We start from the raw sequence: 57,671 nt of genomic DNA on the forward strand, positions 1-57,671 counted from the left end.
CGTTCAAGGACATCGAAGGCACCGACCGGCACGTCAGGGCGGCGTCCGGCACGTGGGAGAGCAAACGGATCGTCCTCGCCCGGGAGAAGGTCGGCTTCTCCCTGCACGAGACGGTCCTCTACGCGGGCACGGAGACGTCCATGTGGTACGCGAACCACATCGAGGCCGTCGTGTGCGTCGAGGGCAAGGCCGAACTGACCGACCACGAGACCGGCACGACGTACACCGTCACGCCCGGGACCGTGTACCTCCTGGACGGCCACGAGCGGCACACGCTGCGGGTCGAGGAGGACTTCCGCTGCATCTGCGTCTTCAACCCGCCCGTGACCGGACGGGAGGACCACGACGAGAACGGCGTCTATCCCCTGCTCACCGAGGAGGTGTGAATCACCGTGACCACCACTGTCACCCCCGTCACCGATCCGTACCCCAGCCGCGGCACCACCGAGGTGTCCGTCCCCCGTCAGGACCCGGTCGTGTGGGGCGCGCCCGGCACGCCCGGACCGATCGCCCTCGACGACCTGCAGGCGTACGAGCGCGACGGCTTCCTCGCCGTCGACGAGCTGCTCGCCGAGGACGAGGTCGCCGTCTACCGCCGGGAGCTGGAGCGGCTCGTCGCCGATCCGGCGATCCGCGCCGACGAGCGGTCGATCGTGGAGCCGGCGTCGAAGGAGATCCGCTCGGTCTTCGAGGTCCACCGGATCAGCGAGGTGTTCGCGGGGCTCGTCCGCGACGAGCGCGTGCTCGGGCGGGCCCGGCAGATCCTCGGCTCGGACGTCTACGTCCACCAGTCACGGATCAACGTCAAGCCCGGCTTCGGGGCCAGCGGCTTCTACTGGCACTCCGACTTCGAGACCTGGCACGCCGAGGACGGCATGCCGGCCATGCGGGCGGTGTCCGTCTCGATCGCGCTGACCGAGAACCACGACACCAACGGCGGTCTCATGATCATGCCGGGGTCGCACAGGACGTTCCTCGGCTGTGCGGGGGCCACGCCGGAGGACAACTACAGGAAGTCCCTCCGGATGCAGGACGCGGGCACTCCGTCCGACGAGGCCCTCACCGCGATGGCGGACCGCCACGGCATCAGGCTGTTCACGGGCAGGGCCGGTTCGGCGACGTGGTTCGACTGCAACTGCATGCACGGGTCGGGGGACAACATCACCCCCTTCCCGCGCAGCAATGTGTTCCTCGTGTTCAACAGCGTGGAGAACGCGGCGGTGGAACCCTTCGCGGCGCCGGTGCGGCGGCCCGCCTTCATCGGGGCGAGGGACTTCACTCCCGTGCGGTGAGCCCCACCGCACGGCACGGCCCGGACCGCGCGGGCCGCCTGCGGGGCCGGCCCCTCAGCCCGACAGGACGTCCAGGAGGCGATCGACGTCCGCGGTCGTGTTGTAGAGGTGGAAGGCGGCCCTCAGGTTGCCCGCGCGGTCCGAGACCTCCACGCCGGCCCGGCTCAGCTCCGGCTGGCGCGCGCCGAGTGCGGGGACGGAGACGATCGCCGAGCCCGGTGCGGGGACCGGCTCGTGGCCGAGGCGGGCGAGGCCCGCGCGGAAGCGGTCGGCGAGAGCGAGGTCGTGGGCCTGCACCCGCTCCACGCCCAGTTCCTCCAGCAGCGCCAGTGAGTGGCGTGCGCCCACGTACGAGAAGAGCGCGGGGCTCTCGTCGAACCGCCGGGCGGAGTGGGCCAGTTCGGCCACCGGCCCGTAGCAGCTGTCCCAGGGCTCCTCGCCCGCGACCCAGCCCGCGAAGACGGGGGTGAGTCCGCCGAGGTCCTCGGGCACCACCAGGAAGGCCACGCCCCGCGGGCAGACCAGCCACTTGAAGGCGACGGAGGCGACGAAGTCGTACGCGTCGGCGTCGATCGGCAGCCAGCCGGCCGCCTGGGACGCGTCCACGTACGTCCGGGCGCCGTGGGCGCGGGCGGCCGCGCGGATGGCGGGCAGGTCGGCGATCCGGCCGTCGGCGGACTGCGCCGCGCTGACCGCGACGAGGGCCGTGCCGGGCCGTACGGACTCCGCGATCCGCTCCAGCGGGACGGTGCGCACCACGAGGTCGGCGCGCAGGTGGAAGGGGGTCACGACGGAGCTGAAGTCGGCCTCGGCGGTGAGCACTTCCGCGCCCCGGGGCAGGGAGGCGGCGATCAGCCCGGTGTAGACGGCGACCGAGGCCCCGGCCGCCACCCTGCGGACGGGGACCCCGGTGAGCCGGGCGAAAGAGGCGCGCGCCGCCTCCACGTCGGCGAACATCTCGGTCGGCTGCCCGGCGGCGGCCGACTCCAGGGCGGTCCGCACGGCTTCCACCGTGCGGGCCGGCATCAGCCCGGTGCTCGCGGTGTTCAGGTAGGTGCTCTTCGGAGCGAACTCGGCACGGACGAGGGTCTCGAAGGTCTCCATGGGACCACTGTGGGGCCCGAGGAAGTCATAGTCCATTGCCGATCGCTACGTGGTTTCCCTAAGCCACGCTTATAGATAGGTCCTGACCTGCGCTGTTGTCAGCGCTGGGGCACCGCGCACCCGTCGGGTCCACAGGCGTCCGCTCCGCCGTCCTCGACCGTCCGCAGCGGCATGCGCTCGCCCCACGCCCGTGTCAGCGCCTGGGTGAAGACCTCGGCGGGCTGGGCGCCGGAGACGCCGTAGGTGCGGTCGAGGACGAAGAACGGCACGCCGTTGGCACCCAGCTCGGCGGCCTCGCGCTCGTCCGCCCGGACGGCGTCGGCGTAGGCGGCGGGGTCGGCGAGGACGGCACGGGCCTCCTCGGCGTCGAGCCCGGCCTCGACGGCCAGGTCCACCAGCCGCTCGTCGCCCTCGGAGAAGAGGGAGCGCTCCTCGGCGAAGTTCGCCCGGTACAGGACCCGGATCAACTCGTCCTGCCTGCCCTTCTCCCCGGCGAGGTGCAGCAGGCGGTGCAGGTCGAAGGTGTTGCCGTGGTCACGGCCCGTGGTGCGGTACTCCAGGCCCTCGGCGGCGGCCTGCGCGCCGAGGTTGTCCTCCCCGGCCTGCGCCTGGGCCTCGCTCATCCCGTACTTCGCGGCGAGCATCGTGAGGACCGGCTGCACGTCGCCCTTGGCCCGCCGCGGGTCCAGTTCGAAGGAGCGGTGCACCACCTCGACCTGGTCGCGGTGCGGGAAGGCCCGGAGCGCCTTCTCGAAGCGGGCCTTGCCGACGTAGCACCAGGGGCAGGCGATGTCGCTCCAGATCTCGACGCGCATTCTCGGCTTCTCTCCCTCGTACGGGTACGGAGACCTCCTCCGCCGGACGGGTGAACGTTCACACGGTTGGGGCTGTTCCCCGGGCGGGCGGCGCGGACGGATCGCCGGCCTCCGGTGGCGCGGTCCTCGAACCAGCCGGTGCCTCACGAGCCGGTGCCTCACGACCCGTCGCGCAGCCCGTCCGGCCAGGCGTCCCGGTACTCCAGGTGGTCGAAGGTGACCACGCACCCCTCCCCCACCGGCGACTGCGTCATGAAGCCCACGAGCGCGGCCGAGGACGAGCCCTCGTCGGCCAGCGTGAACAGGCGGACGAACGTCCACCGTTTCCCGTCCCGCGATGCGTGGAACGCGAACGCCCGGCCCGTGCGGCTGACCCGCAGCCAGACCGAACTGCCGTCCACCGTGAAGGAGTTCGCCTCGTCGGAGTGCCCGCGCGTCACCACCGTGCAGACGGTGGGCACATCCGGCGAGTACTCCAGGCACAGCTTCGCCCACGCCCGTTCGCCGACGTGGACGTGCAGCACCCCGGCGTCGAAGGCCGTGGTGAAGCCGACCGTGACCCGGGCCATCAGCTGGAAGTCGCCCTCCGGCGCCCCGAGCAGCCGGGGCGCGTCGCAGGCGGCGTCCAGCGACTCGCCGGTGGGCGGCACGAACAGGTCCTGCCGCGCGCTCGCCCATCCGGTGAGCACCCCGTCCTCGTACGACCAGTGCCCGTCGGGGCCGTAGGTGCGCAGGGGGAAGGGCAGTTCGGGAAGTTCCACGTCCATCCCGTGAGTCTCTCAGGAGAAGTCCGCGGCCCGGCCGCCAGGTACGGGCCGCGGACGCCGCGCGGAACGCTACCGCTCCAGGCGGCCGTTGAACCGCCGCGGCAGTCCGAGCGGGTTGTCGTCGCGCAGTTCCGGCGGCAGCAGGGCCTCGGGGACGTTCTGGTAGGCGACGGGGCGCAGCCAGCGCTCGACGGCGGTGCCTCCGACGGAGGTGGACGTCGAGGTGGTCGCCGGGTACGGGCCGCCGTGGTGCTGGGCGGGGGCGACCGCGACACCCGTCGGCCAGCCGTCGACGAGGACGCGCCCGGCGAGCGGGGTCAGCCGGGCGAGGATCTCCGCCCCGCGGCCCTCACCGGCCGCCTCCCGGGTCGACAGGTGCACGGTCGCGGTGAGGTTGCCGGGGAGCCGGGAGAGCACCGCGTACGCCTGGGCCGCGTCCTCGTACCGGACGATCACGGTGACCGGGCCGAAGCACTCCTCCAGGAGGAGGTCGTGGGCGCCCTCGGCGGTCAGCCGCTCCGCCGGGACGGTCAGGAAGCCGGGGCTCACCGCGTGCTCGCCACCCGCTCCCGGGGTCACCGGCGAGTCCACGTCCGGCAGTCCGGTGCGCTCGCCGATCCCGGCGACGAAGGTGTCACGCATCCGGTGGTCCAGCAGGACCCCGGCGTCCACGGCGCTCACGGCCTCGGTCAGGGACTTCACGAACCGGTCGCCCGCGGCGCCCGCGGGTGCCAGGACCAGGCCCGGCTTGGTGCAGAACTGGCCCATGCCCAGGGTCATCGAGCCGGCGAGCCCGGCCCCGATCGCCTCGGCGCGCTCGGCGGCCGCGGCCTCGGTGATCACGACGGGGTTGAGGGAGCCCAGCTCGCCGTGGAACGGGATCGGTACGGGCCGGGCGGCCGCCGCGTCGAAGAGGGCGCGGCCGCCGCGGATGGAACCGGTGAACCCGGCGGCCGCCACCAGCGGATGCCCGACCAGGTCGACGCCCGCCGTGAAACCGTGGACGAGGCCGAGGACGCCCTCGGGGACGCCCTGCCCGGCGGCGGCCCGGCGCAGCACCTTGGCGACCAGCTCGGACAGCGCGGGGTGGTCCGGGTGGGCCTTGACGACGACGGGGCAGCCGGCCGCCAGCGCGCTCGCGGTGTCGCCGCCGGCGACCGAGAAGGCGAAGGGGAAGTTGGACGCCGAGTAGACGGCGACGACACCGAGCGGAACCTTGAGGCGGCGCAGGTCGGGGATCGGCGGGATCGCGGTGGCATCGGGGTGATTGATGATCACGTCGAGGAACGCGCCCTCGTCGACGATGTCCGCGAAGGCCCGCAGCTGGTAGCACGTCCGCGCGAGTTCCCCGGTGAGACGGACCGGGCCGAGCGCGGTCTCGGCGTCGGCGGCCTCGATGAGCCGGTCCGCGGCCGCCTCCAGACCGTCGGCGGCCGCGCGCAGGAACGCCGAGCGGACGCCGCGGTCGGCGAGGGCGGCGCGCGCGGCGTCGGCCGCGCGGACGACGGCGTCCACCTCCTGGGCCGTGGCCTCCACCGCGACCTGTTCCCGCTGCTTCCCGGTACGGGGGTCGACACTCCAGACTGGTGCTGCTGCCACCGCGGGTCCCTCCAGATGTATGCCGCAGTTCGTACCTCATCCACCAGGGGCGTTCGATATACTGAACACCGTCTCTGATGATGAATGCGCTGCTCGGAGACTATTTCCCGTCGAACGAAGGGGTCAAGGGCGATGTCGGCAGGCGAGACAGGCGGCGGGGCGCAGGTCAAGTCCGCGGTGCGGACCGTTGAACTGCTCGAGTACTTCGCGGGCCGCCCCGGTATGCATTCCCTGGCCGCCGTGCAGGAGGCGGTGGGGTACCCCAAGTCCAGCCTGTACATGCTGCTGCGCACGCTCGTGGACCTGGGCTGGGTGGAGACGGACGCGACCGGCACGCGGTACGGCATCGGGGTGCGGGCGCTGCTGGTGGGCACGTCGTACATCGACGGCGACGAGGTGGTGGCGGTGGCCCGCCCGACGCTGGACCGGCTGTCGGACGACACGACGGAGACGATCCACCTCGCGCGGCTCGACGGCACCAACGTGGTCTATCTCGCGACCCGTCAGTCGCAGCACTACCTGCGCCCGTTCACCCGTGTCGGCCGTCGGCTGCCGGCCCACTCCACGTCGCTGGGCAAGGCGCTGCTGAGCACGTACACCGACGAGCAGGTCCGCGCGATGCTGCCGGAGACGCTGCCGGCGCTGACGGAGCACACCATCACGGACCGGGAGCGGCTCGTCGAGGAGCTGCACCAGGTCCGTGAACAGGGCTTCGCCGTCGACCGCGAGGAGAACACGCTGGGCCTGCGCTGCTTCGGTGTCGCCGTCCCGTACCGCACCCCGGCACGGGACGCCATCAGCTGCTCGGTGCCGGTGGCCCGGCTGACCCCCGCGCACGAGCAGATGATCAAGGACGCGCTGTTCGACGCGCGGGACCGCCTCACACTGGCGACGCGCAGGCTCTGAGGAGGTGGCCCTCGTCCTGAGTGCCTGACGCGCCGGCCCGTGCCTCACCTCACCCCGAGGACCTGCTCCACCGGGTCGATCGCGAAGTACAGGAGGAACAGCGCCGACACGCCCCACAGCAGCCAGTGGACCTCCTTGGCCTTGCCGAGGACCGTCTTGACGACGACGTACGACAGGAACCCGGCGCCGATGCCGTCGGTGATCGAGTACGTGAAGGGCATCGCCGCGATGGTGAGGAAGGCGGGGATGGCGATCTCGTACCTGTCCCAGTCGATGTGCTTGACGTGGGTCATCATCAGGAAGCCCACGGCGATCAGGGCGGGCGCCGCCGCCTGGAGCGGGACGATGGTCAGCAGGGGGGCGAGGAAGAGCGCGAGGCCGAAGAGCCCGCCGGTGACCAGGTTGGCGAACCCGGTGCGCGCGCCCTCGCCGACGCCGGCCGCGGACTCGATGTAGGCGGTGTTGGAGGAGCCCGAGGCCACACCGCCGGCCACCGCGGCGGCGCCGTCGATGAACAGGACGCGGCCGATGCCCGGCACCTTGCCGTTCTCGTCGAGCAGTCCGGCCTTCGCGCTGATGCCGACGATGGTGCCCATGGCGTCGAAGAAGTCCGACAGGATGAGGGTGAAGACCAGCAGGACCACGGTGAGGGCGCCGGTCTCCCCGAAGGCGCCGAACAGGCTGAAGTGGCCGACGAGTCCGAAGTCGGGGGTCGCCAGCACCGTGTCGGGCACCTTCGGGGTGGTCAGGCCCCAGCTCTTGATGTCGGCGGCGGCGTCGATGACGATCGCGACGACCGTCATGGTCACGATGCTGATCAGGATCGCGCCCTTCACCTTGCGGGCGAGCAACGCGATGGTCAGCAGCACCCCGACGCAGAAGACCAGCACCGGCCAGCCCGTCAGCCGGCCCACCGCGCCCAACTGCACCGGCACCGTGGTGTTCGCCGCGTCCGGGATACGGCTGACGAACCCGGCGTCGACGAAGCCGATGAAGGCGATGAAGAGGCCGATGCCGACGCCGATGGCCTGCTTGAGCTGCTGCGGGATCGCGTTCATGATGGCTTCCCGCAGTCCGGTGAGGACGAGGACGCAGATGAGGACGCCCTCGATGACCACGAGGCCCATCGCGTCGGCCCAGCTCATCAGGGGCGCGATCTGGAAGGCGACGACGGCGTTGAGGCCGAGGCCCGCGGCGATGGCGAGCGGGAGATTGCCGCCGACGCCCATGATGACGGTCATCACACAGGCCACCAGCGCGGTGGCGGTGACCAGTTGGCCGGCGTCGAGCTGGTGTCCGAACTTGTCCTTGGCGCTGCCCAGGATGATCGGGTTCAGGACGAGGATGTAGGCCATCGTGAAGAAGGTCGCGAACCCGCCGCGTATCTCGCGGCCGAAGGTGGACCCTCGTTCGGAGATCCGGAAGAACCGGTCGACGCCGCTCCCCGCCGGGGGTGCGGCACTCGATGTCTCGGCCGCCTGCTGTGTGTCGGGCATCGTGGAACTCCTCGTCGCCTGGGAACCGTGCGGAATGCTGGCTGGATTGTTCCCCCGGGAAGCCCGCTTCAGGTTTTCCCCGTGTTACGGAATCACCGTGCCACCGCGGCCGCCGGCCGCGGGAATGCCGCGGCCGACGGCACGGCCGGTCAGCTGACGAAGTACGTCGGGTTGGGGAGCTTGTACGTCCTGTCGGCGTATCCCCCGTCGAGATCCGAGTACTGGTCGCCGAAGTTGGCGATGATGTCGTACCCGAGGTCGTCCTCGATGTGCTTGCGGGTACCGGACTTGTACTGGACGGTGGTGCAGGTCCAGGTGCCCGGCGTGGCGCAGTCGCCCAGGTAGGCGGGCGGGTCGGCCTTGTCCTTGAGGAACATGTGGCCGGCGTCCAGGTTCACGTCCGCGCCGATCTTCTTCAGGTTCTCCACGGCGGCGGAGCGCTGCGCCTCGCTCAGGCCCGAGTTGTAGAAGACCTCGACGCCCTTCTGCTCGGCGTACCGCACGAGGCCGGGGCTGCCGAAGACGGCCGGGCGGTCCGCCTTGTTGACGTAGTCGGCCCAGGTCGCCGAGCTGTACGTGTAGTTGTAGCGCTTCTCGTAGTCCAGGCTGAGCAGCAGGGTGTCGTCGATGTCGAAGACGACGGCCGGCTTCTCGCCCCGGTGGTGCGCCTTGTGTGCCGCTCTGTCGATGTAGCGCTTGGCGGCGGCGTCGATACCCGCCAGGTCCTGGGCGTACGGGCTGTCCGGCGACGCCTGGTACACGCCGTTGCCGTCGAGCGCGGTGCCGTAGTAGGTGTCGATGTCCTTGACCAGGAGCCCGATGTTGTAGGGCTCGTGGGTGGAGTTCGCCGTCGACTGACCGGCGGTGGCCGCGCCGGCGCCGTACAGGGCCCCGCCGGCGACGGCACAGGCGGCGGCGATGGCCGCGATGCGAAGTGGCTTATGCATGACAGGTTTCTACGCGCGTCATACCGGGGAGCGCGAGGCCCGTTGCCCGATCGATACCTTCCGCCGTGTGCGTCAACCCGCGTACGGGTCCGGCACCTTCCCCGGCCGGGCCAGGAACTCGAAGTCGCAGCCGGTGTCCGCCTGGGTGATCTGTCCGTTGTAGAGCAGGCCGTAGCCGCGTTCGTACCGCGCGGGCGGCGGTGTCCACTCCACCCGGCGGCGCTCCAGCTCGTCGTCGGCCACCTCGAGCCGCAGGGTGCGCGCCTCGACGTCGAGGGTGACGCGGTCTCCGTTCCGCACGAGCGCCAGCGGCCCGCCGACGTGCGACTCCGGTGCCACGTGCAGGACGCAGGCGCCGTAACCGGTGCCGCTCATACGGGCGTCGGAGATCCGCACCATGTCCCGTACGCCCTGCTCGAGGAGGTGGTCGGGAATGGGCAGCATCCCGTACTCCAGCATGCCAGGACCGCCCTTGGGCCCGGCGCCCCGCAGCACCAGCACGCTGTCCGCGGTGATGCCGAGACCCGGGTCGTCGATGGTCCGCTGCATCGTGCGGTAGTCGTCGAAGACGACGGCGGGGCCGGTGTGTCTGAGCAGCCGCGGCTCGGCGGCGATGTGCTTGATGACGGCGCCGTCCGGGCAGAGGTTTCCGCGCAGGACGGCGACCCCGCCCTCGGTCGCGACCGGGTTGTCACGGGTGCGGATGACGTCGTCGTCGTGCACCCGCGCGGACGCGATCTGCTCGCGCAGGGTGTCGTACGAGACCGTCGGCCGGTCCAGGTGCAGCAGGTCCGGGATCCGGGAGAGGAAACCGGGCAGACCGCCCGCGAAGTGGAAGTCCTCCATGAGGTACCGCTCGCCGCCCGGCCGGACATCGGCGAGCACGGGGGTCGTCCGCGCGATGCGGTCGAAGTCGTCGAGCGTGAGCCTGACCCCGGCCCGGCCCGCCATGGCGATCAGATGGATGACGGCGTTGGTCGAGCCGCCGAGCCCGAGCACCGTCGTCACGGCGTCCTCGAACGCCTCACGGGTGAGGATGTCGCTCGGTCTGCGGTCCCGGTGGACGAGTTCGACGATCCGCAGGCCGGACGCGGCAGCCATGCGGTCGTGTCCGGAGTCGACGGCGGGGATGCTGGACGCGCCGGGGACGGTGATGCCGAGGGCCTCGGCGGCCGCGGTGAGCGTGGACGCCGTGCCCATGGTCATGCAGTGCCCGGGCGACCGGGCGAGCCCGCTCTCCAGCTCCGCCGTCTCGCAGTCGCCGACGAGCCCGGCGCGCTTGTCGTCCCAGTACTTCCACATGTCGGTCCCGGAGCCGAGGACCTCGCTGCGCCAGTGGCCCGGCAGCATCGGCCCGGCGGGCACGAAGACGGCGGGCAGGTCGACGGAGGCGGCCCCCATGAGGAGCGCCGGCGTGGACTTGTCGCAGCCGCCCAGCAGCACGGCCCCGTCGACCGGGTACGAGCGCAGCAGCTCCTCCGTCTCCATGGAGAGCAGGTTGCGGTAGAGCATGGGCGTCGGCTTCTGGAACGTCTCGCTGAGCGTGGAGACCGGGAACTCCAGCGGGAAGCCGCCGGCCTGCCACACGCCCCGCTTCACGGCCTGGGCCCGGTCGCGGAGGTGGACGTGGCAGGGGTTGATGTCGGACCAGGTGTTGAGGATCGCGATGACGGGCTTGCCCAGGTGCTCCTCGGGGAGGTAGCCGAGCTGCCGGGTGCGGGCCCGGTGGCTGAAGGAGCGCAGCCCGCCGGTTCCGTACCACTGGTGGCTCCTGAGGTCCTCGGGGCGCCTGCGCGGGGCGTTCACACGGTCCATCCGGCGGCGATGGCGGCGACCTCGGCGCGCTCTTCCTCGGGCAGCGGCCTGCTCGGCGGGCGCACGTCGCGGCGGCACAGGCCGAGCGAGGCGAGGGCCTCCTTGACGACGGTGACGTTGTCGGCGGAGCCGCTCGCGGCCCTCAGTTCCTCGAAGCGGCGGATCCGCTCCCACACCTTCATGGCGGTGGGATAGTCCCCGGAGCGAAGCGCGTCGATCATGTTCAGCGAGACGGCCGGGGCGACGTTCACGAGCCCGGAGGTGAAGCCGGTGGCGCCCGCCGAGAAGTAGGAGGGGGCGTACGGTTCGGCGAGGCCCGCCACCCACACGAAGCGCTCCAGGCCGGCGTCCCGCGCGAAGGCGGCGAACCGGGCGGCGTCCGGGACGGCGTACTTCACTCCGATGACGTTGGCGCAGTGGTCGGCGAGTTCGGCGAGCCGGGCGCCCGGCAGCCGGGCGTTGCGGATGTAGGGGACCACGCCCAGCTCGGGCACGGCGTCGGCGACGGCCCGGTGGTAGTCGACCCAGCCGGCGGCGGAGACGTAGGGGTGGACGGGCTGATGGACCATCACCATCGGGGCGCCCAGGTCGCGGGCCTGCCGGGCCGAGGCGACGGCGGTGGGCACGTCGTGTCCCACACCGACAAGGGTCGCGGCCCGCTCCCCCGCCTCCTCGAGGGTCAGTTCGGTGACCAGGCGCCGCTCGTCCGGGGTGAGGGCATAGAACTCACCCGTGTTGCCGTTGGGCGTCACCGTCGTGATCCCGGCGTCCAGCAGCCGTCGCAGCACGGCCCGGTGGGTGGCCCGGTCGACGGCGCCGTCCTCGGCGAACGGCGTCACCGGGATCGCCACCACGCCGGCCAGGGCCGTCCGCAGGTCCTCGAACGCCGTGGTCATGCCCGCCCGTCCTCTCCCGGGGGCTCGGGCGCGGGGAAGGCGCGCTCCACGAACGACGCGATGTGGGCGTGCAGGGCGCCCGCCGCGCCGTCGGCCTGACCCTCCAGGGCGAGCCGCAGGATCTCCCGGTGCTCGGCGGCCTCCCGTTCCCAGGAGGGTTCGGCGGCCCAGGCGACGGCGGAGACGAGGGCGGCCTGGTCGCGCACCTCGTCGAGCATCCGGCCGAGCAGCGGGTTGCCGCACGGCAGGTACAGGGCGCGGTGGAACTCCCGGTTGGCGAGGGAGCGTTCGGCCGCGTCAGCGGCCGCGTCCGCCCGGCGCAGGGCCTCGCCCGCGGCGTCCAGACGGGCCCCGCGCCGCACGGAGCGCCGTAGCGCCTCCGGTTCCAGGAGCAGCCGGACGTCGTAGACGTCGCGTGCCATGTCCGCGTCCACCATGCGCACGGTGACGCCCTTGTACTGGCTCATCACCACGAGTCCGGTCCCGGCCAGCGTCTTGAGCGCCTCGCGCACCGGGGTCTTGGACACCCCGAACTGCGCGGCGAGTTCGGTCTCCACCAGGGCCTGACCGGGCGTCAGCCGTCCCGTGAGGATGCGGTGTCTGATCCCCTCCAGCACGAACTGCGTACGGGAGGGGATCGGTGTGGGCACAGAGGTCATGCGCGCCTCTCGGATCTCGTGTATCGCGTCTCATATATGACGTACGAAGGGCGACGCGACGACGGTAGGAGCGCGTCGGCCTTTCGTCAACGCCGCGCGCGAAGCCGCCGGTTGAGGGTGCCGGGGCCGGGCGGCGGTCCCGCTGTCCCCCGTGCGAGCTACGTGCAGGTGTCCACCGTGCGGTGACGCCTTCGGTCCGCCGGATCCCTAGGTTCGAGACAGCCGCGGCGCTCCGGTCGCGGGGCTGACGAAGGAGTCCTCATGAGAGTGGTCTGGCAGCTTGTGGCCGTGGTGGCGGTCGCCCTGATCGGCAGTCAGTGCGTGGCCGCGGCGGACGGGCACCCGTGGCTGACCCTCGTCCTCGGCCTGGTGACGGCCGGGTCGGCGGTGTTCGTCTACGGATGGGTGGTGCGGCGGACCGAGCACCGCCCGGTGACGGAGGCGGCCCGGCAGGGCGCCGGTGCCGCGCTGGGGCGCGGGACGTGGATCGGCCTCGCGCTGTTCGGGGCCGTCATCGCGAACATCGCCCTCCTCGGCGACTACCACGTCCACGGCCTGGGATCGGCATCGGGCGCGGTGGGGCTGCTCGGCTTCATGGCAGCCGCCGCCGTGACCGAGGAACTCCTCTTCCGCGGCGTCCTGTTCCGCATCATCGAGGAACGCACCGGAACCTGGATCGCCCTGGCCCTGACGGGCGTGCTGTTCGGCCTGTCGCACCTGTTCAACCCGCACGCCACCCTGTGGGGTGCCCTCGCCATCGCGATCGAGGCCGGCGGCATGCTCGCCGCCGCGTACGCCGCCACCCGCACCCTGTGGGTACCGATCGGGGTGCACTTCGGCTGGAACTTCGCCGCCGCCGGCGTCTTCAGCACCGAGGTCTCGGGCAACGACACCGCCCAGGGACTGCTGAAGGCCACGACCTCCGGCCCGGTTCCGGTCACCGGCGGTGAGTTCGGCCCGGAGGGAAGCCTCTACTCGCTCCTCTTCTGCGTGCTGGCGATGCTCGCGTTCCTGCGGCTGGCCCACCGGCGCGGACGTCTGGTGCCCCGCCGCGGGCGCGCGGGACGGGCCGCCGCCACCGCTACACTCGCCCGGTGATCAGTCTTCGGCGGGTCTCGGTGCGGTGGCGCCGGTTCGACGTCACGATCCGGGACCTCCCGCTCGGTCTGCTCCTGCTCGGGCTGTCCTTCCTGCCGGCGTTCCATCGGCACGGGACACAGCTCGGCGGCGTACCGGCCCGCTCCTTCGACGTGGTGGCCGCGGTGGCCGTCGTCCTCGAATGCCTCCCGCTCGCCGTGCGCCGGCGGTGGCCGCTCCTCTGCCTCACCCTGGTGTCGCTCGGCTTCGCCGTGGACCAGCTGCGCGGTTACCACTCGGTCGCGGGCGTCGCGCTGCCCGTCGCTCTGCTGAGTACGGGATCCCGGCTGGAACGGCACCGGCGCGCCACCGCGCTGGTCTTCTCCGCGGCCTACGTGCCCCTGGCGGTCGCGCTCTCCCGGCTCGGTTCGGGCGAGCCGCCGGCGGAGTTCGTGACGTTCTACCTGGTCCTGGTCCTGGCATGGGGTGCCGGGGCGTGGCTGCGGGGCACCCGGACCGCGGAGGCCGAACGCCGCCGCCGCGTCGCCGAGGACACCCGTGCCGCCGAACGCGCCCGCATCGCCCGCGAGCTCCACGACGTCGTGACCCACCATGTGACGGCGATGGTGGTGCAGGCCGAGGCGGCACGCTATCTGACCGCCGCGCCCGATCGCCTCGACCAGACGCTGACCGCCGTCAGCGACACCGGCCGGCGGGCCATCACCGACCTGCGGCACCTGCTCGACCTGCTCGACCCCGGCCACGGCAGCGGGGAGGCCCGCACGCCGCCCGTCGGCAGACTTCTCACGCTCGTGGAGCAGACGCGCCGGGCCGGGCAGCCGGTGGAGTTCACCGAGGAGGGGACACCGTCGGAGTCGAGCGGCAGCGCCGACCTCGTGGCCTACCGGGTCGTGCAGGAGGCCCTGCCGAACGCCCTCAAGCACGCCCGCGGCAGCCGCACCTCGGTCCGGGTGCACCACAGTGCGAGGGAGATCACCGTGGAGGTCAGCACGGACGGTTCGGGCTCGCGGGAAGGATCTCCCGGCGGGAGCGAGCGGGGCCTGGCCGGTCTCCGCGAGCGGGTCGGCATCCTGGGCGGCGAATTCAGCGCGGGCAGCCGAACGGGCGGCGGCTTCGTCGTGCGGGCGCGCATACCTGCGGAGAGCGCGTCGTGACGGCGCCGATCCGGGTCCTGGTGTGCGACGACCAGATGCTGATCCGCACCGGACTGGTGACGATCATCGGCGCTCAACCCGACCTCGAGGTGGCGGGCGAGTGCGGAGACGGGCAGGCGGCGGTCGATCTGGCCGGCCGGCTGCGTCCGGACGTGGTGGTGATGGACGTCCGCATGCCGGTGCTCGACGGCATCCAGGCCACCCGCCTGCTCGCCGGTGCCGGGGTCAGCCGTCCGGTGAAGGTGCTCGTGGTGACGACGTTCAACCTCGACGAGTACGTCTACGAGGCGCTGCGCGCGGGTGCGAGCGGATTCCTGCTCAAGGACGCGCCGCCCGCCCAGCTCCTGCACGGGATCCGGACGGTGGCCACGGGTGCGGCACTGCTGGACCCCCAGGTGACGCTCCGGCTCGTGGGCAGGTACGCGACCCGGATCCGGCCTGCCGAGGGCACCCCTGACGACACTCCGCTGACCCCCCGTGAACTGGAGGTCCTGCGCCTCATCGCGGACGGCCTGTCCAACGGCGAGATCGCCGCGGCCCTCGTGATCAGCCAGGAGACGGTCAAGACCTTCGTGTCACGCATCCTGGCCAAACTCGGGCTCCGCGACCGTGTCCAGGCGGTCGTCTACGCCTACCGCCGAGGGCTGGTGACCTGACACGCCGCCGCTGCGCCGGGCCGCCCCGCTCGCACCGCCGCCTCACCGCCCCACGAGAGCCTCCCGTACCGCCTCCAGATCGCCGTCGGACGCCAGTCCCGCGTGGTACAGCCGCAGTTCGGTGGCGCCGAGCGCGGCGGCGCCCTCCGCGTCCGCGGCCAGTGTCCCCGGACTGCCGCCCATCCCGGAGACCACGGTGAGGTTGGCCGCGAGGACGGTCTCCGGCCGGGCGTGCCGCGCGAACGGTGCCACCAGGCCCGCTCCCCCGGTGCAGGGCACCACCACTCCGTCGGCGACGGACAGGATGTGCCCGGGGTCGGCCCCCGCGTTCGCCCCGCAGTGGTACGGCACCGGGTCCGCGTGCAGCAGGACCTGGAAGCCGTCGGGCGCGGCCGCGCGGACCGCGGCCACCGCCGCCTCCTGGAGGGTGCGGGCGGTGCCCTCGCGCCAGGCGCGGGTGGCGGCGGCCATGGACCCGCCGAGCAGCTTCTCGACGCCCGGCCAGCCCCCGTCGGAGGGCGCGCCGCGCCACACCGGCTCCAGCGCGGCCCGTACCGCCGCCGCCAGTTCCCCGGCGTCCACATCCTGCTCCCCGTACCCGCGGCGGCAGCTCGCGCAGAAGCACAGCGACATGAGGTACTGTCCGGCGTCCCCGAGCGCCACGCCGCCCGTCTTGTCGTGAGCGTGCAGATGCGCGAGGCCGTACCAGCCCAGCGACTCCAGCTCGGTGCCGCGCGCGCCGGGCCGCACGGCCGCCTCGGCCGCGAGGTCCACGAGGAAGGCGCGCGTGGCGGGCTGCGCGATGCACGGCGCCCAGGGGTAGCGGTCGCCGAAGGCGTTGACCACGGAGGTGTGCGGATGCTCCTCGCCGAGGCGGGCGTTGTGCGCCAGCACGACCCAGCTGTGCACGTCGACACCGGCGCCGGCGAGCGCCCCGGCCGCCTCGCCGAACGCGTCGCCCGGGGCCCAGTCCCCGGCGGCGTGGGGGCGCAGGGCCCGCCCCTCCCAGCGTGCGTCCGGCGGGTAGAGCACGGCCGCGTGGCCGGCGGTGACGATGCGGTGCCGGGGGTGCCGGGGGGTCAGCGCACGGGTGGAGTGGTACGCGGACGCCAGCGTCACCTGGTGCACGCCGAGCGCGGCGACGCGGTCGGCCGCCTCCGGGTCCCCGTTGACGTCCCAGGGGTAGAGGAACGCCGAGGCCCTCACATGCCCTCCCGCAGCAGCGTCCGGCCGCGGTCGATGAGCCGGGCGAGCTGTGTGACGTGGTCCTCGGCCGGCTCGTGCAGCGGCGGACGCACCTCGCCGACGTCGAGGCCGCGCAGCCGGACGCCCGCCTTGACGAGGGAGACCGCGTAGCCGCCGCCCTGGGCGCGCAGTTCGACGAACGGGCGGTAGAAGCCGTCGAGGAGCCGGTGGGCGGTGGGGTCGTCGCCGGAGGCCAGTGCCTTGTGGAAGGCGAGGGCGATCTCCGGGGCGAAGCAGAAGACGGCGGAGGAGTACAGCGCGATACCGATGCCGCGGTAGGCGAGCTGGGTCTGTTCCGCGGTCGGCAGGCCGTTGAAGTAGAGGAAGTCGCCCTGGCCCTCGGTGCGTACGGCACTCACGATCCGCTGCATCAGGTCCAGGTCGCCGAGCCCGTCCTTGAAGCCGATGACACCGTCCGTGCGGGCCAGTGCGACCACCGTCCCGGGGGTGAACACGGCGTTGTCGCGCTGGTAGACCACGATCGGCAGCGAGGTCGCGGCGGCCAGCTCCCGGTAGTGTCGCAGCAGCCCCTGCTGCCCCGCGACGACCAGGTACGGCGGCATGGCGAGCAGCCCGTCGGCCCCGGCGTCCCGCGCGAGACGCGCGAAGCGCACCGCGAGCGCGGTCCCGTACCCGGCGCCCGCCACGACCGGCACCCGCCCGTCCGCCGCCTCGACGGCGGCCCGGACGCACGCCTGGAACTCCTCGGGCGTGAGCGCGTGGAACTCGCCCGTGCCGCAGCACGCGAAGACGGCGGCGGCTCCCCCCTCGACGCCCGCGCGCACATGCGCCCGGTAGACGTCGAGGGCGACCGAGCCGTCGGGCCCGAAGGCGGTGACGGGGAAGAACAGGGGCCCGCTGGGGATGCCGAGTCGAGCGGCGAGAGGGGGTGACGTCACGGGCTCTCCCTTGAAGCAGGCGCTCGGACGCGCACCGATCCACCGGGCCTCACATCGGTGCACGTTTCTGATCCACGTCCATGTCCCTGAACGCGCCCACGCTAGGCGCCGACCTGGGGGCAGTCAAGTGGCCACACGCGCGGAAGGAAGGCCTGAACACCCTTGAGGACACCCTGCTTGACGGGCCTCGTGGAGTTCCCTAGCGTGTCCATGCATGTGAATGCTGTATACGCATGCGGCCGTTGATCCAAGGAGGCCGAGGATGCCCGCTCCCCGCACCGTTCTGCTCACCGGCGCCGCCGGCGGACTCGGCACCCTGATGCGGGGACTGCTGCCCGAGTACGGCCACCGCCTGCGCCTGCTGGACCTCAGGACGGTCGAGGGCGAACCGGACGCGATCACCGCGGACCTCGCCGACCGGGAGGCCCTGCGCGAGGCCGTGCGGGGCGTCGACGCGGTCCTCCATCTGGCGGGCATCTCCCTGGAGTCCACGTTCGACAAGATCCTCAAGGCGAACATCGAGGGCACCTACAACCTGTACGAGGCCGCTCGCGAGGAGGGTGTGCGCCGGATCGTGTTCGCCTCCTCCAACCACGCGGTCGGCTTCACCCCCCGCCCCCGCGGCGACGACCCGCTGATCCCGATCGACACCCCGCGCCGCCCGGACACCTTCTACGGCCTGTCCAAGTCCTTCGGCGAGGACCTCGCCCAGCTCTACTGGGACAAGCACGGACTGGAGACGGTCTCGGTGCGCATCGGCTCCTGCTTCCCCGAGCCGACCAGCGTGCGCATGCTCTCCCTGTGGTTGAGCCCGGCGGACGGCGCCCGCCTCTTCCACGCGGCCCTGACCGCCGAGGACGTCGGCCACACCGTCGTTTACGGCTCCTCCGCCAACACCCGGCTGTGGTGGGACCTGACCAGCGCCCGGGCGCTCGGCTACGAACCACGGGACGACTCCGAGCCCTACGCCGGGAAACTCCTCGCCGAGCAGGGCGGCCTCCAGCCGGACAACCCGGCCCACGCACGCCTGGGCGGCCACTTCGTCACGGACCCGCCGGTCTGGCCGTACTGACGCGGACATTCCGGCACAAGGCGGCGGGCGGGCGCCGAACGGGCCCGCCCGCCGCCGCATTCGGGCATCCGCGCCGCCCGATCCCACCTGCCGGCGCACAGCCCCGCAGGTCCGAGGCGGGCACCACCCGGGCGGAACGGGCCCATACGGGCACCATCGGGCCTGCAACAGACCTGGTCACCGCCGCACACCCGCTGTAGAACTTCCCCCATGGGCCCCACCGGGCCCGAACGGGCAGCGCGCACAGCACCCAGGGAAGGCGGTGTCGGCCATGGCCGCGAGCACGGCGGAGGAGCGCCAGCGGAACATCGTGCGGGCCGCCCGCCGCACCGGCTCGGTCGATGTCACCACGCTCGCCGCCGAACTGGGCGTCGCCAAGGAGACCGTGCGACGCGATCTGCGCGCCCTGGAGGACCACGGGCTCATCCGCCGCACGCACGGCGGCGCCTACCCCGTGGAGAGCGCCGGCTTCGAGACGACCCTCGCCTTCCGCGCCACCCGCCACGTACCCGAGAAGCGCAGGATCGCCACCGCCGCGGCCGAACTGCTCGGGGACGCCGAGACGGTCTTCGTGGACGAGGGATTCACCCCGCAGCTCATCGCCGAGGCACTGCCCCGGGACCGGCCGCTGACCGTGGTCACCGCGTCCCTGGCCACCGCGGGCGCGCTCGCGGAGGCCGCGAACACGACGGTCCTGCTGCTGGGCGGCCGGCTGCGGCCCGGCACGCTCGCCACCGTCGACCACTGGACGACGAGGATGCTCGCCGGGTTCGTCATCGACCTGGCCTTCATCGGCGCCAACGGCATCTCCCGCGAACACGGACTGACCACGCCCGACCCGGCGGTCAGCGAGGTCAAGGCACAGGCGCTCCGCGCCTCCCGCCGCACGGTCTTCGCGGGCGTGCACACCAAGTTCGGGGCGGTGAGCTTCTGCCGGTTCGCCGAGATCGGCGACCTGGAGGCCATCGTCACCAGCACCCTGCTGCCGGCCTCCGAGGCCCATCGCTACGCACTACTGGGGCCGCAGGTCATCCGGGTCTGACCCCGCGGCCGCCCTTCGGACAACCGCACACCCCTCCCCGACCGTCCGCACACCCCTCCCCGACCGTACGCCCGCCGCCCCCGGCGAGCCGCACGGCGGACCCCGCACACCCTCGCACCGCCGACATCCGTCGGCTTCCGGTGTCGACCACCCATGAGCGACCAGGAGCACCCCATGCGAAGCCAGAGCCGACGAACGCCCCGCACCCTGCTTGCCGTGGCCGCCGCAGGAACGCTGATCACCCCGCTGCTCGCCGCCTGTTCGGGCGCCGGCGGCGCCGGCGGCGGCTCCTCCGCCCACTCCGTCAACGTCCTGATGGTGAACAACCCGCAGATGCTGGAGCTGCAGAAGCTCACCGCCGGTCACTTCACCAAGGACACCGGGATCAAGGTGAACTTCACCGTCCTGCCGGAGAACGACGTCAGGGACAAGATCAGCCAGGACTTCGCCAACCAGGCCGGCCAGTACGACGTCGCCACGCTCAGCAACTACGAGATCCCCATCTACGCCAAGAACGGCTGGCTCCACCCGATCGACTCGTACGTGAAGAGCGACGCCGCCTTCGACCAGCAGGACGTCCTCGCCCCGATGCGGCAGGCCCTCACCGCCGCGGACGGCAAGCTCTACGGCGAGCCCTTCTACGGCGAGTCCTCCTTCCTGATGTACCGCAAGGACGTCTTCCGGAAGAAGGGCCTGACCATGCCGGCCAGGCCCACCTGGCAGCAGGTCGCCGGCCTGGCCGCCGAGGCGGACGGCGCCGAGCCCGGCATGAAGGGCATCTGCCTGCGCGGACTGCCCGGCTGGGGCGAGGTGATGGCGCCGCTGACCACCGTCGTCAACACCTTCGGCGGCACCTGGTTCGACAAGGACTGGAAGGCCCGGCTGAACTCCGAGGAGTTCCGGCGGGCCACGCAGTTCTACGTCGACCTGGTCCGCAGGCACGGGGAGTCGGGCGCCGCGCAGTCCGGCTTCGCCGAGTGCCTGAACAACATGACGCAGGGCAAGACGGCGATGTGGTACGACGCCACGAGTGGCGCGGGCTCGCTGGAGGCCTCCGGCTCCCCGGTCAAGGGCAGGATCGGCTACGTACCGGCTCCGGTCGAGAAGACGGAGAGTTCCGGCTGGCTCTACACCTGGGCGTGGGGCATCCAGAAGGCGTCCACGCACGCCGACGACGCCTGGAAGTTCATCTCCTGGGCGTCCGGCAAGGGCTACGAGAAGCTCGTCGGCAGCACGGCCGGCTGGGCCGACGTGCCCGCCGGCAAGCGCACGTCGACCTATGCCATCCCGCAGTACCACCAGGAGGCGGCCGCCTTCGCCGACGTCACCCGGGACGCCATCGCGGGCGCCAGGCCGCAGGACCCGGGCGTGCAGCCCCGTCCCGCGCCGGGCATCCAGTTCGTCGGCATCCCGGAGTTCACCGACCTGGGCACCAAGGTCTCCCAGGAGATCAGCTCCGCCATCGCCGGCCGGCAGTCCGTGGACAGCGCGCTGGACAAGTCGCAGCAGTACGCCGAGGCCGTCGGCAGGAAGTACGAGGGATCATGACCGCGACCGCCTCCCCCGGGGTCGCCGCCGCCTCCGTGCGGCCGGCGACCCGGCCGCCGAACCGCATGCGCGCATGGGCCACCCGGGCCCCTCTGCTGCCCGCGCTGATCTTCATGATCGCCGTGACGCAACTGCCGTTCGTGGCGACCCTGGTGATCTCGTTCTTCGACTGGAACGCGCTGTACCCGGACGACCGCCGCTTCACCGGCCTCGGCAACTACTCCGAGGTCCTGAGCACACCGGAGCTGCGCAAGTCGGTGTGGACGACCGTCCTGCTGACCGTCACCGTGGTGCTCGTCAGCCTTCTGCTCGGGCTGCTGCTCGCCCTCCTGCTCGACCGCCGCTTCCGTGGCCGGGCCGTGGTCCGCACCATGCTCATCGCACCCTTCCTGCTGGTGCCGATCGCGGCCGCCCTGCTGTGGAAGCACGTGCTCTTCAACCCCGAGTACGGCCTGTTCAACGGCGTGCTGCACTGGGTCGGGGGAAACGGCGCGCCCCAGCCGGACTGGATCTCCGACATGCCGCTCACGGCGGTCGAGGCGTCGCTGGTGTGGCAGTGGACGCCCTTCATGATGCTGATCCTGCTGGCCGGGCTGCAGAGCCGCGACCCGGAACTGGTCGAGGCGGCCCGGATGGACGGCGCGGGCGACTGGCAGGTGTTCGTGCACATCACGCTGCCGCATCTGCGCCGCTACCTCGAACTGGGCGTCCTGCTCGGCTCGATCTACATCGTGCAGAACTTCGACGCGGTGTTCACCATCACCTCCGGCGGCCTGGGCACCGCGAACCTGCCGTACACCGTCTACCAGACCTTCTACCAGGCGCACGAGAACGGTCTCGCCTCCGCGGCCGGCGTCCTCGTCGTCATCGGCTCCATCGTCCTGGCGACCTTCGCCCTGCGCGTCGTGTCGTCCCTGTTCCGTGAGGAGGTGTCCCGCGCATGACCGCCCCGGCCACCGCCCGACCGCGTCCCCGCGCACCGCGAACGATCCGCTCCGGCCCCGGACTCAAGGGCAGCGCCCTCGGTGTGGCCGCCTGGCTGGCGGGCCTGCTGTTCGTGCTGCCCCTCCTCTGGATGGCCCTGACGTCCTTCCACTCGGAGGCGGACGCGGCGACCAACCCGCCCTCCCTCACCGCCTCCCTCACCCTGGACAGCTACCGCGAGTTCTTCGGCCTGGACTCGGGCGCCAGCCCTTGGCCCTCGCTGATCAACTCGACGACGGCGTCGGTGGCCTCCACCGCGCTCACCCTGCTCCTGGCGCTGCCGGCCGCGTACGCGCTGTCCATCCGGCCGGTGCGGAAGTGGACCGACGTCCTGTTCTTCTTCCTGTCCACCAAGATGCTGCCGGCGGTGGCGGGCCTGCTGCCGATCTACCTCTTCGCCAAGAACGCCGGGCTGCTCGACAATGTGTGGGCGCTGGTCGTGCTCTACACCGCCATGAACCTGCCGATCGCGGTGTGGATGATGCAGTCCTTCCTGTCCGAGGTGCCGGTCGCGGTCATCGAGGCGACGCAGATCGACGGCGCCCGGCTGCCGACGGTGCTGGGCCGTGTGGTGGCCCCGATCGCCCTGCCCGGTATCGCCGCCACCGCGCTGATCTGCTTCATCTTCAGCTGGAACGAGCTGCTCTTCGCCCGGGTGCTCACCGGAGTGGTGGCCGAGACGGCCCCCGTCTTCCTGACCACCTTCATCACCAGTCAGGGACTGTTCCTGGCGAAGGTGTGCGCCGCCTCGCTCGTCATCTCCCTGCCGGTGCTCGCCGCGGGGTTCGCCGCCCAGGACAAGCTGGTCCAGGGCCTGTCGTTGGGAGCCGTCAAATGAAGGCCGCCGTCATCGAGTCCGTGGGCCGCGCCGTCGTCTCCCGGGTCCCGGACCCGACGCCCGGGCCCCGCGAGGTCGTCGTCGAGGTCGCGGCCTGCGGTCTGTGCGGTACGGATCTGCACATCCTCCGGGGCGAGTTCGCGCCCGCGCTGCCGATCGTGCCGGGCCACGAGTTCGCGGGCGAGGTGGTCGGGGTGGGCACCGGCGTCACCGAGGTCTCGGTCGGCGACCGGGTGGCCGTGGATCCGTCCCTGTACTGCCACGAGTGCCGGTACTGCCGTACCGGCCACAGCAACCTCTGCGAGCGGTGGGCGGCGATCGGTGTGACGACGGCCGGCGGTGCGGCACAGTACGCGCTGGCCCCGGTGGCGAACTGCGTGAAGCTCCCCGAGCACGTCGCCACCCAGGACGCGGCGCTGATCGAGCCGCTGTCCTGCGCGGTCCGGGGCTACGACGTCCTCCGGTCCCGCCTGGGCTCGCACGTCCTGATCTACGGCTCCGGGACGATGGGCCTGATGATGCTGGAGCTGGCGAAGCGGACCGGCGCGGCGAGCGTGGACGTGGTGGACGTGAACCCGGACCGTCTTCGGACGGCGCGGCAGCTGGGCGTGTCCGCGTCCGCGGCGAGCGCGGACGACCTGGACCGCCCGCAGGGCTGGGACCTGGTGGTGGACGCCACGGGCAACGCGGCGGCGATCCAGGACGGCCTCGGGCGGGTGGCGAAGGCGGGCACGTTCCTGCAGTTCGGCGTGGCGGACTACGCGACGCGGGTCTCGATCGACCCGTACCGCATCTACAACCAGGAGATCACCATCACCGGGTCGATGGCCGTGCTGCACAGCTTCGAGCGCGCGGCCGAACTGTTCGCGGGCGGGGTGCTCGACCCGGGGGTGTTCATCAGCGACCGCCTTCCGCTGGAGCGGTATCCGCAGGCGCTGGAGCAGTTCGCGGCGGGGGTGGGCCGGAAGATCGTGGTGGTGCCGTAGGGGGCCGGGGGCGGCCGCGTCGGCCATCCGGTGGTAGGTAAGGGAACGGTAAAGCGCCCTCGCTCGTTACCCCAGGCATGACCGCTATGACCCCCGGCTCGAACATCCCTCTGTCCGCCGCCCGCGTGACGGTGGACGTCGCCGCCCCGGTGCGGCTCGACGTATCGGGCCTGCTGCTCACCGCCGACGGCAAGGTGCGCTCCGACGACGACTTCATCTTCTACAACCAGCCCGCGGGCCCCGGCGTCACCTACCGCTCCGGCGGCGGCACGAGCCCCGACTCGATCACGGTCGACACCGGTGCGCTGCCCGGGGGCATCGAGAAGATCGTCGTCACCGCGAGCCCGGACGCCGCGGGACAGACCTTCCAGGGCATCGAGCCGACGGCCACGATCCGCAACGCGGACGACAACAGCGTCCTGGCCACGTTCACTCCCCCGCAGCTCGGCACCGAGACGGCTCTGGTGGTCGTGGAGATCTATCTGCGGGGCGGCGCGTGGAAGGCCCGCGCGGTCGGCCAGGGGTATGCGAACGGACTGGCGGGCATCGCCACCGACTTCGGGGTCACGGTGGAGGAACCGGCCGCGCCCGCACAGCCCGTGGCGCCGCCCGCGCCCGCCGCGCAACCCCCGGTCGCCACGCCGGCCGCTCCCCCGATGCCCGCCGCGCCTCCGGCCCCGCCCGCGCAGGCCCCCGGCGGCGGCGGGAAGATCAACCTGGACAAGGGCCGGGTCAGCCTCCAGAAGAACCAGACCGTCTCCCTCGTCAAGGGCGGCCGTCCGCTGCTGTCCCAGGTCAAGATGGGCCTCGGCTGGGAGCCCGCCTTCCGCGGGAAGGACATCGACCTGGACGCGTCCGTGATCGCGTACGGCCCGCAGCGCAACCACATCGACAGCTGCTACTTCGGCAAGCTGACCATCCTCGGCGGCGCCGTCAAGCACTCCGGCGACAACCTCACGGGTGAGGGCGCCGGCGACGACGAGGTCATCGCGGTCGACCTCGGACGCCTTCCGCAGGAGGTCACGGGGCTGGTGTTCACCGTGAACTCCTTCTCCGGGCAGAAGTTCACGGAGGTCGCCAAGGCGTACTGCCGCCTCGTGGACGCCGCGACCGACCAGGAACTGGTCCGCTTCGACCTCACGGGCGCCGAGCCGCAGACGGGCGTGATGATGGCCAAGCTCATCAGGCAGTTCTCCGGGGAGTGGGAGATGACGGCCATGGGCGACTTCGTCAAGGCCCGCACGGTGCGGAACATGGTGCAGCCGGCGGCGCAGGCACTGTAGGCGGCCGTAAGGCACCCGCCGGGCCCCGGGCCGGGTCCGGCGGGTGCGGCGGGTGCGGCGGGTGCGGCGGGTGCGGCGGGTGCGGCGGGTGCGGCGGCCGTGTGCCCTGCCCCTACGGCCGCAGACCCTCCGTCAGCAGCGAGAGATAGCGGCGGATGTGGGTGCCCTGACCGTCGGCGAGCTCGGACGCCGTCGCCACCCCGTGCGCCAGCCGGAGGATCTCGACCGGCTCGACGTCCGCCCTCAGGGAGCCCTCGTGCTGCGCCGCCTCGACCAGCCGCGCGGCCGCCCCCTTCATGGAGGTGCCGCAGGCCGTGACGGCGGCCGAACTGCCGTCCGTGACGGCCGATCCCAGCAGCGCCTTGAGGCCGCGCACCTGAACGGTTCCGACGCACAGTTCGTGGAGCCATTCCACCAGCGCCTCGCCCGGCGGCAGTTCCTTCGCGATCTCGTCGGCCCGCGCGGCGATCGCCTCGATCCGGTCGACGTAGGCCGCCTCCAGCAGCGCCTGGCGCGTCGGGAAGTGCCGGTAGAGCGTGCCGGACCCGACGCCCGCGCGCTTGGCGATGTCATCGAGCGACGCGTTCTCACCATGCTCGGCGAACGCGGCGGCGGCCGCCTTCAGCAACCGCTCGTAGTTGCGACGGGCGTCCGCTCGCATGGGCTTGACCTGCGGCATCCAGATACTCCTTGCGAACCGGGGACCCTCTCCGTATCTTATCGAGCACTAAACGGAGACAGTCCCCGGTTCTTTCGCGGGCGGCTCGTGCCGCTCCCGCACCGTACCTCCGCGCTGCCCGCATCCGTCGTGCCCGGGGACGCCAGACCGGGAGAACTCATGTCCACCCCGTCCACCCCGTCCGCACCGTCCACGACCGCCGACGCGCCGTCCGCACCACAGCAACCCGCCAGGCTCGGCACCGTCCTCTTCGTCGTCGTCACCGCCTACCTGATGGTCGGGGTCGACTCCACCGTCGTCAACGTCGCCCTGCCCGACATCCAACAGGACCTCGGCTTCAGCCGCACCGGCCTGTCGTGGGTGCTCAACGCCTACACCCTCGCCTTCGGCGGACTGCTGCTGCTCGGCGGGCGGGTCGGGGACATCGCCGGCCGCCGGCGCACCCTCACCGCGGGGGTGCTGCTCTTCGCCCTCTCCTCCCTCCTCGGCGGCCTCGCCACCGAGAGCACCTGGCTGCTGACGGCCCGCGCCCTCCAGGGCGTCGGCGCCGCCCTCACCGCGCCCAGCACCCTCGCCCTGATCACCACCCACTTCCCCGAGGGGCCGCGACGGCACCACGCCCTCAGCGTCTACTCGTCCATGGCCGGCATCGGCGCCTCCGTGGGCCTCGTGCTCGGCGGCATGCTGACCTCCTGGGCGTCCTGGCGCTGGGCCCTGCTGATCAACGTGCCGATCGGTGCCGCGGTGGCGCTGGGCCTCTCCCGCTTCGTCACCGAGACCCCCCGCCACACGGGCCGGTTCGACGCCGCGGGCGCGCTCACCGGCACGGCCGGCACCACCTCGCTCGTCTACGCGTTCCTCCGCGTCTCCGAGCAGGACTGGAGCGACACCCCGGCACAGCTCGGCTTCGGCGCGGCGGCGGCCCTGCTCACGGCCTTCGTCCTGATCGAGTCCCGGGCCGGCCAGCCGATCATGCCGCTGCGGCTGCTGGCCGACCGCAACCGCGCGGGCGGCTACGCGGGTGTCCTGCTGCTGCCCGCGGGCATGTTCGGGGCGTTCTACTTCCTCACCCTGATCAGCCAGCAGGTCCTGCACTACAGCCCGCTGCGCGCGGGCTTCGCCTTCCTGCCGATGACCCTGGTCATGTTCACCACCGTCCGCCTCGTGCCGCGGCTGCTGGGACGCTTCGGCGCCAAGCCGGTGCTGCTGACCGGCATGACGCTGGTCGCCGTCGCGGCCGGGTGGCTGTGGCGGCTGCGCCCCGGCGAGGGCTACGCCACGGGACTGCTCGGCCCGCTGCTGCTGTTGGGCCTCGGCGTCGGGCTGAGCTTCATGCCGCTCAACGCGACCGTCCTCGCCGGTGTGCGGCCGGGTGAGGCCGGCGCCGCCTCCGGTCTGCTGCAGACCCTCCAGTGGCTCGGCGGCACTCTCGGTCTGTCCGTCCTGGTCACGGTCTTCGGCACGGCTACCCGGCACGCCACCGGCACCCCGGCCGAGATCCTGGCCGAGGGCTCGGCCCGCGCGTTCGGCGTCGGCTGCCTGACCGCGCTGGCCGCCCTGCTGGTGTCGGCGTTCGTGATCACCTCGCCCCGGCCGCCGGGGGCCGCCGGAGCGGGGAGCCGCGGCAGGCGGCGGACCGCTGCTGCCCGACCGCCCCTGTCCGACCGCCGCTGCCCGACCGCCGCCCGGCCGGGTGCCCCCGCGGGCGGCGTTCGCCCCGCCGTGACGCCCGGCACGCCCCCGCTCCTGGCTCCGCCCGGGCGGGGGACCGCGGTCAGGCGGCCCAGGGCCAGTCGGCGTCCCGCACCGCCTCCAGCAGCGGGACCATGCGGAAGGCCGCGTCCGTCAGACCCCCGAAGGTGTGCCTGTTGCCCTTCCCGGACGGGCCGTGCCCCGCCCGGTACCCGGCCAGGTTCCAGGTGTAGACCGGCACGTGCGACGGGATCTGCTCGGTGGGGTCGCCGTGCCGGTTGTACGCGTACTGCTCGTCCGTGACGATCAGCACCCGGTCGTGTGCGCGGTAGTGCCGGCGCACCGCGCCGGTGGTGTCGGTGCCGCCCAGGTCGCCGAAGCGCTCCAGGATCTTCAGCACCGACTCGCCCTTGCGGAACGTCACCTTGGCGCTGGAGGTCCCGAACTCCACCAGATCCGCCTGCGCCGCCCGCAGCGCCAGGGCCGTACCGAAGATCGCCGCCGCGTCGGCGCGGTTCAGCTCCGAGCGGTCCGACAGCCGCGAGTAGAACATCGAGCCCGAGCGGTCCACGAGCACCAGGGTCCGGCCGGGCAGTGCCGGCACCTGGGCCAGCGAGTGGCCGAGCGCCTGCTCCAGCGGGTACGCCCAGCGCAGCGACGGCGCGTGCCGATGGGCGGCGAGGTACCGGAACGGGAACTGCCGCGAGCGCGCGACCTCGGCGGGATCGCTGATCCGCGCCGCGACCTGCGCCGCCACCGCGTCGGACACACCGGCCTCGTCGAAGTTCCGCAGGTTGCGCACCAGCGCCATCGCACCCATCGACGGGATCACGGCCTCCCAGGCCGCCTTGTCCATCGGGCCCTGCAGCCAGCCCGTCAGCGCCTCCCAGGTGATGCCGGCGGCCGCGAGGCGCTCGGCGCCACCGGGATCCGTGACGACCGCGCGCCGCTGCGGGACGGGGAGCGCCATCAGCTCGCGGTGGGCCGTGAGCACGCTGCTCGACGCGGGCGGCACGGCCGTGTCGGGGTTGTGCCGACGGTCCAGGGCGTACCGGAACAGCTCGCCCTGCCACGGCTTTCCGGGGTCGGGCGCAGCGTGCACCAGGTTGAGGATGTCACCGAAGCGGTAGCCCTTCGACGCGGTGTCGTACTTCAGCAGCGCCTTGCCGTGGTACAGGCGCCGCACGGCGTCGGCGATCCCACGCTTGACCGGCTTGGGAACGGCCCGGCCGTACACCGAGGTCCAGTAGGCGAGCAGTTCGCCGGGCTCGTCGGGGCGCCGCAGGACGGAGTCCACGACCTGCCGGTTCGAGGGGCCGTCGGTGGCACCGGCGTCGAGCCGCGCCTTCACGTACTCGGCCGCGCCCACGATCGACGCGGTCCGCAGGTTCCCCTCGCCGCGCAGCCAGCCGAGCAGACCAGCGGTCCACGACGGGTCGGCGACGGCGAGTTCGCGCACGAGCCGGGCGAACCGGTCGTCGCGGTCGGCGCCGGACTCGTAGAAGGTCTGCTGCGAGACGAAGTGGGAGACCGCGAGCAGAAAAAGCTCGGAGCGCGCGTCGCGCTCATGGCCGCGGCCGCCCTCGTACGTGCGCAGCACGCGCCCCGTCGAGGTGATACGCGAGGTGGGCTGCGCCTTGGCCGCCTTGGTGTTGAATCGCGCCATGGTGAATTCCCCCGAATTCCGTTTCCGTTCAGGAGGGAGGCGCGGCAGAAGGAGGGTGCCCGAGAACGGGGATCGGCGACGGGACATACCCAGGCGCGTCTTCCCTTTCCGCCACATCGGCCTTGAGCCGACGACGGGACTCGAACCCGCAACAGACCTGATCCCGAAGTACCCGTCACCTGCGCACCGGGCACCCACCAAATGCTGCGCCTCCCGAGATCAATTCGGCTGCGGCGTGAATCTGTTGCAAAGAAGTAGCCGCGGCCTGCGCACCGGGAGGTGCATGGAGTTGTGGTGTCCAGAGATCGAAGTCGGCGGAACCGACACAGGTGCTCTGCCCCTGAGCTACACCGGCCCGTAGTACCGGTGGCGGGACTCGAACCCGCGGCCGCCCCATTATGAGTGGAAGTAGGTCCTGCCTTCGCACCTGGACGTGCATCACTGTAGGAGGCGGCCGCAGAGGGGGCGAACGAATTAATCCTCGCGCACAGTCCGGTCGCGCGGCTGGCGCTTCCAGGGCCCGGTGACGGCCAGCATGATGCCCGGCTCCTGGATGTTCGCGAACAGGGTCCTGCCGTCGGGCGAGAAGGTGACGCCCGTGAACTCGCTGTATTCCGGGTTCTCTGCTGTGCCGATGTTCAGTTCGTTGCGGGCGATCGGGTAGGTGCGGCCGCTGTCGGTGGCGCCGAAGAGGTGCTGGACGCCCTCGCCGTCCTCCGCGACGACCAGGCCGCCGTACGGGGAGACGGTGATGTTGTCGGGGCCGTCGAAGGCGCCTTCCCCGGCGGGGTCGGGGTTCACGCCCAGCAGGACCGCGAGCGTCAGGGTGCGGCGCCGCGGGTCGTAGAACCAGATCTGGCCGTCGTGCCGGCCGGGGCTCTCGTCCCGGGCGTACGAGGAGACGATGTACGCGCCCGAGTCGCCCCACCACATGCCCTCCAGCTTGCGGGCGCGGGTGATCTGCCCGGCGGCGAACTGCTTGCGGACGGAGACCGTCCCGGCGTCGCGGTCCGGCACGTCGATCCAGTCGACGCCGTAGACCGTGCCCGTCCTGGTGGCGCGGGAGAGGTCGTCGACGAACCGGCCCCCGGAGTCGAAGCACTTGAACGCCTGGAGGCGGCCCGCGTCGTCGGCGAGGGTGCGCAGCCTGCCGCGGCCGTGGCGGAAGCCCTCGGGCGGGGTCCAGCGGTACAGCAGGCCGTTGGGGCCGGACGCGTCCTCGGTCAGGTAGAGGTGACCGCGCCGGGGGTCGACGACGACGGCCTCGTGGGCGTAGCGCCCCAGTGCCTTGACGGGCTCGGGGTCGCGGTTGGCGCGCCGGTCGGCGGGGTCGACCTCGAAGACGTAGCCGTGGTCCTTGGTCATGCCGTTCGCACCGGCCCTGTCCTCGGTCTCCTCGCAGGTGAGCCAGGTGCCCCAGGGGGTGGTGCCGCCCGCGCAGTTGGTGGAGGTGCCCGCGATGCCCACCCACTCGGCGACGTGGTCGCGGCGGACCTCCACGACGGTGCAGCCGCCGGACGCGGCCGGGTCGTAGACGAGCCCCTCGGCGAGCGGCACGGGGTGGGCCCAGCCGGCGCGGGGGCCCTTGAGTTCGTGGTTGTTGACGAGGAGGGTGGCGCCGCGCGGTCCGTCGAAGGCGGCGGTGCCGTCGTGGTTGGACGGGGTGTACTCGCCGGACTCCAGCCTGGTGACGCCGCTTCGGGTGATGACGCGGTACGAGAATCCGGCGGGCAGCGCGATCAGGCCCCGGGGGTCGGGGACCAGCGGTCCGTAGCCGATCCCGCCGTGCCGGTCCTCCTCGCCGCCCACGGTCTCGGTGCCGGTGGACGCGAGGGCGTGGGGCGCGGTGGCGAGGGCTCCGACGCTGCCGGCCAGGGCGATGCCGGCACCGGTGAGCGCGGCCCGTCCGGCGAAGTCCCTGCGGGTGAGCGCCATGCTGTCTCCTGGGGAAGGGGAGTGAGTCGGTCGGGTGGACGGGGGCCTCGTTGCCCGCACACGGTGCCGCCCCCGTCTGAACGCCGGTTGAACGACGCCCGACACACGAGGGCGCCCTTCCGTGAATCCGTCACGTCGTGTGGAACGGTCCGCCCGCCGAACGGGCACCGCCCGGTGGCCCGGACCGGTGCCCCGGCCGATGGCGCGCCGACGGCCGGCCCTGTCCGCGTTCCCCGCCGGACCTCAGCCGCCGTGCTGGGAGCGGGCCTTGAACGCCGCCTTCCGTGCCTCCTTGGCGACCTTCTTGTCCGGGTGCAGGCGCCCCATCGCCTCCAGGACCTCCGGGGTGGCCGGGTGGTCCACCCGCCACGCCGTGGCGAAGAAACCACGGTGCTGCGCCGCCAGGCCCTCCACCAGCGCCTGCAGTTCCGCCGAGTTGCCCTCGGCCGCCAGTTGCGCGGCCAGCGTGTCGATGGTCAGCCAGAAGACCATCGACTCGGGCGGCACGGGCACGTCGGCCGCGCCGTGCTCGGTGAGCCAGACCCGCGCCAGGCCCCCCAGTTCCGGATCGTCCAGGACCTCGCGCAGGGCAGGCTCCGCGTCCGCCCCCACCAGGGAGAGCGCCTGCTGACAGCGCAGCCGGCGCAGCGGCGCGCCGGCGTCGGAGCCGCGTGCCGCCGCGAGCAGTTCGCGTGTCGCCGCGAGCGGTTCACGACACGCCAGCCACTGCTCCGTCTCGGCCTGTGCCGCCGCGGGCGGAAACGCGGACGTGCCGTCGAGCAGCGCGTCGGCGCCCTTGTCCGCGAACTCGCCCACCGCGGGTGCGGTCATCCCGGCCTCCAGCAGCCGGGCCCGCATCCCGAACAGCCCGAGCGGGGTCAGCCGCACCATCCCGTACCGGGTGACGTCCGCCTCGTCGACGGGGCCCGGGGGTTCCTCGTCGGTGTCGGCCAACAGCGCCTCGTCGACGGGCTGGAAGTCGACCAGCCCGACCGGCTCGAGGGTCCTGAACTGCTCGTCGAGCCGCATCATCGCGTCCGACACCTGTTCCAGGACGTCGTTCGTGGGCTCGCCCATGCCGTCGGGCACCAGGACCGACGCGGCGAGGGCGGGCAGCGGCACCGGACTGTCGCCGGGTCCCTGCTCGCTGACCGTCAGGATGTATAGGTTGCCGAGGACTCCGTCGAGGAACTCCGCCTCCGCCTCGGGGTCCCAGTCGAGGGAGGAGAAGTCGATCTCGCCGCCCTCGTCCATGGCGTCGACGAGCTCACCGAGGTCCGGCACGCTCGCGTCGGCCAGCACGGTCTCCAGCGCCTCGAGCCACACGCGGAGCACGTCCTGCGGGCTTCCGGAGGTGAGCAGGGCGAGGTCGGCGCCCGCGGTGACCGTCCCCTCCTCCTCGTCGGCGACCTCGACCAGGCCGGTGTCGACGGCGACCCGCCATGCCTCGCTGGCGAGGGCTGCGGCGTCCTCACCGTCCAGCCCGAGGGCCTCGGCCGCCGCGGGCAGCTGCTCCTCGACGAGCTCGCCCGCGGTGCCGACGCGTGTGTCCGGGCCGGCCCAGCGGGCCAGCCGGGCGGCGCGGGAGAGCAGGGGCGTGGCGAGCGCGTCCCGCGCGAGCTCCGCTTCGGAGCGCAGCCGAACCGGGGGCAAGGGGGAGCTGTCTGACATCGGCAGGGTCTCCTTGAGACGTACGTAGTGACCGAGGGGCGCCCCGAAACACACGGCTCAGCCTAGACGGATTTCCACCCATGCCGCCCGGTTCATCTCCCCTTCGGCCGCCGTACATGGCTGAAACCTTGACAAGTGCCTTGATCAGGCTGGAGATTGACGCGCGTAGAAGTCGGCGGACACTTGTTCACCGAGGTCTCCGTCTTCTCCCCGCGTCGCCACCGCCCCGCCGGTCGTCGCCCCACGGCTCCACGCTCCACCCTCGTCCCGGCACCCATGCAAGTCCCCGGAGGGATCCCGTTGCCGAGAAAGTCCACCGCGCGCCTCGCCGCGCTCACCGTCGCCGCCGTCTGCTCCACGGTGTCCGGCGTGGTCCTCACCGCCCCGGCGCACGCGGACTCCGTGCGCATCCACGACATCCAGGGCACCACGCGGCTCTCGCCGCTCGCGGGCCAGAAGGTCACGGACGTGGCCGGAATCGTCACGGGCGTGCGGACCTACGGCTCGTCCAAGGGGTTCTGGGTCCAGGACCCGAACCCGGACGGCGACCCGGCGACCAGTGAAGGGATCTTCGTCTTCACGAGTTCCACCCCGAAGGTCGCCGTCGGCGACTCGGTCACCGTGACGGGCACCGTCTCCGAGTACGTCCCCGGCGGCACCTCGTCCGGCAACCAGTCGGTCACGGAGATCACCAAGCCGACGGTGACGGTGCTCTCCGGCGGCAACGCGCTCCCGGCGCCGGTCGTCATCGACGCCGAGTCCGTGCCGGCCGAGTACGCCCCGGCGGGCGACACGGCGGCGAACGGCTCGATCAACGGCCTCGCCCTGCAGCCGGCGACGTACGCCCTGGACCACTACGAGTCCCTGGAGGGCATGAACGTCCAGGCCTCCGACGCCCGCGTGGTCACCGCCACCGATGCGTACAGCGAGCTGTGGGTCACGGTGAAGCCGCACGAGCACGCCGACCGCCGCGGCGGCACGGTCTACGGCTCGTACCGCTCCCAGAACACCGGCCGGCTGCAGATCCAGTCGCTGGGCCCGACCGCCGGCTTCCCGACGGCGAACGTCGGCGACACGCTCACCGGCCCGACCACCGGTCCGCTGGACTACAACCAGTACGGCGGCTACACCCTCGTCGCCAGGGAGCTCGGCACCCTGGAGAGCGGCGGTCTGCAGCGGGAGACCACCCGCAAGCAGGGCCGCGGGGAGCTGGCCGTGGCGACGTACAACGTGGAGAACCTGGACCCGTCCGACACCACCTTCGAGGCCCACGCCTCCGCGATCGTGAACAACCTGCAGTCGCCGGACATCGTGTCCCTGGAAGAGATCCAGGACGACAACGGGGCGACGGACGACGGCACGGTCGACGCCTCCCAGACGGTGGGCAGGCTCGTCGACGCCATCGTCGCGGCGGGCGGACCGCACTACGACTGGCGCTCCATCGACCCGGTCAACGACCAGGACGGCGGCCAGCCGGGCGGCAACATCCGCCAGGTCTTCCTGTTCAACCCGCAGCGGGTCTCCTTCACCGACCGCCCGGGCGGCGACTCGACGACCGCCGTGGGCGTCACCGAGGTGCACGGCAAGGCGCAGCTGACGGTGTCCCCCGGCCGCATCGACCCGGCGAGCGACGCCTGGAAGAGCAGCCGCAAGCCCCTCGTCGGCGAGTTCGTCTTCCGCGGGCGGACGGTCTTCGTGATCGCCAACCACCTCGCCTCGAAGGGCGGCGACCAGGCGCTGCACTCCCAGTACCAGCCGCCGACACGCGGCTCGGAGACCCAGCGCCACCTCCAGGCGGCCGAGGTGCACGCCTTCGTCAAGGACATCCTGGACACGCAGAAGAACGCCGACGTCGTCGCGCTCGGCGACATGAACGACTACGAGTTCTCCGACACCGCGAAGATCCTCGAGGGCGACGGCGAGCTGTGGTCGGCGATCAAGTCGCTGCGCAAGAGCGAGCGTTACACGTACGACTACCAGGGCAACAGCCAGGTCCTGGACCAGATCCTGGTCAGCCCCTCGATCCGCCGCGGTTGCGACGTCGACTACGACAGCGTGCACATCAACGCGGAGTTCCACGACCAGATCAGCGACCACGACCCGCAGGTGCTGCGGTTCCGGCCGTAGCGGCCACCGGCCTCCCGCGCCGACGAGCCCGGCCCCGTCGTGCGGGGGGCCGGGCTCGTCCCGTGGGTACGGGGCAGGTCAGGCGAAGACCTCGTCCAGCCAGCCCTGCCAGGCGGCCTCGTCCGCCTTCGCATCGGCGCCGGGCGCGAAGTCGTGGACGCTGATGCCGACCGGCGCGCCCCAGTGGTTGCGCCCGAAGAAGCGAATGAGGGCGTCGTCGGTGCGCAGCCCGACGAAGTAGGGGTTGCGGTAGTCGAGCACGGCGTCGAAGAGGCGGCCCTCCGGGCCCCGGACCACGACGGTGGAGCGCTCGACGGCGTCCTCGATCCCCAGCGCCCGCTCCACGGCGGTGAGGGCGTCGGCGGCCTTGGACCCCTCGGGACCGTTCAGGGTCGTGAAGGCGACCGGGCGGGGCGCGAAGTGCGTGACGTACTCGCGCAGGGTGTGCAGGTAGAAGTCGGTGTGCTTGCTCGCGCCGTCGTACTGGTTGTCCCAGTCGTCGACGAAGATGCCGCTGTGCACGTAGCGCACCCAGGCGCGCCGGCCGCTCTCGCGCGGTTCGATGGTGTGATCGAGCTGGTTGAGGGTCTGCTCGACGATGCCCTCGACGTTCTCGACGCGGTTGACGTAGCGGTGCGGCGGGTCCCACACGGTGACCGTGGAGCCGAAGGGTCCCTTGCCGCCCTCGCGCGGCTCGGGGGCGTCCATCGGCCACAGCCAGCCGCCGGTACCGCGGGTGACGGCCTCCCAGACCTGCTCCGGCGTGGCGTCGACCTCGAACTCGCGGGCGATCTCGAATTCCTTGGGCATGAGGGGCTCCTGCGCGTCAAGTGGGGGTGTCGGTCGGGGGGTTCAGCTCGGCGGCGGGGGACGGTGCGTCCTGGGGTCCGGCCACCGGCGGCTTGACCTCGGGGTGGACGGCCACGACGATCCGGTGGTCGCGCCCGCCCTCGGTCTCCGGAGCGTCGTACTTGCGTATGAGGGCACTGACGCCCGCCGTGAGCTCCTGGATGAACGCGGCCCGGTCGGCCGCGGAGGCGAAGCGCACCTCACCGTCGAGCGCGTACGTCGCCAGCCGCTTGCGGGCCGCGGCCGCGCCGGTGATCAGCGAACCCACGTCCCGCACCAGCCGGGCGCCGAGGGCGAGCAGCCAGCGCGCGGAGAGCTGGTCGCGGAAGCGGTCCGGGTCCGGCTGCACGGAGGCCAGCGCGAGAGGGCTGATCACGTACGAGGCGGCGGTGGCCCGCATGAGCCGCTCGGTGACATTGCCCTTGCGGCGCTCGCCGGCCAGCTCGACCAGGCCGTGCCGCTCCAGGGTCTTGAGGTGGTAGTTCACCTTCTGGCGGGGCTGCCCGACCCGGCCGGCCAGCATGGCGGCCGACGCGGGCCCCGCCGCCAGCTCGGCGAGCAGCCGGGCCCGTACGGGGTCGAGCGAGACGGCTGCGGCCTCGGGGTCCTCGATCACGGTCACGTCCAACATGACTCCACCGTCCCACCGAAAACTTTTTTTGTCCAGTCGATCGAAGTTGTCGGTGAGTCATGATGAACATTGCAGCATTACTGATGAATACCCTGAAGAAAAATTAAGTGGAACTACACAATGAGGCGGCCGAGACTACTGCCATGACGACACCGGCCCGTGCCTCCGCTCCCTTCGGCCGCGCCCTGTGCGCGATGATCACTCCCTTCACCGACGACGGAGCGCTGGACCTGGACGGGGCGCAGCGGCTCGCCGACCGGCTGGTGGCCGAGGGCTGCGACGGCCTGGTGCTCTCCGGTACCACGGGCGAGTCGCCGACCACGACGGACACCGAGAAGGCCGCGCTGGTGCGGGCGGTGCGCGAGGCGGTCGGCGGACGGGCGTCGATCGTGGCGGGCATCGGCACCCCCGACACCCGGCACACCGTGGAGCTCGCGCTCGCCGCCGAGAAGGCGGGTGCGGACGGCCTGCTGGTGGTCACGCCGTACTACAGCCGACCCCCGCAGGACGCCGTCGAGGCCCACTTCCGCGCGGTCGCCGACGGCTCCGGGCTGCCGCTCGTGCTGTACGACATCCCGGGCCGCACCGGCACCCGCATCGAGCCGGCGACGATGATCCGGCTCGCCGAGCATCCGCGGATCGTGGCGGTCAAGGACTGCGCGTACGACCTGCTGGGCACCCAGAAGGTGCTGGCGCGCACGGAGTTGGCGTACTACGCGGGCTGTGACGAGCAGGTGCTCGCCCTGTACGCGATCGGCGGAGCCGGTCACATCAGCACGGTCGCCAACGCCGCGCCGCGGCAGTTCCGGGCGATCCTCGACGCGTTCGACGCGGGCCGGACGGCCGAGGCCGCGCGCCTACAGCGACGGGCCCTGCCACTCATCGAGTCGATGATGGCGTCCGGGCTGCCGGGCACCGTGACCGCCAAGGGCCTGCTCGGCGCACTCGGCCTGCCGTCCGGCCCGGTCCGGCCGCCGCTGCGGCCCGCGGACGGCAGGACGGTCGGCGAACTGCTCGCCGTCCACAAGGAGTTGACGGGGCAGCAGTGACCACGGACGGCCGAACCACCGTGGCCTCCTCGATCAACCGCATCGGATGTCCGTGTTCGCCGATCGCCGCGCGAGTCCGGCACTTCGCAGAACAGTTACAGGGGGATGCCCCGCTGTTGCGGGGCATCCCGTGTCGGGCTTACGCGGGGCTGTATCTCTCGATCATGTGAATGCGGTCGAAGGTCCAGCTTCCGGCGGGTGCTTCCCAGCTGTGGAGTGAGCCGTTGAGTGTGCCGTCGGGTTTGGAGGTCCAGGTGATGGTCTTCACGCGTCCGTCGGCGTAGCCGTAGAGGGTGGCGAGGTCGTCGCGACCGTCTCCGTCGTAGTCGCCCGTGACAAGCTGCATGCGGGAACGTTCGTAGGAACCTGCTGGAATGCTGAGGATCTCCCGTCGGTTGCCGAACTTGCCGTCGACGTCACTCGCGTTGAAGCTGATGACGGCGTCGTGGCCGTCGCCGTAGTCATACCAGCTGGCGATGTCGTCGCGGCCGTCGCCGTTGAAGTCGCCGGAGTAGACGCTGGCGTTGGCGAAGGTCCAACCGGTTGATTCCCAGCCGTGGATCGGCTCGTTGAATCCGCCGGTGGGTTTGGTGAGGAAGGTGATCAGGGCGACGGTGCCGTCGGTGTAGCCGTAGAGGGCGCCGAGGTCGTCGCGGCCGTCTCCGTCGTAGTCACCGGTGGCGAACTTCATCCGGTCCGCGGCCCAGCCGTCCGCACGGTAGAAAGAGCTGAAAGGAGAGTTGAAGCCGCCCTTGGTGTTCGCGGTGAAGGTGAAGAGTCTGTCGCTGCCGTCGCCGTACGCGTACCAGGCTGCGATGTCGTCCCGGCCGTCTGCGTTGAAGTCTCCGGCTTGGGCGTAGATGTGCGCGAACGTCCAGTTGCCGGGTTCGGTGCTCCACGAGGTGAACGGAGCGGCGAAGCTGCCGTCTCCGTTGCCCAGCCAGGTGCGCAGGGCGACTTTGCCGTCGTCGTAGCCGTAGAACGCGGCGACGTCACTGGTGCCGTCGCCGTTGAAGTCGCCGGTGACGCGTTTCATATGGTCGGCCCAGTAGTTGCCGGCGGCGGTCTGCCAGGCGTGGTTGGGGGCGTCGAAGGCGCCGTTGGACAGGGCGGGAAAGACGTGCAGTTCGTCGTGGCCGTCGGCGTAGTCGTACCAGTCGGCCATGTCGCTGCGGCCGTCGTTGGTGTAGTCGTGTCGGATCGCGGTGCCGCTGGACCATACGGACTGGCCTTTGGCGTTGTAGAGCACCAGGTTGCCGCGGTCCTGCAGGATGGCGTAGCCGTTGTCGGTGAGTTCCGGTGTGACGGTTCCGGGGCCTTGTGCTGGTGACTTGACCATGTTGGTGCTCCAGAGTTTGGCGCCGGAGCCGCTGATGACGGTGAGGTTGCCGTCGGTCTGCATGACGGCCTTCGCCCCGGCGTTGCCTGCGGTCCCTGTCTGCCAGACGACCGTGTTGCTGCTGGAGGTGATGACGAGGTTGCCGTCATCGCGCATGGTGAGTTTCATCGAGCGGGAGCCGTAGGTTTGACCGGCGTTGAGGGTGGTGCCGGGGGGAATGTGTGAGCCGCCGGTGATGCCGTCGATGAGGTAGGACGCTCCGAAGGCGGTGCCGTCGGAGCCGGGGGCCTTGCCGGGCCAGCCACGCATGGTGTTGTCGGCCGTGCGTGCCCACAGGTCGGCGTAGCCGTCCCCGTCGATGTCGCCGATGGAGCCGATGGTGGGGTAGGCGGTGGCTTTGAATCCTGTGCCGATCTTGACGCGCTTGTCTGCAGCGCCCCAGGTGGTGGGGTCGAGGTAGCCGTTCGGGCCTTTGGCACCGTAGGCGCGGTAGAGGTCGCCGGTGGTGTTGTGGCGAAGCCATAGATCGGGGATGAGGTCGTTGTTGAGGTCGCCAGGGGCGATAACGGTGAACTGGTCCCAGTCGCCGTTGCCGACGAGGACGGGCTCGCGGCTGCTGTCGAGCATGAGGGTGTTGCGGTTGCCGTAGTAGGCCCACAGTTGATTGTCCTGCTTGACCAACAGATCGGGCTGGCTGTCGCCGTTGAGGTCTCCGGCGGAGATGACCTGTTCGGCGTCATGCCAGTGGTCGTCCCCGTTCCAGTCGTCACCGTAGTCGCAGCCGATGTCCGGGTCTTTCACCGGGCAGGCGACGGTCAGCTCAACCGAGGCATCGTCGATCGTGCCGGTTCCGTTGTTGGGATACGTCCGCAGTTTCTTCCGCTGATCGTTTTGGTCGTACTCCAGGGCGACGAGGTCGTTGTATCCGTCCTGGCCCCAGTCGCCGCGGGAGTCGACGCTGGCGTCGGCGAAGGACCGGTCGCCGCCGTTGGTGGCCGCCGCGAAGTCCCTGTTGCCCTGGCCCGCATAGGTCAGCAAGGTGCCGTTGGAGTCGATGCTCCAGATGTCGAGCTGCCCGTCGCCGTTCAGATCACCCTCTTTGTCGCGTGTGGTCGAACGGGTGGCGTAATACAGATAGGTCGCCGTGTCGGAGCGATTGCCGGCCTTGTCCATGCTGTAGGCGTATACGAAGTGCGGTCCGTAGCCGGGCGGAATGACGGTGGCTGGGATGCCGGGAGCCGCGTCGCGGAGGGTCGGATCCTGGTCGGTGTACCAGACATAGTGATCGACGTCGGCAACTCCGTTGGCGGCGAAGAGGAACCGTCCGGCCTCGCGGGCCTTGCCGGTGACCGGTGGCCAGCCGGCGTCACCCGGCGGGAACTGATTGTTGTCGGATGTGATGATGGGCGGCTTTGATGGTCGGGTGCGGTCCACAGAGAACTTGCAGGTTGGTGACCACCCGGACTCCGCGCCCTCCTTGTCCTTGGCCGAAACCTGCCAGGTGTAGTCGCCGGTGGGCAGATCGGCGTCCTGAACGGAAAGAGTGGCAACCTTGCCGTTGGCAGCTGGGATGGACTGGTCGACCACGGCTGTAGTGCTGCCGGACCTGAACACCCTGAACCGGGCCGTCAGGTTGCCTGCGTCCTTGTCCTTGATGGTCGCATAGAGGCTGACCTTTGTGTTGCCGATGAGGCCGCCACTGGTGCATGACGTCCTGGGATTCGTACCGAGCTTCCCAGGCGCCTTGGGCGGGAAGTTGTAGACGGTCTCCAAAGTGGCTGTCTTCGCGTCGAACTTCTTCCAGCCGTAGGTGTCCGTCTCATCAGAGGCATACAGCCCCAGCGTTACGCTGGACCATCCCTCCGAGGCAGCCTCGGATACCTTGGGGGTCGCATCGAACTCCAGGTTGCCAGCGGCGCAGTCCTTGCTCCACCCCTTGGAGTCGTCGACCGTGTCCAGTCGGGTGTATTTGGCAGGTTGCCTGTTCCAGGTGGTCTTCTTCGAGATCGCTCCCACAGACCACAGCTCGACCGGTCGATCCTGGCACGACCACGACCAGGTGTTGCGGATGCGGAAGGTGGACGACTTGACGATGGCACCCTTCAGATTGGACGTGTCCAGCTGGAAGAAGGACCTGGACACACGGTCGGATCCGCCCGTCTCGGCCTCGTATCCGACACGTACGACCTCCTTGGTGTTCCAAAAGGAGGTGTTGGGGTACGCCCTGTACACCCGCGTCCAGTTCTGCCGCTCACCCCACGCCCAGGAAGGGTCGATGTAGACCGGATACTGGGTACCCGTACCGCTCAGCAGCTCCTGGTCCGTTTTTATCTCCAAGGTGTCACCGGACACGGTGGTTGCCATCTGGGCGTCCTGTGCACCGGGTGGGGGCACGAACGGGTCGGCGGGCGCCTCCTCGCCGACGGCTGCGGCAGCGGTCTTCAGTGTGCCACCGGCCGAAGTGATGGTCGTCGAGTCCCACATCAGGGGCGAGGGACTGGTGAAGACCGTCTGCCCAGCCGGATCTACAGCCGTGAGACTGCCTGTTTCCGCGTCCTTGGACACCGTCACACCCACCGTGTCCAACTGATAGGTGAGCGAAGCCAGCTCAGGATTTCGCGCTGCCTCCGCGGTCTTGACCACCAGCAGTTGCGAGAAGCCCTCCACCTCGGCCTTGAGCTGCAGATCCACGCCGGGCAGAACCTCGGCATAGGTGGCCACGTTCCCTGACAGCGTCGGCTCGGGAAGCGGTTTGGGCCACGTCAGAGACAAAGTCCGCCCGTCCTTCACACCCCGCAGGAGAGCACCGGAGCCACCACCGGAGAAGGACACCGCTACAGTCGACGCCTTCGGCGACACCCGGCCGTCCGCGGTGAACTCAAGTGTCGGATCGGTCGGAATCCAGACACCTTCGCGCAGCATCCGCACCGGGGTGCCGTACCTCTCCACCGACCACGAGCCATCCGGCAGAGCCCATGTGTCCGACGACTCCGTCCGCGCCGATACCAACTCGTAAGGCTGCCCGGTGGATGCCGCCTGCTCGAGCGCATAGTCCTCCTCGCTCTTCGACCCGTCAGCGACCGGATCCGAAGATGCCGCAGAGGCAGCGGGCGAGGACACAACCGCCGAGGCGGCAGGCGCACTCAGCGCCGAGGGAACCACTATTGCGGCCGCAAGGAAAATGGCCAGAAAAAGCCTACGCCGGCAAGCACGTGACGCATGTCTATCGCCTGGCGAATACACCACATCACCCTTTCAAACGTGAAGAACGTGAGCGTGACTCTATATCCACCCGCAGGGACATCTCCGAGAGACGAGCTCCCAACGCTGCTGCACCACTAGCAGACATTGGCTTCAAATGTGCTGGTCAAACGGTCACGCGAGCTCGTAAGACTGACAGACACTGACCTTTTGGGGAAGTTTCGACCAGAAATGCCACCGTGATCATTCTTGTGCGCGTAATCCCGATTAGGCGCGGCCGCAAAAAGACAAGGTCTGGTGCGTCAGGTGGAGTTCCTGTTAACGTCTGGCGGAATTCTCGGTGAGGGCTAGGGGTGGGGTGTGAGCCGTTCCAGCATGAGGCGAATCGTGCTGTCCGTTGCTGCAGCTTTGGTCGCTGGTGTATTGCCGCCGGCTTCCGCGGCTGTCGCCGCGGCGGGATCAGGCTTCGAGCTCCCAAGGCTGAAACAGCCACCAGCAGTTCCCGTCGAGCCGGTCGCCATCGGCGGCAAAAAGCGCCCGGATGAGGCCAAGCAACACGCCTGGAAGTCGGCGACGGTGTCATGGCCAGCGGCAGGCTCCGCCCATATCACCTTGAGCGAGAATTCCGTCCGCCGCGCGGGCAGGCTCCCGGTACTCATCGGCGACGTACGGGGCAAGAAGCACGCCAAGGCACGGCTGCCCGCCAAGGTGAGAGTGTCGGTGGCCGGGCGGGACGCGACCCGCGCGGCGGGCGTCGACGGCCTGCTGGTGTCCGCCAAACCTATCGACAGCGGCACCACGCCGGGCACGGCGGACGTGAAGGTGGACTACTCATCATTTCGAGGCGCCTACGGCGGCGACTGGGCGGCACGCCTGAGACTTGTCCAAATGCCGGCCTGTGTGCTGACCACGCCGGAGAAACCCCAGTGCCGAACGCACACCGATCTGCCCACCACCAACGACACCGCCGCAGGCGTACTCTCCGCACCCGTCACCTTCAAGTCAGCAGACAGCCAGTCAGCGCAACCGACCGTTCTCGCGGCCACGGCAGGAGCCGTCGGCCCCACGGGCAACTACAAGGCCACGTCGCTGAAGCCTTCGGGATCCTGGTCGGCGGGGGGTGCGACCGGCTCATTCGACTGGTCGTACCCGATCAGCGTTCCGTCCGTTCCCGGCGGTTTGCAGCCCTCCATCAATCTCGCCTACAGCTCCCAGTCCGTGGACGGTCAGACGGCCGCATCCAACAACCAGCCGTCATGGCTGGGTGATGGCTGGTCCTGGGAGCCCGGATACATCGAACGGCGCTACAAGCCCTGCGACGACGACAAGACGGACGCCACCAACACAACCAAAGTCGGCGACCTGTGCTGGTACAACGACAACGCCACCTTGTCGTTGGGGGGCAAAAGCACCGAACTGGTCTACGAGGACGGCAAGGGCTGGCACCCAGAGGCCGACGCGGGCGAGAAAGTGGAGAAACTCACCGACGCGGTCAACGGTGACACCGGCACCGCCGGCAAGGACGGGATCGGTGAACACTGGCGCGTCACGACGACCGACGGAACCCAGTACTACTTCGGAATGAACCGCCTGCCGGGCTGGAGCGATCACGGCAGCGACGCGGACGACCCGGAAACCAACTCCACCCTGACCGTCCCCGTCTTCGGCAACCACTCGGGGGAACCCTGCTACCAGCCGGCCTTCGCGGACGCCTGGTGTCAGCAGGCATGGCGCTGGCAACTCGACTACGTCGTCGACGCCCGCGGCAACGCGATGGCCTATTACTGGAACAACGAGACCAACAACTACGGCCGCAACGTCTCCGAGACCACCGGCAAGGCCACCGTCACCCCCTACGACCGTGCCGCCTACCTGGACCATATCGACTACGGCTTGCGTGACGACGCCGTCTACTCCGGCAAGGCCATGGGGCAGGTCCACTTCGATGTGGACGAACGATGCCTGTCCTCATGCTCGACCTTTGACGAAACAAACGCCAAGAACTGGCCGGACGTCCCATACGACCTGTACTGCAAGACGGACGCGACCGAGTGCAAGGACCAGTACTCGCCCAGCTTCTGGTCCCGCAAACGACTGACCTCCATCACCACCAAGATCCTCACCGGCGGCACCTACGACGACGTCGACTCCTGGACGCTCAAACAAAGCTTCCCCGCCTCCGGAGACGGTATCTCCACCCCGATGTGGCTGGAGTCCATCACTCACACGGGCAAAGCAGGCAGTCCCGTCACCCTGCCTCCGGTCACCTTCGCCGGCGAGCAGATGGCCAACCGGGTCGACCAGCTCGGCGACGGCCTGGCCCCCTTCGTCCGCCTGCGGCTCTACCAGATCACCACCGAAGCCGGCGGCACCGTCGCAGTCGACTACTCCCAGCCCGACTGCACCGCCACCACCCTGCCTCCCACAGACGACACCAACACCACGCGCTGCTTTCATTACAAATGGGCCTTCGAAGGCGATAAGGCCAAGGACGACTGGTTCAACTCCTACGTCGTCACCCAGGTCAGTGAGGGCGACAACATCGCCTCCACACCGGACACGGTGACGTCCTACTCCTATCTGGGAGGGGCGAGCTGGACCAAGAGCACCGACGAGTTCGCCAAGGCAGAGGACCGCACCTACTCCGTCTCTCGAGGCTACGGGCGGGTTCAGGTCCGCACCGGAGCGGGGGGCGACGCCAAGACCCTCTCCGAGACCCGCTACTTCCGTGGCATCGACGGTCAGGATGTCGAGGATTCCACCGGTGCCACGATCGCCGACCGCCAACAATTCGGCGGCATGGTCCGTGAGAAGGCCACCTACAACGGCGACGACACCACCAAGCTCGTCTCCGCCGCCTCGTACACACCTTGGCGTTCCGATCCCACCGCCACCCGTACAAGAACAGGCCTCCCCGCCCTCGAGTCCCGCATGACGGGCACGCAAAAGACCGAAGTCCGCACCGCCGTCTCCACCGGCATCCGCACCACCGAGTCGACCACCGAGTTCGACCAGTACGGCATGGTCAATTCGGTCTCCGAGACCGGAGACACAGCCAAAACCGGCGACGAACGTTGCACCTTCACCACCTACGCTCGCAATACGGGCAAGCATGTGCTGGACGCGGTCTCACGGGTGGAGACAGTGGCCAAGGAGTGCACCGGCACCACCATCACCCGCCCAGACGACGTCATCGACGACACCCGCACGTACTACGACAACGGCACCTTCGGTGCCGCGCCGACCAAGGGCCTTGTCACCAAGTCCGACCGCATCAACGGCAAGGGCGACGGCTACGACACCGTCTCCTCCATACCCAGCACCTGCGGTTCGGCCAAGACTGATCTCTGCTACGACATCTACGGCCGGCCCCTCGCCGCATCCGACGCCTACGGCGAGACAACTACCACCGTCTACACACCTACGACCGGTGAAGTGCCCACGCAGTCTCTGGTGACGCAGCCTCTCGGCCTTGTGACCACCGCCACCCTCGACCCCTTGCGCGGTCAACCCACACAGGTCAAGGACGCCAACAACAAGATCACGACCACCGCGTACGACGCCCTCGGCCGCATCACCAAGGTATGGCTGGCGACCCGGTCGGCAGCCACCTACCCCGACTCCCCCAACTACGCTTTCGACTACCAGGTCCGCACCGACGGCCCGACCATCACCACCACCAAGGCCCTCACGCACGACTCGCAATACCAGACGACCTACGCCTTCTCCGATGGGCTCCTGCGGGACATACAGACCCAAGCGCCCTCACCCGACCGCACCGGTCGCTTGGTGTCGGAGACCTTCTATGACACACGCGGCCTCGCTTGGCGTACGTCCGGCGCCTACTACACCGAAGGGGCTGCAGAACCGCTCCTGGTGACGGGGCAGGAACTGAAATATCCCGCCTCGCTTGACACCGAATACGACGGCGCCGGTCGTGTCACCGCCGCGATCTCCCGCAAGTTCGGTGACGAGACCAAGCGCACGGTTACCACGTACACGGGTGACACCACCACCATCGTCCCGCCCCAGGGTGGCGTCGCCACCACAACCGTCATGGACGCACTGGGGCGTACCACGGAACTCAGGGAGTACACCAACACCGACCGATCCGCATCCCAGGCCACCAGGTACGCCTACGACAATCGCGGCCTGCTCAAGCAGATCATCGACCCCTCGGGCGCCACCTGGACCTACGGCTACGACGTGCGGGGGCGGCAGACCACCGTCGACGACCCCGACAAGGGCCGCTCGGTGACCACGTACGACAAGGGCAACCGCATCACCGACGTCAAAGACGCCCGACAGATCACTCTGCACACCGACTACGACGCCCTCGGCCGTAAGACCGCCGCGAAAAACGGCAACACCACACTGGCGACCTGGTCTTACGACACCGTCGCCAAGGGTCAACTGTCAAAGGCAACCCGCTACGTCAACGGCAAGGCCTACGAAACGTCCATCACCTCCTACAACAGCCTCTATCAGCCTGTCGGCACTCAAGTCACCGTTCCGGACAGCGAAGGCAACCTCGCCGGCACCTATAAGTGGACCACTTCATACAACCTCAACACCGGCCAGGTGATGTGGACGCAGCAGCCCGCCATGGGCGGCCTGCCGCAAGAAAGGGTCAGCAACACCTACACCGCCGTCACCGGCCTGCTCAACACCGTCGGCGTGCCCGACGCCGCCCTGGTCTCCGCGAATACCTATGACCACTACGGACGCAACACCCGCCAGGAATACGGCGAGTTCGCGCAGCACCTCTGGGTCTCGAGTGAATACGACGACCACACCGGGAATATCACCCGCGCTTACGCCGACCGCGAGGTAGCACCCCAGCGCATCGAGGACACGAAGTACGGCTACGACCCAGCAGGCAACAACATCACGTCCATCGTCACCGCCTACGGCCAGGACGACAACCGCACCACCGACACGCAGTGCTTCACCCTCGACGTCCTGAACCGCGTCACCGAAGCCTGGACCAACACCGGCGAACAGTGTGCGAGCACGCCTTCGAACACAGTGGTCGGCGGACAGGACGCCTACTGGACCAGCTACACCTACGACGCAGTCGGCAACCGCACCACCGAAACCCAGCACAAGACCCCCTCCGAGCCCGCCGCCGACACTGTGCGCACTTACACAGCACCTGACGCCGGCAAACACAACCTGCCCAAAGTCACCCAGACAGGCACCAACGCACACGAGGAGACCTACTCCTACGACGCTGCAGGCAACACCAAGACGCGCCAGATCGGCACGAACGCGCTCCAGAGCCTGCAATGGGACGACGAAGGCCACCTCGCAAGCGTCACCCAGGACACCGCCGTCAGTAGTTACCTCTACGACGCCGACGGCCAGCGGGTGATCCGCCGTGACTCCACCGGCACCACCCTGTACCTGCCCGCGGGCAACGAACTCCACCTCGACAAGAGCGGTACTGTCACAGGAACCCGCTACTACACAGCGGAAGGAAGGACAGTTGCCGTACGCACCGGCGGCAAGCTGACCTTCATCCTCAGCGACCACCACGGCACGGGTACAACCCAGATCACCGCTGACGCGAGCCAGGCGATAACACGGCGAAAGAGCACTATCTTCGGAGCCCCCCGTGCGACTGACACCGGTCCATGGATCGGAGACAAGAGCTTCGTCGGTGGCATCAAGGACACCGACAGCGGCCTAACGCACCTCGGCGCCCGGGAGTACGACCCCTCCACCGGACGCTTCATCAGCGTCGACCCATTGCTCATGGTGGACGTCCCGCAGTCGCTCAACGGCTACGCCTACGCGGACAATAACCCGGTCACCAGCGCGGACTCCACGGGGATGTGCGCGGACATCGACTGCCCGACCCGTCCGGGTCCGGGTTACGAGAACACGACACCGGGTCACCTTCCCGGAAAAGCGAAGAAGAGTCAGAACGAGCAGGCGGCGGAATCTGGTGGTATAGCCTCCACCAACAGCACCGGCAAGACCAGCAGCGGCACCAAGAAGACCGGCGGCTCCTCGTGGAGCTGGCTGTCGACCATTGTCGACTACGGCTCCGCGGTCTTCTCCCAGCCCGAGATCTGGTGGGGCTCCGCGGAAACCGCAGGCAGCATAGTCCTCACGGGCATCGGCGGAGAAACCACGGTCGCCGGTCTCGGCCTGTGCCTCACCGGCGTCGGCTGCCTCGCCGGCGCCCCTGTCGCCGCAACCGGCGTAACCCTGGTCGGAGTCGGCGCCACCGGCACCGCGGACGGCATCGGACGCATCAACAACGGATTGGGCAAGGCATTCTCGGAGGCGAGCAGTGAATCCTCTGGCTCCTCCGCCGGGTCGAGAACCTTTACCTCCGACGATCCGCTCGTAGGCGATGTGGCTAACGAGATTGAGGCGAAGTACCCTGGCTTGGTAGAGGACGTCAATGTCCCAGTCAATCGCTCTGACGGATCCACTCTGACCGACTTCGACATCGAGCTCAAGAACGCTGTTATTCAAGTCAAGGCGGGTCCCGGGAAGGGCGCCGGGGCCCAGGTGACACGGACTCAGGAGGGGACGGGTAAGCCAGTGATCGTCTACGGTCCGAAACTGCGGCCGAGTGTGATCAAGGAAGTAAACAGCCGCGGTGGAATCGGTGTGACGTCGATGGATGACCTCCTGACGGTGGTGGCGCCGTGAATTCACTGATCGTATGTCTGCCGCGAAGCGTGACTTCTGAGGACGTCCGCGACCAACTGCTCGGCTCCCGAATGAGTGTGGAGTTTCGGGACAATCGGATTGCCGTGTCTGATGAAGGGGCACTTGCGTGGATCGAAAGAGACTCGGATGGCGAGCTTGAGAGGCAGTATGAGCCGCATGAGATTTCTCTCGTAAATGGACTCCTCGGACATTGGGTGGGCTTCATCATCGACTACCGATCAATAGAGGTAGCAGATATGGCCGTGGCGGCGATATGTGAGCGGTGGCCCTGCGTAGTGGACGATGAAGATGGATTTCTCGGGTGGGGGCGAGAGTACCTTGAACGCCGTGCCGAGGGTAGTTCCGCTCAATGAGAAGAGCGTCGGCTCCTCGTGGGGCCGGCTGTTCGCATAGGAAAGTGTTACCTGTCATTTGCGGAGTTTGCGGCAAGCGTCGGGACGGCTTGGCGCCTGCAGATGATGACACGTCCGCCCTGGGCACAGAAGTATTTCAGCGAATTGTTGAGGAGAGGCTTGAATGCTAAGGGCTTGCAGATCATCAAGGTGTTGCTTCCCGTCCCGTGGCTCGTTGATGTGGTATGCGCATCCCGGACGAGATCTGTGCCCAACTCGCCATGAAGTTCGCGGTGTTGTTCCCGCATCTGGATGAGCGGCAGCGACGGCTGCTGATGGCCGCAGAGGCCCGTGTGCTGGCACACGGCGGTGTTCGGGCCGTCGCGCGGGCGGCCTCGGTGAGTGAGACCACTGTCCGCAAGGGGGTGTCCGAGTTGGAAGCCGGCGAGGAGCCTCTGGGACGGGTGCGGCGGCCGGGCGGAGGCCGCAAGAGGGTCGCAGATCTCGATCCGGGGCTGCGGCCGGCGCTGCTGGCGCTGGTCGAGCCGGACGAGCGGGGCGATCCCATGTCACCGCTGCGGTGGACGGTGAAGTCGACCCGCACCCTGGCGCGAGAGCTTGCCCGGACGGGGCACAAAGTCAGTGCGGACACCGTCGCGGACCTGCTGCGAGAGGAAGACTTCAGTCTGCAGGCCAACGCCAAGGCCATCGAGGGAAGCCAGCATCCCGACCGGGACGCCCAGTTTTGCTATCTCAACGAGCAGGCCCGCGATCACCGGAATGCCGACCAGCCGGTGATCAGCGTGGACACCAAGAAGAAGGAACTCGTCGGCGAGTTCAAGAACAACGGCCGCCAGTGGCGTCCTGCGGCTGATCCGGTGCCGGTGAACGTCCATGACTTCGCCGACCCCCAGCTGGGCAAGGCCGTCCCGTACGGGATCTACGATCTCGCGGCGAACACCGGCTGGGTCAACGTGGGCACCGATCACGACACCGCCGCGTTTGCAGTGGAATCGATCCGCCGCTGGTGGTCCGGCCAGGGCCGGGCCGCCTACCCGCAGGCGACACGACTGCTCATCACCGCCGACGCGGGCGGCTCGAACGGCTACCGCACCCGGGCCTGGAAGCTCGAACTCGCCCGGCTCTCGGCCGAATCAGGACTGACGATCACCGTATGCCACCTGCCGCCGGGCACATCGAAGTGGAACAAGATCGAGCACCGGCTCTTCTCCCATATCACCATGAACTGGCGTGGCCGCCCGCTGACCAGCCACGAAGTCATCGTCCAGTCCATCGCCGCGACCACCACCCGCACCGGACTGCGCGTCATGGCCGAGCTGGACACCAACCTCTACCCCACCGGAGTCCAGATCGGTGACGCGGAGATGGCGGCCCTGCCGCTGACCCGACACGCCTTCCACGGCGACTGGAACTATGCCCTGCACCCCCAGCCCTGCCCGGCCGTCCCAGCACCCCGGGCTCCGCAGAAGCCGGCCCCGGAATGGGACGACGCTCTACTGTCCGACCCCGCCCTGATCGGCATGTCCCGGCAGCAACTGAGCGATCTCATCGACACTTTGGTCGTCGACGGCGACGTCAAGCGCGGCCGCCCGCCCCGGCTCGCCTTCCCTGACCAGGTCCTGGCAGCCGTCCTTAACCTGCGGGTCGCCCTGGCCGCGGAACCCCTCGCCGTGCTGTTCGACAGCAGCCGGACCGCCATGCACCGCACCCTGCTGAAGATCAGGACACTGCTCAAGGCGCACAGCATCATCATCCCGCCGGCAGCCACTCCACCTTCCGCCCTCACGACCTTCCAGGCTCGCGTTCGAGCCCTGAGCGGCACCCCCAGCGTGATCAAGACGACGCGTTAATGATCTGCAAGCCCTTAGCCTTGATCGGCTACACCACCAAACGGCAACACCGTTGCGTTAAGGCGGTGGATGGGTCTGTCAAGTGGGCGAACAGCAGGGCGGGACCTCGGGTAGGTCCCTTGGTGTCGAGCCAGGGGCGAACAACCCGGAGGTCCCGTTGTTATCGAAGTCTGCCAGCGTGCGGTGCACAGCGACAGGTCCGGACGTGTACGCGCCCGGCCATGTCGGCGAGTTGACTCAGATCATCGATCCCGACCTCGTTGATGCGGTCATCGAGGAAACCGCCGCGCGGGAACAACGGCTGCGTCTGCTGCCGGCGCGGGTCGTGGTGTACTTCGTCCTCGCCCTAGCCTTCTTCGAGCGGTCTTCCTACCAGGCGGTCTGGGGCAAGCTCACCGCGGGCCTCGGCCACACCGCCGTGGCCCAGCCGTGCGCCTCGTCCCTGTCGCGTGCCCGTCGCAGGCTGGGCGTCGCGCCGCTGCGTGCCTTGTTCGCAGTCCTGGCGGGGCCGGTGGCCACCCCCGTCCAGACCTGCGCCTTCTACCGCGGGCGTCGCGTGGTCGCCATCGACCGCACCACCCTGAACGCTCCCGACGAGACGGCGGTGACCTGGCACTATCCCAAGCACATCGGCCGCGTGCGTGAATTCGGCTATCCGCTTGTGCGTCTGGTGGCCCTGGTCGAGTGCGGCACCCGCGCCCTCCTCGACGCGGTCTTCGGCCCCGACCGGACCGGGGAGATCTCCTACGCCCACCGCCTGCTGGGCCGTCTGGACGCGTCGATGCTGCTGGCCGACGCCTACTACGACGCGGTCGGGTTCCTGACCGCGGTCTCCGACACCGGGGCGGCCTTCCTGCTGCGTTCCACCCGCAAGCGGCGCCCGACCATCCGGCACCCCCTGCCCGACGGCTCTTACAGGACCTTCATCCACTCCAGCAACTACCGGGCAGGCCACGGCTACGGACAGCGCCTGGAGGTCAGGGTGATCGAAGCATGGGTGACCGTCACGCTCGCCGACGGCAGCAGGCGCACCGAGTTGTGGCGCCTGCTCACCACGCTCCTGGATGCCGAACGCCACCCGGCCACGGAACTGATCGAGCTCTACCACCGGCGCTGGCAGGCGGAGACCTGCTACTTCTCGCTGAAGTCCACGATCCTCGACCAACGGGTGCTGCGCTCGCGGACCGTCCCCGGCCTCGAGCAGGAGATCTACGCCCTGCTGGCCGTCTACCAGGCATTGATCAGGACGGCTGACGACCTCACCTCCGTGCACCCGCAGCTGTCCGCGCAGCGCGTGAGCTTCACCGTCCTGCTGCAGGCCGCTGCCGACCAGATCGTGGCCGCAGCAGGCATCGCCCCGACCGAACCGGTAACGCTGGTGGGCGCGATCGGCCGCGCCGCCCTGGCGAACCTGATCCCTCAGCAACGCCGATGGCGCGTGAAGTCACGGATGCTGAAGAGGTACAGCAAGTACCCCTTCAACCGGAACCGCCACCCGCGAACGGCCCAGAAATACACCCATTCATACCGAAGTGATCCCTGACGGATGGGCCCCTTGACAACAACGCCGCCGACCAAAAGCAACGGTGTTGCACCAAACGGGACGCCATCCCGGAGCCTGGCAGCGGTTGTGGACTGGACACGGCACCAAGGGCGACCGACACTACGACTGGGCGGTGATCGGCGTCACCGGCGATGCCCCCGGCCACAGTGCAGGGGACAGCCTCCTGCTGGTCCGCCGGTATCGCTGCACCTGCGAACTGTTTTTCTGCCGTTGCTACTCCACCACCCCGGTCACCCTGGCCGAGCTGGCGGCGGCGGTTCACACCATGTGGCGGGTCGAGGAAGACTTCGCGACCGCGAAATCCCTGACCGGGCCTCGACCAGGGACAGGTGACTTGCTGAAACTTGTGGATGCGCTGGAGCTTGATCAGCCAGGTCGCGGCCGCCCTGTTGCCGCCCATGCCCTCACTCGACCCACCGGCCCGAAAGCCGAGCCGGGGAGGCAGACGCCGGAGATCGTCGCAGGCGCGCAGGGTCGTCCCTTCGCGTGGGTCGACGACCAGATCGCGGACGCGGATCGCACCTGGGTGAGGGATCAGCACGGTGGTCCGGCCCAGCTGCACCGGGTGGATCCCCAGACAGGGCTGGCCGCCGATGACTTCGCCCTCCTGGCGCGCTGGGCTGGGGACTTGGGCTGACGCCGGAGATGAAAAAGGCAAGGAGGGCGATACCCACTCCTTGCCACTCTCAACGTATAGCGCACCGGGGGGCTTGCGGCAAGACCCGGGTCGTGCCGCAGAATCGCCGCCCTGGACCAGAACCGGGGGAACGGGAGTTTCGCGACGTGCGTGTGGTGGTGTCGGTCTATGGGTCGCGCGGGGGCGGCGAACCGCCAGCGGAACTCTCGGTGCGGTCCCGGTCCCGGTCCCGGTTGCGATCGTGGGTTCTCGACGCGGGGGTGCAGGTGTGCGTGCAGCCGTACGGGGGCGTCGCGCAGCGGCCCGCCGGTGCCAGCGTTCGGCTGGTGCCGGTCCGCGCGTCGGCGTGCGCGCTGACGACGGCGGCCCAACTGCCGCCTCGCGCGGCCGGATCGGTCACTGGTCGGTTCGGCGCGGTCACCGCGGCGGCCGGCGGATGCGACGTACCGGCCGCGACCGGCGTGATACGGGCCGCGGCCGGTGCGCGGCCGGCGGCCGGGAAACCGGGCACACGCTCCGGGTGCGTGGCCGTCCGGCAGCTCACCCTGCCGTCAGCGCCGCACCACCCGCGGCCGGCGTGGCCGGACCGGCCGTTCCGGCACCGCGGACCCACCCACGAGCGAGGGTCGTGGCCCGCACGATCCGCACCGACGGGGCGACGGCGGCCGCCAGGCCGCTGATCGACACGCTCGGCCGGAAGAGGCCGCCGACGTTCGCGTGAACCGCGCCGGATCGTCGAGCCACGACCCCCATCACCCCCCAGATCCCTCCCACCCGGCGGCCCGGACCGACGGTGGCCACCGTGCCCATGGCGGGCGCAGCCTCGCGCGCCTCGCCCGCCGTGGACGCCGTGGCCCCAGGCCCGGCTCGCCGGGCCGGACACCTTGCCGCGCGCCACGGTCGCGAGCGGCCACAGATCGGAGCCGATGACGTGAACTCGCTGACCAGGAGCGTGTTCGACCTTCCCGACCACCTCTCGGGCAAGGCCGACCCCACGCTGATCGCCGACGACGAGCAGCACTTCGCGGCCCTCGCGGCGAGCCTCGAGCAGGCGATCGCCGAACTGACCGACCGCCTCGCCGCCGAGCGCAGGGCTCCCGGCGGCGTGGGCCGGCAGGCGATGGACCGGGACGCGGAGATCCACCGGCTTTCCGCTCGTCTGCGCGCACTGCGCCGCTTCGGTCTCGACCTGTGCCTCGGACGCATGGTGGGCGCGGACGATCCCGAACCGGTGTACATCGGACGTCTCGGTCTGACGGACAGCGGGGGCCGCCGGCTGCTGATCGACTGGCGCTCCCCCGCGGCCGAGCCCTTCTTCGGAGCCACCCACGGCAACCCGATGGGTCTGGCAAGCCGCCGCAGGTACCGCTGGACCCGGGGCCGGATCGGCGACTACTGGGACGAGGTGTTCACCCCGGACGGGTTCGCCGGGCACGCCGCGCTCGACGACCAGTCCGCCTTCATCGCCGGTCTGGGTGGCAGCAGGTCGGCACGGATGCGTGACGTACTCGGCACCATCCAGGCCGACCAGGACGCCGTCATCCGCGCGGGGTCCCGCGGCGCTCTGGTCGTCGACGGCGGCCCGGGCACGGGGAAGACCGTCGTCGCGCTGCACCGCTCGGCCTACCTCCTCCACTCCGACCCCCGCCTCGGTCACCGCCGGGGCAGCGTGCTGTTCGTCGGTCCGCACCGGCCCTACCTGGCCTACGTCTCCGACGTCCTCCCCAGCCTCGGGGAGGAGGGCGTGCAGACCTGCATCCTGCGGGACCTCGTCCCCGAAGGAGCCGGGGCGGCGGTGGAAGCCGACCCGGAAGCGGCCCGCCTGAAGTCGTCCGCGTCGATGGTGAAGGCGATCGAGACGGCCGTCAGGTTCTACGAGGAGCCGCCCACCGAGGGAATGACGGTCACGACCCCCTGGTGCGACATCCGGCTGCGCGCCGACGACTGGGCCGTGGCGTTCGAAGCGGCGGAACCCGGTGCTCCGCACAATGAGGCGCGCGACCAGGTCCGGGAGGAACTGCTCACGATCCTGGTGGACCGGTACGAGGGCGCTGTACCGGCCGGCGCGCTCCGCACGTCGCTGCGGCAGAACCGGGAGCTGATCACGGCCCTCAACCGCGCGTGGCCGCTGCTCGAAGCGGCCGACCTGGTGGGAGACCTGTGGTCGGTACCCGCCTACCTGCGGATGTGCGCTCCCTGGCTCGGCCCGGATGACGTCCGGAAGCTGCAGCGCGAAGACGCCCAGGCGTGGACGGTGTCCGACCTGCCCCTCCTGGACGCGGCACGGCAGCGGCTCGGCGACCCGGAAGCCTCGCGGCGCAGACGGCGGCAGGAGGCGTCCGTCGCCGCACAGCGCGAGCGCATGGCCGGCGTCATCGACAGCCTGCTCGACGCCGATGACGACGGTGAAGGCGCGGTCACGATGCTGCGCGGACAGGACCTGAAGGACAGCCTGGTCGACGAGACCGCGCTGCCGAGCGCCGAACCCGACCTGCTGGCCGGTCCGTTCGCGCACGTCGTCGTGGACGAGGCCCAGGAACTGACCGACGCGGAGTGGCAGATGCTGCTGCTCAGGTGCCCGTCCCGGAGCTTCACCGTCGTCGGGGACCGCGCCCAGGCCAGGCACGGGTTCACGGAGTCGTGGCGGGAACGGCTCGAGCGGATCGGGCTCGACCGGATCAGCGTGGCCTCCCTGAGCATCAACTACCGGACGCCGGAAGAGGTCATGGCGGAAGCCGCACCGGTCATCCGGGCCGTGCTCCCGGACGCCAACGTGCCGACCTCCGTCCGCAGCAGCGGCGTCCCCGTCGTCCACGGGGCCGCGTCGGATCTGGACTCGGTCCTCGGCACCTGGCTCGCCGCCCATGCCGACGGGATCGCCTGCGTCATCGGCGATCCCACGTTCCGGCCGACGTCCCGCGTCCGGTCGCTGACCCCGGAGCTGTCGAAGGGGCTCGAGTTCGACCTGGTCGTCCTCGTGGACCCGGGGGAGTTCGGCAAGGGCGTGGAAGGGGCGGTCGACCGCTATGTCGCGATGACCCGGGCGACCGGGCGCCTCGTGATCCTCACGAGCCCCTGACGCCCGGTGCCCTTGCGGTCAGGCCTTCCTGACCACACTGGACTTGAGCTGCATGGCACCGAACCCGTCGATCTTGCAGTCGATGTCATGGCCGTCCACGCCGTCGACGAGACGGATGTTGCGCACCTTGGTGCCCGCCTTGATCCCGCTGGGGCTGCCCTTGACCTTGAGGGTCTTGATCACTGTGACCGTGTCGCCGTCGGCGAGCACATTGCCCACCGCGTCCTTGATCACCCCGCCCTCGGCCGCGCTCTCGGTCGAGGCGGACGCGGGGGTCCACTCGTGGGCGCACTCCGGGCAGACCAGGAGGGGACTCATCTCGTAGGTGTACTCGCTGGAGCACTCGGGGCACGGGGGCAGGGTTTCGGTCACCTGGCAATTTTAGTCGAAGCCCTGAGCGACCGAGAACGCCCTCCCCATGATCCCGGAACCATGGGGAGGGCGCTCGCCGCGGCGTGCTGCCGGCGCTGATCAGTTGTGGCTGTGCAGGGCCTCGTTCAGACCGCCCCAGACCGCGTTGTTCGGGCGGGCCTCGACCGCGCCCGTGACCGAGTTGCGGCGGAACAGGATGTGGGAGGCTCCGGAGAGCTCGCGGGCCTTGACGATCTGGCCGTCGGGCAGGGTGACCCGGGTGCCGGCGGTCACGTACAGGCCGGCCTCGACGACGCACTCGTCGCCCAGGGCGATGCCGACGCCCGCCTCCGCACCGATGAGGCAGCGCTCACCGATGGAGATGATCACGTTGCCGCCGCCGGAGAGGGTGCCCATGGTGGAGGCGCCGCCGCCGATGTCCGAACCGTCGCCGACCACGACGCCCGCGGAGATGCGGCCCTCGACCATGGAGGTGCCGAGCGTGCCGGCGTTGAAGTTCACGAAGCCCTCGTGCATGACCGTGGTGCCCTCGGCGAGGTGCGCCCCGAGCCGCACCCGGTCGGCGTCGGCGATGCGGACGCCCTTGGGCACGACGTAGTCCGTCATGCGCGGGAACTTGTCGATCGAGGTCACCTGGAGGTGCAGGCCCTCGGCGCGGGCGTTCAGCCGCACCTTCTCGATGTCGTCGACGGCGACCGGGCCGAGCGAGGTCCAGGCCACGTTGGCGAGGAAGCCGAACATGCCGTCCAGGCTCTGGCCGTGCGGCTTGACCAGGCGGTGCGAGAGCAGATGGAGGCGCAGGTAGACGTCGTGCGCGTCGATCGGCTTGTCGTCCAGCGAGCCGATGACCGTGCGGACCGCCACCACCTCGACGCCCCGTCGGGCGTCCGGGCCGATCGCCTTCGCGGCACCCTCACCGAGCAGCTCCACGGCCCGCTCGGCGGACAGCCGCTCGGTGCCGGACGGTCCGGGTTCGGCGGCCGGCTCGGGCGCGGGGAACCAGGTGTCGAGGACGGTGCCGTCGGTGGTGATCGTGGCGAGGCCGGCGGCCACCGCACCGGTGGTACGAGGAGCAGTCGTGTCGGTCATAGGGGAAACCTAACGTGGCCGGGCGCGCGCGGGCGAACCCGTACCGGGGCGTCTCACGTACCGGGCCACGGCACCCCGGGCCGGCGGGGCGGAGAGG

Annotated in this window: 41 protein-coding genes and 1 pseudogene (2 of these 42 cut by a window edge); 21 read left to right on the forward strand and 21 right to left on the reverse strand. The window is 70.3% G+C overall.

Annotated elements, in window-relative coordinates:
* Both ACFYMU_RS11990 and thpD read left to right on the forward strand, forming a co-directional pair.
* A protein-coding gene (locus ACFYMU_RS11990) for an ectoine synthase (protein WP_388371694.1) crosses the window boundary here: on the forward strand, nt 1-386 show its 3' portion. 13 nt of this gene lie to the left of the window's left edge; only the last 386 of its 399 coding nucleotides appear in the window; its start codon lies off the left edge, out of view; the stop codon is at nt 384-386.
* A complete protein-coding gene (thpD, locus tag ACFYMU_RS11995) occupies nt 387-1,292 on the forward strand; it encodes an ectoine hydroxylase (protein ID WP_388372226.1) in 906 nt (301 codons plus the stop codon).
* Nucleotides 1,293-1,346: 54 nt separating this feature from the next.
* Here the strand turns inward: thpD and ACFYMU_RS12000 are convergent, their stop codons facing one another.
* The 4 genes from ACFYMU_RS12000 to ACFYMU_RS12015 form a co-directional block, all read right to left on the reverse strand.
* Entirely contained in the window at nt 1,347-2,432 is a 1,086-nt protein-coding gene (locus tag ACFYMU_RS12000; RefSeq protein ID WP_388371697.1) for an aminotransferase class V-fold PLP-dependent enzyme, read from the reverse strand.
* 62 nt (nt 2,433-2,494) lie between these two features.
* A complete protein-coding gene (locus tag ACFYMU_RS12005; RefSeq protein ID WP_388371700.1) occupies nt 2,495-3,211 on the reverse strand; it encodes a DsbA family oxidoreductase in 717 nt (238 codons plus the stop codon).
* A 158-nt stretch (nt 3,212-3,369) separates the two neighbouring features.
* Nucleotides 3,370-3,978 carry a DUF1349 domain-containing protein gene (locus ACFYMU_RS12010; protein ID WP_388371703.1) on the reverse strand — a complete coding sequence of 203 codons (609 nt, stop codon included), beginning with the start codon at nt 3,976-3,978 and terminating at the stop codon, nt 3,370-3,372.
* Between the two features lie 69 nt (nt 3,979-4,047).
* Nucleotides 4,048-5,577, reverse strand: a complete 1,530-nt coding sequence (locus ACFYMU_RS12015) for an aldehyde dehydrogenase (NADP(+)) (protein WP_388371705.1) — start codon at nt 5,575-5,577, stop codon at nt 4,048-4,050.
* Between the two features lie 132 nt (nt 5,578-5,709).
* On the opposite strand from ACFYMU_RS12015, the gene ACFYMU_RS12020 reads away from it, so the two are divergent.
* Complete coding sequence (locus ACFYMU_RS12020; RefSeq protein ID WP_388371708.1) at nt 5,710-6,483, forward strand: IclR family transcriptional regulator; 774 nt, start codon at nt 5,710-5,712, stop codon at nt 6,481-6,483.
* Nucleotides 6,484-6,527: 44 nt separating this feature from the next.
* Here the strand turns inward: ACFYMU_RS12020 and ACFYMU_RS12025 are convergent, their stop codons facing one another.
* From ACFYMU_RS12025 to ACFYMU_RS12045, 5 genes are all read right to left on the reverse strand, one after another.
* Nucleotides 6,528-7,979, reverse strand: a complete 1,452-nt coding sequence (locus tag ACFYMU_RS12025) for an NCS2 family permease (protein WP_388371710.1) — start codon at nt 7,977-7,979, stop codon at nt 6,528-6,530.
* A 149-nt stretch (nt 7,980-8,128) separates the two neighbouring features.
* Nucleotides 8,129-8,926, reverse strand: coding sequence for an HAD family acid phosphatase (locus ACFYMU_RS12030; protein ID WP_388371712.1), 798 nt, complete (start codon nt 8,924-8,926; stop codon nt 8,129-8,131).
* Between the two features lie 72 nt (nt 8,927-8,998).
* Nucleotides 8,999-10,741, reverse strand: a complete 1,743-nt coding sequence (gene araD, locus ACFYMU_RS12035; protein WP_388371714.1) for an L-arabinonate dehydratase — start codon at nt 10,739-10,741, stop codon at nt 8,999-9,001.
* Nucleotides 10,729-11,637, reverse strand: coding sequence for a dihydrodipicolinate synthase family protein (locus ACFYMU_RS12040; protein ID WP_388371716.1), 909 nt, complete (start codon nt 11,635-11,637; stop codon nt 10,729-10,731). The genes araD and ACFYMU_RS12040 overlap by 13 nt, the downstream gene beginning before the upstream one ends.
* Nucleotides 11,634-12,296: a GntR family transcriptional regulator gene (locus ACFYMU_RS12045; RefSeq protein ID WP_388371719.1), complete on the reverse strand. Its 663-nt coding sequence runs from the start codon at nt 12,294-12,296 to the stop codon at nt 11,634-11,636. The genes ACFYMU_RS12040 and ACFYMU_RS12045 overlap by 4 nt, the downstream gene beginning before the upstream one ends.
* A gap of 261 nt (nt 12,297-12,557) precedes the next feature.
* On the opposite strand from ACFYMU_RS12045, the gene ACFYMU_RS12050 reads away from it, so the two are divergent.
* From ACFYMU_RS12050 to ACFYMU_RS12060, 3 genes are read left to right on the forward strand one after another with little or no spacing between them, the layout of a single operon-like run.
* Nucleotides 12,558-13,394 (forward strand): CPBP family intramembrane glutamic endopeptidase, encoded by an 837-nt coding sequence (locus tag ACFYMU_RS12050; RefSeq protein WP_388371721.1) that lies wholly within the window; start codon nt 12,558-12,560, stop codon nt 13,392-13,394.
* Entirely contained in the window at nt 13,391-14,548 is a 1,158-nt protein-coding gene (locus ACFYMU_RS12055; RefSeq protein ID WP_388371724.1) for a sensor histidine kinase, read from the forward strand. The genes ACFYMU_RS12050 and ACFYMU_RS12055 overlap by 4 nt, the downstream gene beginning before the upstream one ends.
* On the forward strand, nt 14,545-15,204 hold the full coding sequence (locus ACFYMU_RS12060; RefSeq protein WP_388371727.1) for a response regulator: 660 nt from the start codon (nt 14,545-14,547) through the stop codon (nt 15,202-15,204). The genes ACFYMU_RS12055 and ACFYMU_RS12060 overlap by 4 nt, the downstream gene beginning before the upstream one ends.
* A gap of 42 nt (nt 15,205-15,246) precedes the next feature.
* Here ACFYMU_RS12060 and ACFYMU_RS12065 read toward each other — a convergent pair whose 3' ends face one another.
* Together ACFYMU_RS12065 and ACFYMU_RS12070 are read right to left on the reverse strand one after the other, a co-directional pair.
* Nucleotides 15,247-16,410, reverse strand: coding sequence for a hypothetical protein (locus ACFYMU_RS12065; RefSeq protein WP_388371729.1), 1,164 nt, complete (start codon nt 16,408-16,410; stop codon nt 15,247-15,249).
* Nucleotides 16,407-17,348, reverse strand: a complete 942-nt coding sequence (locus tag ACFYMU_RS12070) for a 5-dehydro-4-deoxyglucarate dehydratase (protein ID WP_388371732.1) — start codon at nt 17,346-17,348, stop codon at nt 16,407-16,409. The genes ACFYMU_RS12065 and ACFYMU_RS12070 overlap by 4 nt, the downstream gene beginning before the upstream one ends.
* 262 nt (nt 17,349-17,610) lie before the next feature.
* On the opposite strand from ACFYMU_RS12070, the gene ACFYMU_RS12075 reads away from it, so the two are divergent.
* The 7 genes from ACFYMU_RS12075 to ACFYMU_RS12105 all read left to right on the forward strand — a co-directional run bounded on the left by ACFYMU_RS12075 (nt 17,611) and on the right by ACFYMU_RS12105 (nt 25,101).
* The gene (locus tag ACFYMU_RS12075) at nt 17,611-18,420 is read left to right on the forward strand and encodes an NAD-dependent epimerase/dehydratase family protein (RefSeq protein WP_388371735.1); all 810 of its coding nucleotides are present in this window, start codon (nt 17,611-17,613) and stop codon (nt 18,418-18,420) included.
* Nucleotides 18,421-18,691: 271 nt separating this feature from the next.
* Entirely contained in the window at nt 18,692-19,462 is a 771-nt protein-coding gene (locus ACFYMU_RS12080) for a DeoR/GlpR family DNA-binding transcription regulator (RefSeq protein ID WP_388371738.1), read from the forward strand.
* A 174-nt stretch (nt 19,463-19,636) separates the two neighbouring features.
* On the forward strand, nt 19,637-21,010 hold the full coding sequence (locus tag ACFYMU_RS12085; protein WP_388371741.1) for an ABC transporter substrate-binding protein: 1,374 nt from the start codon (nt 19,637-19,639) through the stop codon (nt 21,008-21,010).
* Nucleotides 21,007-21,954 carry a carbohydrate ABC transporter permease gene (locus ACFYMU_RS12090; protein ID WP_388371744.1) on the forward strand — a complete coding sequence of 316 codons (948 nt, stop codon included), beginning with the start codon at nt 21,007-21,009 and terminating at the stop codon, nt 21,952-21,954. The genes ACFYMU_RS12085 and ACFYMU_RS12090 overlap by 4 nt, the downstream gene beginning before the upstream one ends.
* Nucleotides 21,951-22,832 (forward strand): carbohydrate ABC transporter permease, encoded by an 882-nt coding sequence (locus ACFYMU_RS12095; RefSeq protein ID WP_388371747.1) that lies wholly within the window; start codon nt 21,951-21,953, stop codon nt 22,830-22,832. Before ACFYMU_RS12090 ends, ACFYMU_RS12095 begins: the two co-directional genes overlap by 4 nt.
* A complete protein-coding gene (locus ACFYMU_RS12100) occupies nt 22,829-23,818 on the forward strand; it encodes a zinc-dependent alcohol dehydrogenase family protein (protein ID WP_388371750.1) in 990 nt (329 codons plus the stop codon). The genes ACFYMU_RS12095 and ACFYMU_RS12100 overlap by 4 nt, the downstream gene beginning before the upstream one ends.
* Nucleotides 23,819-23,904: 86 nt before the next feature.
* Nucleotides 23,905-25,101, forward strand: a complete 1,197-nt coding sequence (locus ACFYMU_RS12105) for a TerD family protein (protein WP_388372228.1) — start codon at nt 23,905-23,907, stop codon at nt 25,099-25,101.
* A gap of 112 nt (nt 25,102-25,213) precedes the next feature.
* Here ACFYMU_RS12105 and ACFYMU_RS12110 read toward each other — a convergent pair whose 3' ends face one another.
* Nucleotides 25,214-25,780 carry a TetR/AcrR family transcriptional regulator gene (locus ACFYMU_RS12110; protein ID WP_388371753.1) on the reverse strand — a complete coding sequence of 189 codons (567 nt, stop codon included), beginning with the start codon at nt 25,778-25,780 and terminating at the stop codon, nt 25,214-25,216.
* Between the two features lie 159 nt (nt 25,781-25,939).
* Between ACFYMU_RS12110 and ACFYMU_RS12115 the strand changes: the two are divergent.
* Nucleotides 25,940-27,385: pseudogene (locus tag ACFYMU_RS12115) on the forward strand (MFS transporter); the annotation flags it as partial.
* Nucleotides 27,386-27,554: 169 nt separating this feature from the next.
* Here ACFYMU_RS12115 and ACFYMU_RS12120 read toward each other — a convergent pair.
* The 3 genes from ACFYMU_RS12120 to ACFYMU_RS12130 form a co-directional block, all read right to left on the reverse strand.
* Nucleotides 27,555-29,138, reverse strand: coding sequence for a TROVE domain-containing protein (locus ACFYMU_RS12120; RefSeq protein WP_388371756.1), 1,584 nt, complete (start codon nt 29,136-29,138; stop codon nt 27,555-27,557).
* 474 nt (nt 29,139-29,612) lie between these two features.
* Nucleotides 29,613-31,073: an alkaline phosphatase PhoX gene (locus ACFYMU_RS12125; protein ID WP_388371759.1), complete on the reverse strand. Its 1,461-nt coding sequence runs from the start codon at nt 31,071-31,073 to the stop codon at nt 29,613-29,615.
* Nucleotides 31,074-31,316: 243 nt separating this feature from the next.
* On the reverse strand, nt 31,317-32,744 hold the full coding sequence (locus ACFYMU_RS12130) for a hypothetical protein (protein ID WP_388371762.1): 1,428 nt from the start codon (nt 32,742-32,744) through the stop codon (nt 31,317-31,319).
* Nucleotides 32,745-33,044: 300 nt separating this feature from the next.
* Here ACFYMU_RS12130 and ACFYMU_RS12135 point away from each other — a divergent pair, with 300 nt between their 5' ends.
* Entirely contained in the window at nt 33,045-34,871 is a 1,827-nt protein-coding gene (locus tag ACFYMU_RS12135) for an endonuclease/exonuclease/phosphatase family protein (protein WP_388371765.1), read from the forward strand.
* Nucleotides 34,872-34,949: 78 nt separating this feature from the next.
* Here ACFYMU_RS12135 and ACFYMU_RS12140 read toward each other — a convergent pair whose 3' ends face one another.
* Both ACFYMU_RS12140 and ACFYMU_RS12145 read right to left on the reverse strand, forming a co-directional pair.
* A complete protein-coding gene (locus ACFYMU_RS12140) occupies nt 34,950-35,681 on the reverse strand; it encodes an SRPBCC domain-containing protein (protein WP_388371768.1) in 732 nt (243 codons plus the stop codon).
* A gap of 16 nt (nt 35,682-35,697) precedes the next feature.
* Entirely contained in the window at nt 35,698-36,351 is a 654-nt protein-coding gene (locus ACFYMU_RS12145) for an ArsR/SmtB family transcription factor (protein ID WP_388371770.1), read from the reverse strand.
* Nucleotides 36,352-36,494: 143 nt separating this feature from the next.
* Between ACFYMU_RS12145 and dapA the strand changes: the two genes are divergently transcribed.
* Nucleotides 36,495-37,400: a 4-hydroxy-tetrahydrodipicolinate synthase gene (gene dapA, locus ACFYMU_RS12150; RefSeq protein WP_388371773.1), complete on the forward strand. Its 906-nt coding sequence runs from the start codon at nt 36,495-36,497 to the stop codon at nt 37,398-37,400.
* Between the two features lie 139 nt (nt 37,401-37,539).
* Here the strand turns inward: dapA and ACFYMU_RS12155 are convergent, their stop codons facing one another.
* Nucleotides 37,540-41,859 carry an FG-GAP-like repeat-containing protein gene (locus tag ACFYMU_RS12155; protein ID WP_388371775.1) on the reverse strand — a complete coding sequence of 1,440 codons (4,320 nt, stop codon included), beginning with the start codon at nt 41,857-41,859 and terminating at the stop codon, nt 37,540-37,542.
* 441 nt (nt 41,860-42,300) lie between these two features.
* Here ACFYMU_RS12155 and ACFYMU_RS12160 point away from each other — a divergent pair, with 441 nt between their 5' ends.
* The 5 genes from ACFYMU_RS12160 (at nt 42,301) to helR (ending at nt 56,113) form a co-directional block, all read left to right on the forward strand.
* Complete coding sequence (locus ACFYMU_RS12160) at nt 42,301-48,609, forward strand: RHS repeat domain-containing protein (protein ID WP_388371778.1); 6,309 nt, start codon at nt 42,301-42,303, stop codon at nt 48,607-48,609.
* A gap of 598 nt (nt 48,610-49,207) precedes the next feature.
* On the forward strand, nt 49,208-50,833 hold the full coding sequence (locus tag ACFYMU_RS12165; protein ID WP_388371781.1) for an ISAzo13 family transposase: 1,626 nt from the start codon (nt 49,208-49,210) through the stop codon (nt 50,831-50,833).
* Nucleotides 50,834-51,011: 178 nt separating this feature from the next.
* Nucleotides 51,012-52,376, forward strand: a complete 1,365-nt coding sequence (locus ACFYMU_RS12170; protein ID WP_388371783.1) for an IS4 family transposase — start codon at nt 51,012-51,014, stop codon at nt 52,374-52,376.
* A 133-nt stretch (nt 52,377-52,509) separates the two neighbouring features.
* Complete coding sequence (locus tag ACFYMU_RS12175; protein WP_388371786.1) at nt 52,510-53,034, forward strand: hypothetical protein; 525 nt, start codon at nt 52,510-52,512, stop codon at nt 53,032-53,034.
* Nucleotides 53,035-53,965: 931 nt separating this feature from the next.
* Nucleotides 53,966-56,113 (forward strand): RNA polymerase recycling motor ATPase HelR, encoded by a 2,148-nt coding sequence (gene helR / locus ACFYMU_RS12180; RefSeq protein ID WP_388371788.1) that lies wholly within the window; start codon nt 53,966-53,968, stop codon nt 56,111-56,113.
* A gap of 18 nt (nt 56,114-56,131) precedes the next feature.
* Here the strand turns inward: helR and ACFYMU_RS12185 are convergent, their stop codons facing one another.
* The 3 genes from ACFYMU_RS12185 to ACFYMU_RS12195 all read right to left on the reverse strand — a co-directional run.
* Entirely contained in the window at nt 56,132-56,485 is a 354-nt protein-coding gene (locus ACFYMU_RS12185; protein ID WP_388371790.1) for a zinc ribbon domain-containing protein YjdM, read from the reverse strand.
* A 99-nt stretch (nt 56,486-56,584) separates the two neighbouring features.
* A complete protein-coding gene (dapD, locus tag ACFYMU_RS12190) occupies nt 56,585-57,574 on the reverse strand; it encodes a 2,3,4,5-tetrahydropyridine-2,6-dicarboxylate N-succinyltransferase (protein ID WP_388371793.1) in 990 nt (329 codons plus the stop codon).
* 53 nt (nt 57,575-57,627) lie between these two features.
* Nucleotides 57,628-57,671 carry the end of a TetR/AcrR family transcriptional regulator gene (locus tag ACFYMU_RS12195; RefSeq protein WP_388371795.1) on the reverse strand. The gene runs 544 nt beyond the window's last position, so 44 of the gene's 588 nt are visible here — the last part of the coding sequence; its start codon lies off the right edge, out of view; it ends in the stop codon at nt 57,628-57,630.

It is taken from the genome of Streptomyces sp. NPDC007264, from assembly GCF_042869095.1.
GTDB lineage: Bacteria > Actinomycetota > Actinomycetes > Streptomycetales > Streptomycetaceae > Streptomyces.

Bases quoted from the DNA above. Each gene is read 5' to 3' on its own strand.
- ACFYMU_RS12000 (WP_388371697.1), bottom strand. From the start codon at position 2,432: ATGGACTATGACTTCCTCGGGCCCCACAGTGGTCCCATGGAGACCTTC.
- ACFYMU_RS12005 (WP_388371700.1), bottom strand. From the start codon at position 3,211: ATGCGCGTCGAGATCTGGAGCGACATCGCCTGCCCCTGGTGCTACGTC.
- ACFYMU_RS12010 (WP_388371703.1), bottom strand. From the start codon at position 3,978: ATGGACGTGGAACTTCCCGAACTGCCCTTCCCCCTGCGCACCTACGGC.
- ACFYMU_RS12020 (WP_388371708.1), top strand. From the start codon at position 5,710: ATGTCGGCAGGCGAGACAGGCGGCGGGGCGCAGGTCAAGTCCGCGGTG.
- ACFYMU_RS12025 (WP_388371710.1), bottom strand. From the start codon at position 7,979: ATGCCCGACACACAGCAGGCGGCCGAGACATCGAGTGCCGCACCCCCG.
- ACFYMU_RS12030 (WP_388371712.1), bottom strand. From the start codon at position 8,926: ATGCATAAGCCACTTCGCATCGCGGCCATCGCCGCCGCCTGTGCCGTC.
- araD (WP_388371714.1), bottom strand. From the start codon at position 10,741: ATGGACCGTGTGAACGCCCCGCGCAGGCGCCCCGAGGACCTCAGGAGC.
- ACFYMU_RS12040 (WP_388371716.1), bottom strand. From the start codon at position 11,637: ATGACCACGGCGTTCGAGGACCTGCGGACGGCCCTGGCCGGCGTGGTG.
- ACFYMU_RS12045 (WP_388371719.1), bottom strand. From the start codon at position 12,296: ATGACCTCTGTGCCCACACCGATCCCCTCCCGTACGCAGTTCGTGCTG.
- ACFYMU_RS12050 (WP_388371721.1), top strand. From the start codon at position 12,558: ATGAGAGTGGTCTGGCAGCTTGTGGCCGTGGTGGCGGTCGCCCTGATC.
- ACFYMU_RS12075 (WP_388371735.1), top strand. From the start codon at position 17,611: ATGCCCGCTCCCCGCACCGTTCTGCTCACCGGCGCCGCCGGCGGACTC.
- ACFYMU_RS12080 (WP_388371738.1), top strand. From the start codon at position 18,692: ATGGCCGCGAGCACGGCGGAGGAGCGCCAGCGGAACATCGTGCGGGCC.
- ACFYMU_RS12085 (WP_388371741.1), top strand. From the start codon at position 19,637: ATGCGAAGCCAGAGCCGACGAACGCCCCGCACCCTGCTTGCCGTGGCC.
- ACFYMU_RS12090 (WP_388371744.1), top strand. From the start codon at position 21,007: ATGACCGCGACCGCCTCCCCCGGGGTCGCCGCCGCCTCCGTGCGGCCG.
- ACFYMU_RS12095 (WP_388371747.1), top strand. From the start codon at position 21,951: ATGACCGCCCCGGCCACCGCCCGACCGCGTCCCCGCGCACCGCGAACG.
- ACFYMU_RS12100 (WP_388371750.1), top strand. From the start codon at position 22,829: ATGAAGGCCGCCGTCATCGAGTCCGTGGGCCGCGCCGTCGTCTCCCGG.
- ACFYMU_RS12105 (WP_388372228.1), top strand. From the start codon at position 23,905: ATGACCCCCGGCTCGAACATCCCTCTGTCCGCCGCCCGCGTGACGGTG.
- ACFYMU_RS12110 (WP_388371753.1), bottom strand. From the start codon at position 25,780: ATGCCGCAGGTCAAGCCCATGCGAGCGGACGCCCGTCGCAACTACGAG.
- ACFYMU_RS12120 (WP_388371756.1), bottom strand. From the start codon at position 29,138: ATGGCGCGATTCAACACCAAGGCGGCCAAGGCGCAGCCCACCTCGCGT.
- ACFYMU_RS12125 (WP_388371759.1), bottom strand. From the start codon at position 31,073: ATGGCGCTCACCCGCAGGGACTTCGCCGGACGGGCCGCGCTCACCGGT.
- ACFYMU_RS12130 (WP_388371762.1), bottom strand. From the start codon at position 32,744: ATGTCAGACAGCTCCCCCTTGCCCCCGGTTCGGCTGCGCTCCGAAGCG.
- ACFYMU_RS12140 (WP_388371768.1), bottom strand. From the start codon at position 35,681: ATGCCCAAGGAATTCGAGATCGCCCGCGAGTTCGAGGTCGACGCCACG.
- ACFYMU_RS12145 (WP_388371770.1), bottom strand. From the start codon at position 36,351: ATGTTGGACGTGACCGTGATCGAGGACCCCGAGGCCGCAGCCGTCTCG.
- dapA (WP_388371773.1), top strand. From the start codon at position 36,495: ATGACGACACCGGCCCGTGCCTCCGCTCCCTTCGGCCGCGCCCTGTGC.
- ACFYMU_RS12165 (WP_388371781.1), top strand. From the start codon at position 49,208: ATGCGCATCCCGGACGAGATCTGTGCCCAACTCGCCATGAAGTTCGCG.
- dapD (WP_388371793.1), bottom strand. From the start codon at position 57,574: ATGACCGACACGACTGCTCCTCGTACCACCGGTGCGGTGGCCGCCGGC.